This is a genomic window from Mangrovimonas sp. sgz306409 (genome assembly GCF_059735265.1).
On record NZ_JCAPEU010000002.1, the window covers coordinates 230,686 to 288,356 of the forward strand.

44 protein-coding genes and 1 tRNA gene (2 of these 45 only partly in view) are annotated in these 57,671 nt (G+C 39.8%); 34 read left to right on the forward strand and 11 right to left on the reverse strand.

The features are described 5' to 3' along the window. Nucleotides 1-584 carry the start of a M56 family metallopeptidase gene (locus AC6I5C_RS04430; RefSeq protein WP_497904110.1) on the reverse strand. Its footprint begins 826 nt before the window's first position, so 584 of the gene's 1,410 nt are visible here — the first part of the coding sequence; it begins with the start codon at nt 582-584; the stop codon falls past the left edge of the window. 1 nt (nt 585) lies between these two features. After that, entirely contained in the window at nt 586-951 is a 366-nt protein-coding gene (locus AC6I5C_RS04435; protein WP_497904111.1) for a BlaI/MecI/CopY family transcriptional regulator, read from the reverse strand. A gap of 118 nt (nt 952-1,069) precedes the next feature. Between AC6I5C_RS04435 and AC6I5C_RS04440 the strand changes: the two genes are divergently transcribed. Then, nucleotides 1,070-2,428 (forward strand): M28 family peptidase, encoded by a 1,359-nt coding sequence (locus AC6I5C_RS04440; protein ID WP_497904112.1) that lies wholly within the window; start codon nt 1,070-1,072, stop codon nt 2,426-2,428. Between the two features lie 62 nt (nt 2,429-2,490). Here the strand turns inward: AC6I5C_RS04440 and AC6I5C_RS04445 are convergent, their stop codons facing one another. Beyond that, nucleotides 2,491-3,879 (reverse strand): dipeptidase, encoded by a 1,389-nt coding sequence (locus AC6I5C_RS04445; protein ID WP_497904113.1) that lies wholly within the window; start codon nt 3,877-3,879, stop codon nt 2,491-2,493. A gap of 114 nt (nt 3,880-3,993) precedes the next feature. On the opposite strand from AC6I5C_RS04445, the gene AC6I5C_RS04450 reads away from it, so the two are divergent. The 4 genes from AC6I5C_RS04450 (at nt 3,994) to AC6I5C_RS04465 (ending at nt 7,209) form a co-directional block, all read left to right on the forward strand. Continuing rightward, a tRNA-Leu gene (locus tag AC6I5C_RS04450) sits at nt 3,994-4,075 on the forward strand. 119 nt (nt 4,076-4,194) lie between these two features. Next, the gene (locus tag AC6I5C_RS04455) at nt 4,195-5,280 is read left to right on the forward strand and encodes an efflux RND transporter periplasmic adaptor subunit (RefSeq protein ID WP_497904114.1); all 1,086 of its coding nucleotides are present in this window, start codon (nt 4,195-4,197) and stop codon (nt 5,278-5,280) included. Further along, nucleotides 5,270-6,535: an ABC transporter permease gene (locus tag AC6I5C_RS04460; RefSeq protein ID WP_497904115.1), complete on the forward strand. Its 1,266-nt coding sequence runs from the start codon at nt 5,270-5,272 to the stop codon at nt 6,533-6,535. The genes AC6I5C_RS04455 and AC6I5C_RS04460 overlap by 11 nt, the downstream gene beginning before the upstream one ends. Then, the gene (locus AC6I5C_RS04465) at nt 6,535-7,209 is read left to right on the forward strand and encodes an ABC transporter ATP-binding protein (RefSeq protein ID WP_053990920.1); all 675 of its coding nucleotides are present in this window, start codon (nt 6,535-6,537) and stop codon (nt 7,207-7,209) included. The genes AC6I5C_RS04460 and AC6I5C_RS04465 overlap by 1 nt, the downstream gene beginning before the upstream one ends. On the opposite strand, the gene AC6I5C_RS04470 is transcribed toward AC6I5C_RS04465, so the two are convergent. Together AC6I5C_RS04470 and AC6I5C_RS04475 are read right to left on the reverse strand one after the other, a co-directional pair. Continuing rightward, entirely contained in the window at nt 7,206-9,647 is a 2,442-nt protein-coding gene (locus AC6I5C_RS04470; protein ID WP_497904116.1) for a DUF4982 domain-containing protein, read from the reverse strand. The genes AC6I5C_RS04465 and AC6I5C_RS04470 overlap by 4 nt on opposite strands. Before the next feature lie 12 nt (nt 9,648-9,659). Then, nucleotides 9,660-10,802 carry a glycoside hydrolase family 53 protein gene (locus AC6I5C_RS04475; RefSeq protein ID WP_497904117.1) on the reverse strand — a complete coding sequence of 381 codons (1,143 nt, stop codon included), beginning with the start codon at nt 10,800-10,802 and terminating at the stop codon, nt 9,660-9,662. A 124-nt stretch (nt 10,803-10,926) separates the two neighbouring features. Here AC6I5C_RS04475 and AC6I5C_RS04480 point away from each other — a divergent pair, with 124 nt between their 5' ends. Genes AC6I5C_RS04480 through AC6I5C_RS04500 form a run of 5 tightly spaced genes read left to right on the forward strand, consistent with a single transcriptional unit; the run spans nt 10,927 to nt 17,616 of the window. Further along, nucleotides 10,927-11,925 carry a GntR family transcriptional regulator gene (locus AC6I5C_RS04480; RefSeq protein ID WP_497904118.1) on the forward strand — a complete coding sequence of 333 codons (999 nt, stop codon included), beginning with the start codon at nt 10,927-10,929 and terminating at the stop codon, nt 11,923-11,925. A gap of 11 nt (nt 11,926-11,936) precedes the next feature. Then, complete coding sequence (locus tag AC6I5C_RS04485; RefSeq protein ID WP_497904119.1) at nt 11,937-12,818, forward strand: aldose 1-epimerase; 882 nt, start codon at nt 11,937-11,939, stop codon at nt 12,816-12,818. Beyond that, nucleotides 12,819-13,967, forward strand: a complete 1,149-nt coding sequence (gene galK, locus AC6I5C_RS04490; RefSeq protein WP_497904120.1) for a galactokinase — start codon at nt 12,819-12,821, stop codon at nt 13,965-13,967. Between the two features lie 12 nt (nt 13,968-13,979). Next, nucleotides 13,980-15,008: a UDP-glucose--hexose-1-phosphate uridylyltransferase gene (locus AC6I5C_RS04495; RefSeq protein WP_497904121.1), complete on the forward strand. Its 1,029-nt coding sequence runs from the start codon at nt 13,980-13,982 to the stop codon at nt 15,006-15,008. Nucleotides 15,009-15,024: 16 nt separating this feature from the next. Beyond that, entirely contained in the window at nt 15,025-17,616 is a 2,592-nt protein-coding gene (locus AC6I5C_RS04500; RefSeq protein WP_497904122.1) for a glycoside hydrolase 5 family protein, read from the forward strand. Nucleotides 17,617-17,677: 61 nt separating this feature from the next. On the opposite strand, the gene AC6I5C_RS04505 is transcribed toward AC6I5C_RS04500, so the two are convergent. The 5 genes from AC6I5C_RS04505 to AC6I5C_RS04525 are packed head-to-tail and all read right to left on the reverse strand — an operon-like array spanning nt 17,678 to nt 28,054. Beyond that, nucleotides 17,678-20,575 (reverse strand): alpha-amylase family glycosyl hydrolase, encoded by a 2,898-nt coding sequence (locus tag AC6I5C_RS04505; protein ID WP_497904123.1) that lies wholly within the window; start codon nt 20,573-20,575, stop codon nt 17,678-17,680. 55 nt (nt 20,576-20,630) lie between these two features. After that, nucleotides 20,631-22,442 (reverse strand): SusE domain-containing protein, encoded by a 1,812-nt coding sequence (locus tag AC6I5C_RS04510; RefSeq protein ID WP_497904124.1) that lies wholly within the window; start codon nt 22,440-22,442, stop codon nt 20,631-20,633. A 6-nt stretch (nt 22,443-22,448) separates the two neighbouring features. Then, the gene (locus AC6I5C_RS04515) at nt 22,449-23,504 is read right to left on the reverse strand and encodes a SusE domain-containing protein (protein ID WP_497904125.1); all 1,056 of its coding nucleotides are present in this window, start codon (nt 23,502-23,504) and stop codon (nt 22,449-22,451) included. A gap of 12 nt (nt 23,505-23,516) precedes the next feature. Then, a complete protein-coding gene (locus tag AC6I5C_RS04520; RefSeq protein WP_497904126.1) occupies nt 23,517-25,097 on the reverse strand; it encodes a RagB/SusD family nutrient uptake outer membrane protein in 1,581 nt (526 codons plus the stop codon). Between the two features lie 11 nt (nt 25,098-25,108). After that, a complete protein-coding gene (locus tag AC6I5C_RS04525) occupies nt 25,109-28,054 on the reverse strand; it encodes a SusC/RagA family TonB-linked outer membrane protein (RefSeq protein WP_497904127.1) in 2,946 nt (981 codons plus the stop codon). Between the two features lie 229 nt (nt 28,055-28,283). On the opposite strand from AC6I5C_RS04525, the gene AC6I5C_RS04530 reads away from it, so the two are divergent. The 8 genes from AC6I5C_RS04530 (at nt 28,284) to AC6I5C_RS04565 (ending at nt 41,398) form a co-directional block, all read left to right on the forward strand. Beyond that, entirely contained in the window at nt 28,284-29,324 is a 1,041-nt protein-coding gene (locus AC6I5C_RS04530) for a LacI family DNA-binding transcriptional regulator (protein WP_497904128.1), read from the forward strand. Between the two features lie 133 nt (nt 29,325-29,457). Beyond that, nucleotides 29,458-30,807 (forward strand): MFS transporter, encoded by a 1,350-nt coding sequence (locus AC6I5C_RS04535; protein ID WP_497904129.1) that lies wholly within the window; start codon nt 29,458-29,460, stop codon nt 30,805-30,807. Then, nucleotides 30,800-31,456, forward strand: a complete 657-nt coding sequence (gene pgmB / locus AC6I5C_RS04540) for a beta-phosphoglucomutase (RefSeq protein WP_497904130.1) — start codon at nt 30,800-30,802, stop codon at nt 31,454-31,456. The genes AC6I5C_RS04535 and pgmB overlap by 8 nt, the downstream gene beginning before the upstream one ends. After that, nucleotides 31,453-33,762: a glycoside hydrolase family 65 protein gene (locus tag AC6I5C_RS04545; protein ID WP_497904131.1), complete on the forward strand. Its 2,310-nt coding sequence runs from the start codon at nt 31,453-31,455 to the stop codon at nt 33,760-33,762. Before pgmB ends, AC6I5C_RS04545 begins: the two co-directional genes overlap by 4 nt. Nucleotides 33,763-33,810: 48 nt before the next feature. Further along, complete coding sequence (locus AC6I5C_RS04550) at nt 33,811-35,925, forward strand: glycoside hydrolase family 97 protein (RefSeq protein WP_497904132.1); 2,115 nt, start codon at nt 33,811-33,813, stop codon at nt 35,923-35,925. A gap of 5 nt (nt 35,926-35,930) precedes the next feature. After that, a complete protein-coding gene (locus AC6I5C_RS04555) occupies nt 35,931-37,835 on the forward strand; it encodes a glycoside hydrolase family 13 protein (protein ID WP_497904133.1) in 1,905 nt (634 codons plus the stop codon). A gap of 92 nt (nt 37,836-37,927) precedes the next feature. Continuing rightward, nucleotides 37,928-39,736, forward strand: coding sequence for an alpha-amylase family protein (locus tag AC6I5C_RS04560; protein WP_497904134.1), 1,809 nt, complete (start codon nt 37,928-37,930; stop codon nt 39,734-39,736). Nucleotides 39,737-39,739: 3 nt separating this feature from the next. Then, a complete protein-coding gene (locus AC6I5C_RS04565) occupies nt 39,740-41,398 on the forward strand; it encodes an alpha-amylase family glycosyl hydrolase (RefSeq protein WP_497904135.1) in 1,659 nt (552 codons plus the stop codon). Between the two features lie 5 nt (nt 41,399-41,403). Here AC6I5C_RS04565 and AC6I5C_RS04570 read toward each other — a convergent pair whose 3' ends face one another. Beyond that, complete coding sequence (locus AC6I5C_RS04570) at nt 41,404-44,655, reverse strand: T9SS type B sorting domain-containing protein (RefSeq protein WP_497904136.1); 3,252 nt, start codon at nt 44,653-44,655, stop codon at nt 41,404-41,406. Between the two features lie 153 nt (nt 44,656-44,808). Between AC6I5C_RS04570 and msrB the strand changes: the two genes are divergently transcribed. The 16 genes from msrB to AC6I5C_RS04650 all read left to right on the forward strand — a co-directional run. Beyond that, a complete protein-coding gene (msrB, locus tag AC6I5C_RS04575) occupies nt 44,809-45,267 on the forward strand; it encodes a peptide-methionine (R)-S-oxide reductase MsrB (protein ID WP_497904137.1) in 459 nt (152 codons plus the stop codon). Then, on the forward strand, nt 45,260-45,808 hold the full coding sequence (gene msrA, locus AC6I5C_RS04580) for a peptide-methionine (S)-S-oxide reductase MsrA (RefSeq protein WP_497904138.1): 549 nt from the start codon (nt 45,260-45,262) through the stop codon (nt 45,806-45,808). Before msrB ends, msrA begins: the two co-directional genes overlap by 8 nt. Before the next feature lie 57 nt (nt 45,809-45,865). Beyond that, nucleotides 45,866-46,732 (forward strand): acyl-CoA thioesterase, encoded by an 867-nt coding sequence (locus AC6I5C_RS04585; RefSeq protein ID WP_497904139.1) that lies wholly within the window; start codon nt 45,866-45,868, stop codon nt 46,730-46,732. After that, nucleotides 46,729-47,958, forward strand: coding sequence for a BaiN/RdsA family NAD(P)/FAD-dependent oxidoreductase (locus AC6I5C_RS04590; protein ID WP_497904140.1), 1,230 nt, complete (start codon nt 46,729-46,731; stop codon nt 47,956-47,958). Before AC6I5C_RS04585 ends, AC6I5C_RS04590 begins: the two co-directional genes overlap by 4 nt. Continuing rightward, a complete protein-coding gene (locus AC6I5C_RS04595) occupies nt 47,955-48,485 on the forward strand; it encodes a DUF1697 domain-containing protein (protein ID WP_497904141.1) in 531 nt (176 codons plus the stop codon). The genes AC6I5C_RS04590 and AC6I5C_RS04595 overlap by 4 nt, the downstream gene beginning before the upstream one ends. A 9-nt stretch (nt 48,486-48,494) precedes the next feature. Beyond that, complete coding sequence (locus AC6I5C_RS04600) at nt 48,495-49,580, forward strand: diphosphomevalonate decarboxylase (protein ID WP_497904142.1); 1,086 nt, start codon at nt 48,495-48,497, stop codon at nt 49,578-49,580. 59 nt (nt 49,581-49,639) lie between these two features. Then, complete coding sequence (locus AC6I5C_RS04605) at nt 49,640-49,987, forward strand: four helix bundle protein (RefSeq protein ID WP_497904143.1); 348 nt, start codon at nt 49,640-49,642, stop codon at nt 49,985-49,987. A gap of 36 nt (nt 49,988-50,023) precedes the next feature. Beyond that, nucleotides 50,024-50,953: a mevalonate kinase family protein gene (locus AC6I5C_RS04610; protein ID WP_497904144.1), complete on the forward strand. Its 930-nt coding sequence runs from the start codon at nt 50,024-50,026 to the stop codon at nt 50,951-50,953. Between the two features lie 12 nt (nt 50,954-50,965). Then, nucleotides 50,966-51,880 (forward strand): geranylgeranylglycerol-phosphate geranylgeranyltransferase, encoded by a 915-nt coding sequence (locus AC6I5C_RS04615; protein ID WP_497904145.1) that lies wholly within the window; start codon nt 50,966-50,968, stop codon nt 51,878-51,880. Between the two features lie 44 nt (nt 51,881-51,924). After that, nucleotides 51,925-52,764 carry a pseudouridine synthase gene (locus AC6I5C_RS04620; protein ID WP_053976163.1) on the forward strand — a complete coding sequence of 280 codons (840 nt, stop codon included), beginning with the start codon at nt 51,925-51,927 and terminating at the stop codon, nt 52,762-52,764. Between the two features lie 320 nt (nt 52,765-53,084). Then, nucleotides 53,085-54,485, forward strand: coding sequence for an arginine decarboxylase (locus AC6I5C_RS04625; RefSeq protein WP_497904146.1), 1,401 nt, complete (start codon nt 53,085-53,087; stop codon nt 54,483-54,485). After that, complete coding sequence (speB, locus tag AC6I5C_RS04630) at nt 54,475-55,419, forward strand: agmatinase (RefSeq protein WP_497904147.1); 945 nt, start codon at nt 54,475-54,477, stop codon at nt 55,417-55,419. Before AC6I5C_RS04625 ends, speB begins: the two co-directional genes overlap by 11 nt. Continuing rightward, nucleotides 55,403-56,383, forward strand: a complete 981-nt coding sequence (locus AC6I5C_RS04635) for a deoxyhypusine synthase family protein (RefSeq protein ID WP_053976160.1) — start codon at nt 55,403-55,405, stop codon at nt 56,381-56,383. Before speB ends, AC6I5C_RS04635 begins: the two co-directional genes overlap by 17 nt. A gap of 2 nt (nt 56,384-56,385) precedes the next feature. Then, nucleotides 56,386-56,709, forward strand: a complete 324-nt coding sequence (locus AC6I5C_RS04640; protein WP_053976159.1) for a hypothetical protein — start codon at nt 56,386-56,388, stop codon at nt 56,707-56,709. Nucleotides 56,710-56,906: 197 nt separating this feature from the next. Continuing rightward, nucleotides 56,907-57,320, forward strand: coding sequence for a VOC family protein (locus AC6I5C_RS04645; protein WP_497904148.1), 414 nt, complete (start codon nt 56,907-56,909; stop codon nt 57,318-57,320). After that, nucleotides 57,320-57,671, forward strand: partial view of an RMD1 family protein gene (locus AC6I5C_RS04650; protein WP_497904149.1) — the start only. Its footprint extends 428 nt past the window's final position; the window shows 352 of its 780 coding nt (coding positions 1-352); the start codon lies at nt 57,320-57,322; its stop codon lies off the right edge, out of view. The genes AC6I5C_RS04645 and AC6I5C_RS04650 overlap by 1 nt, the downstream gene beginning before the upstream one ends.

The following is a 57,671-nucleotide window of genomic DNA, read 5'->3' on the forward strand; positions in this document are numbered from 1 at the left end:
TTGAACAAGTAAATAATTGGGTTGAACCAAAACACAACCTTGGTAAACTCTACCAATAAATTGTCGATACTGTGGCGTTGCGTAACATGAATTTGTTCGTGGGTAAGAATTTCATTTGGGATTTTATCTGAGCTGTAAGCGTCACCTTCAATAAAAATATATTTTAAAAAGGAATGAGGAATGGTGCCAATTGGCATTAGCACATAAATCCAATCCTTTTGCGTTAATTGTTCATTGGTCTTTATTTGTTTCGCAATTCTGAAAATGTTCCATAGAAATTTGAAAGCAAAGAATAGAACTCCCAAACCGTAAATACACCAAATAATAGAGGAAGACCAATTGGTTGTATTTTCTTGTGGTATATTGTTGTTTATAGGTATAATTTCCAATAGAGGTAAATCTGTAGGAGAGGTGTGTTCGATGTACGTTGTATACGTTATGAAGGGTATGGCAAAAGGCATGGTCAAACTAGCCAATAGATAATATCTTTTGAACGTATGAAAGCTTTCCTTTACTAGAAATACTTTATAGAACACTATAAAAATTATGAGGCAAGCCGACGAATTGATGAGATATTGCACCATATTATTTCTTTTTGATTTCGTTATCTATAAGCGCTTTTAAATCTTCCAATTCTTCCTTGGTCAAGTCGGTTTCCTGAGTGAAAAAGGAAGCGAATTGAGAGGCGCTGTCATTAAAAAAGTTCTTTATAAGTCCTTTTACGTGTGTAGAGAAGTAGTCTTTCTTTTTAATTAAAGGATAATATTGACGTGACTTCCCGTAGGTATGATACGCTATGAAACCTTTGTCGGTCATTCGTTTTAGCAAAGTAGCGACTGTTGTCTTTGCAGGTTTTGGTTCTGGGTAGGCATCTAGCAAATCTTTCATAAATGCTGTTTTGAGTTCCCAGATATAATTCATTAAATCTTCTTCGGCATTGGAGAGCTTCATGTTCTATGGTTTTAGAATTAGTTCTACTAATGTAGAATAAAAATTTGAAATGTCAAATTCTGAAATTGAAAAGTTCATTTAATACCCTATATTTGGTACGAACACTATCTCAAATAAAATGAATAAGTTGCGTTTATGTGTGTTGGGAATCTCCTTATGCACTATGGTGGCCTTTGGGCAATCGGAGGCTGATATTATCAATCAGGTTAATTTGGATTCCTTGGTTTTAACCGTCAATGAATTTTCTGGGGAACAATCTACGGTTGTTTATGGTAATACCGTTACAATTCTCAATAGGCAGCAGGCAAACAACGATACAGCGGCCGATTATCTAAAACAGAAATTTGAACAGTGGGACAATCTTACGGTTACGGACCAAGCCTTTAATGCCAATGGTAGAAATATTATCGCTACCCAACTAGGCAAAACAAATCCAGACAATATTTATATTATTTGTGCACATTACGATAGTGTGGCCGATTATTGTGCCGATGATAATGCCAGTGGTGTAGCAACCGTATTGGAAATTGCAAGGATTCTTTCTTCCCAATGTTTGGACAATACCATCGTATACGCCCTTTGGGATGAAGAAGAAAACGGGTTGCAGGGATCTGGCTATTATGCCAATTTAGCTTCGGAAAATGATGATAACATCTTGGGAGTTCTCAATATCGATATGATGGGCTATGATGGTAACAATGATAACCATTTCGACATTGATGTTCGAGATTTCGGAAACTCTTTAAGTATGTCTGATGATATTGTGGTATTGCTTAGTACTTATGATTTCAATTTAAATGAAAATGTAGTAAATCCAGGAACTTTGGCTAGTGACCACTCCAGGTTTTGGGATGAAGGCTATTCGGCGGTTTTGGTTGGGGAGTCTTGGGAAACCAATGATCAAACGCCTTATTACCATTCGTCTTTGGATAGAATATCGACATTGAATCTTCCCTATTACCATGAATTAGCAAAATTGATCATGGCCTATATGGTCTCCAAAGGAGGTTTGACAGGAGTAGATTCTGGCATCACTCAAACAGAATCCATATTAACGGTAAATGAAACAGGAGCTACTTATCAATGGTATGATTGTGACGCGAATACACCAATCGATGGCGCCGCATTCCAATCGTTTATGCCTAGTGAAGATGGAAATTATTCAGTAGAAGTAACCAATGGTGATTGTGTGGAATTTAGTGAATGCATTTCATTTAATACGTTGGGAATGGATGCCTTTTTAGAGTCTGAGGTTAAGTTACATCCCAACCCTGTTTTTGATCTTCTGAAGGTTGAGGTAGTTGGAGAAGGTACAACCGAACTAAATCTTTATGATATTAGTGGGAAGTTGGTTTTGAATTCAGAGATGAAAACCAATCAGTCCCAAATTAGTTTGAAACATCTCTCTAAAGGAATCTATCTATTAAAAATACATTCTGGAAAGAAATCCGGGATGTATAAAATTGTAAAGAAATAAAACTCACTTGGGATATAAAAAAAGGTCTAAACTGAATTTTAAGTTTAGACCTTTTTTTAGTGTTATTTAGAAAGTTCTGTAAAGTATTTGTAGAACAACGGAATGGTTTCAATGCCTTTTAGGTAATTCCAAACTCCAAAATGTTCGTTAGGAGAGTGGATGGCATCACTGTCTAAACCAAAGCCCATCAAAATGGTCTTGCTTTTCAGCTCCTGTTCAAACAAAGCAACAATAGGAATACTTCCTCCGCTGCGTTGTGGGATTGGCGTTTTTCCAAAGGTATCGCTATAAGCTTTACTGGCCGCTTGATAGCCAATGCTGTCAATTGGTGTAACATAGCCTTGGCCACCGTGATGTGGTGTCACTTTTACTTTTGCGCCAGCAGGAGCAATACTTTCAAAATGGGTTTTGAATAGGTCTGTGATTTCTTTCCAGTCTTGGTTTGGTACTAATCGCATGGAGATTTTAGCGTAAGCTTTACTAGCAATAACCGTTTTAGCACCTTCACCAATATAACCTCCCCAAATACCGTTCACGTCTAGGGTAGGTCTGATGGAATTACGTTCATTGGTGGTGTAGCCTTCTTCTCCATAAACAGCATCGATGTCCAGTGCTTTTTTATAGTTTTCCAAAGAAAACGGTGCTTTGGCCATTTGGGCACGTTCCTCTTTGCTCAGTTCTTCAACCTTGTCATAAAACCCTGGAATGGTAATATGGTTGTTCTCGTCATGAAGCGAGGCAATCATTTTGGTAAGCACGTTGATGGGGTTGGCCACGGCACCACCATACAAACCTGAGTGTAAATCTCTGTTTGGCCCCATAACTTCTACTTCAACATAACTCAAACCACGAAGTCCAGTTGTGATGGACGGCACATCTTTGGCAATCATTCCTGTGTCGGAAATTAAAATCACGTCGTTTTTCAATTTTTCGTGATTGGCCTTTACAAAATCCCCTAGGTTTTCACTTCCAACTTCCTCTTCACCTTCAATCATGAATTTTACGTTACACGGCAACTGATTGGTATTGGTCATAAACTCCATAGCCTTCACATGCATATACATTTGGCCTTTGTCGTCGCAGGCACCTCTTGCAAAAATGGCACCTTCTGGATGCAGCTCGGTAGGTTTGATGACCGGTTCAAAAGGAGGGGAGGTCCATAACTCTAATGGATCCGGTGGTTGCACATCGTAGTGACCGTAAACAAGTACGGTTGGCAAGTTTTTATCAATTATTTTTTCTCCGTAAACAATAGGATAGCCATTGGTCTCACAAATTTCTACTAAATCGCAACCCGCTGCTTCCAATTGTGTTTTTACAGCTTCGGCAGTACTTAGTACGTCCTTTTTGTATGCGGAATCTGCGCTAATTGACGGGATTTTAAGGAGTTCGATGAGCTCGCTTAGAAAACGGTCTTTATGCTGATTCACGTAAGATTGAATGTTTTCCATAATTAAATTTGAATTTGATTCAAAAATACAAAAAGCAGAGCGATTTTTTCTTGAAAGAAAGGTTTGTATATTCAAAGTTATTTATATATTTGCATCCCGAAACTAAGACTTATTGCGGGCGTGGTGGAATTGGTAGACACGCTAGACTTAGGATCTAGTGCCGCGAGGTGTGGGAGTTCGAGTCTCCCCGCCCGCACAATAAGCGAAAAGCTTCTCATTTCTGAGAAGCTTTTTTTATTTGCACGCTTCCCTAATGATTTAAATCATTTTATCCCACTAATAATTAGTATATTTTAGAATTGGAAATTATGAGCTATGAAAGCAATATGTTTCTTTTTAGGTGCCTGTCTTCTGGTGTCTTGCGGGAGCGATGACGAAAAAACGCTTCCCAAAAAGCAAGATCTTACCGAGGCAGTGTACTCTTCTGTAGTCATTCAACCGGACAGTCTGTATGAGGCATATGCTATTGTTTCTGGTATTTTGGAAGACAATTTGGTGGAAGAAGGGCAGAAAGTTTCTAAGGGGGATAAAATCATTCAAATAACCAATAATGCACCTGAGTTAAATTCTCGAAATGCGAAATTGGCCCTCGATTTGGCTAAAGATAACTACAATGGAAGTGCTGCCGTATTGCTGGGGATTAAAGAGGAAATTGCGGCTGCGGAATTGAAATATAAGAATGATTCCATTAATTTTTTTAGGCAAAAAAATCTTTGGGAACAGAACATTGGCTCAAAATTGGAGTATGATACCAAGGAACTCAATTACCAACTTTCAAAAAATAACTTGCAATTGCTGCAAAGTAGGTATGATCGTACCAAAAATGAATTGCAAACAGCGCTAAAACAGGCCGAAAATAATTATAAAACTTCCCTAATCAATACCACGGATTTCACCATTAAAAGTGAAATAAACGGCATGGTGTACGCGCTTTATAAAAACAAGGGGGAGATTGTAACTACTATGGAGCCCATGGCTTCTATTGGGAGTGCCGATGATTTTGTGATTGAAATGTTGGTTGATGAGGTGGATATTGTGAAAATAGAATTGGGGCAAAAGGTCATTGTGAGTCTGGATGCCTATAAAGGAGAGGTTTTTGAGGCAAGTGTGTCTAAAATTTTGCCAAAAAAGGATTTGCGGAACCAAACATTTACAGTTGAAGCGGAATTTGATCGTCTACCTAAGAAGTTGTACTCCGGATTATCTGGAGAAGCCAATATTATCATTAGGGAAAAGGAAGCGGTACTTACCATTCCAAAATCTTATTTGACGGATAAGGGAGAAGTAAAAACGGATAAGGGTCTTGTTGCTGTAAAAACCGGTCTGGAAAATCTTGAATCTGTAGAAATTTTGGAAGGCATAGATGCCGATACGGCGATATACAAACCAGATGGCAATTAACTGGAGGGTCATATTGGCCATTGCGAAAACGCATCTGCTGAGTAAGATCAAACAGACTTCCGTGGCAGCACTTGGGGTGACTTTTGGCATTGGTGCCTATATTACTTTGGTCTGTTTTATGACAGGATTGAATAAAATGTTGGATGGCTTGATTTTGAATCAAACCCCACATATCCATATCTATAGTGAAATTGAACCCTCTAAAGAACAGCCCATCGCAGCCTATGAAACTTTGGAGAATAGTTTTAAGGTGGTCCATTCTATAAAACCGAAGCAAAGCCAAAAGAAGATTCACAATGCCTTACCAATTATGGCCTATATCAACAAGGATAAAAGGGTGAAAGGTGCTATTCCACAAATAAAATCCAATATATTTTATATTTCAGGTTCTATTGAGCTCGGCGGAAATTTGAGAGGGGTAGAGCCTTTGGAAGAAGCACGTTTGTTTGACTTTCAAAATTATGTGGTTAAGGGAAGTCACGAAGATTTGCATAAGGTAGATAATGGTATTTTATTGGGCTCTGGCATTGCCAAAAAGATGTCTCTAAAACTGGGAGACAAAATTCAGGTCAGTACGATCAAAGGAGATGTATTCCCTTTGAAAATTGTTGGGATTTATCAAAGTGGCTTGGCTGAGGTGGACGACATTCAAAGTTTTGCGACCATTAAAACGGTACAGCGTATTTTAGGCGAAGCAGAAAATTATATCACCGATATCAATGTGAAGCTCTACAATATTGAAGATGCTTATGGTATGGCTCAAGAAATGGAACATCAATTTGGTTTAAAAGCGGTGGATATCAAAACAGCCAATGCTCAGTTTGAAACGGGTACCTCAATTCGGAATTTAATTACCTATGCGGTTTCCATTGCGCTCTTGATTGTGGCTGGCTTTGGGATTTATAATATCCTAAACATGTTTATTTATGAAAAGATGAATGACATCGCCATTTTAAAGGCAACTGGATTTTCAGGGAAGGATGTGCAATATATTTTTATGTGTCAGGCCTTGATCATTGGTTTAGTTGGAGGTTTGTTGGGGTTACTTGTTGGATTTGGGCTTACCAGTTTGATTGATACCCTACCGTTTGAAACTGAAGCGCTCCCAACTATCAAGACGTTTCCTGTGAATTTCGATCCTTGGTTTTATGTGATCGGAATCACTTTCGCATTAGTCTCTACCTTTTTTGCGGGTTATTTGCCATCCCGAAAGGCTAAAAAGATAGATCCTGTTAAAATAATTAGAGGTCAATAATGAGTACAGTTCTGGAGACAAAAAATATCAATAAATATTTTAGGAAGCCCGTGTTATTTCATGTGCTGAAGGATATCAATATGTCTATAAAGAAAGGGGAATTCACTTCTATTATCGGGAAATCTGGCTGTGGAAAGTCAACTTTGCTGTATATTTTGTCTACCATGGATACGGAATATGAAGGAGAGCTTTATCTGAACAATGAATTGGTGACTGGACAACATCATAACAAGCTGTCCTACTTAAGAAATAAGCACATTGGTTTTGTATTTCAGTTTCATTATTTATTGTCTGAGTTTTCTGTTTTGGAAAATGTCATGTTGCCAGCAAAAAAATTAGGAGAGAAGACTTTGGAGGAAATTGAGCATGATGCTAGAAACAAGTTGGAAATCCTCAATATAGGGCATTTGGCAGACAAAAGAGCCTCTAGAATTTCTGGGGGAGAAAAGCAACGTGTTGCGATTGCTAGGGCTTTGATTAATAACCCGTCTATTATTTTAGGTGACGAACCCACGGGGAATTTGGATAGTCACAATTCCGAAAATGTATTCAATGTGTTCAAGCAGCTTTGCGATGAACAAGGTCTGTCTCTTTTGATTGTTACCCATGATGAGGATTTTGCAAAAAAGACAGACCGAATTATCACTATGAGTGATGGGGTGATTATCTCTTAAGGGGTTTCGCTATTTAAGTTTAGTTTTCCTGTTTTTAGACCTTTCCCGCTTACGGTTAATTCAATGTCCCCAGCTTGGGTTGTGGATTGTACCAAGACAACCAATTTTCCACTGAATAATTTCATGGTTGGTAAATGAAATAGCTCAAGGGAAGTGGCATCGCCATTACAGGCAGCACGGTATGTGCCTTTGCCTTTTACTTTAAAATCTAATTGATTGGTCGCGGTTGGGCATGGAATGCCATTTTTGTCTACAACAGATACGGTTACAAAAGCGATGTCCTCACCATTGGCTTTGATGGTTTTTACATCGGGCTCTAAAATTAATTGATAAGGCTTGCCTGCGGTTTTGATTTCTTTTTCGGCGGCAGTCCTTCCGTTTTCATCAAAAGCTACAACTTTTAAGGTGCCTGGTTGGTATTTGACATCTTTCCACATTAAACGGTACCGGTTTTGATGTGTTGTGGAATCCTTTTTTTGAATACCAAGACTTTTTCCGTTAAGGAATAATTCGGCACTGTCATAACTGGTATACACAAATACCGGTGTAATTTCTCCTTCGCGCCCTTCCCAATTCCAGTGAGGGAGTATGTGCAACGTTTTGTCTTCGGTGTTCCATCTGCTTCTGTAAAGATAGTAGCGGTCTTTGGGTAAACCGGCCAAATCATTAATACCGAAATAAGAACTACGGGAAGGCCAGGCTTCATCGTAGGGCGTGGGTTCTCCTAAATAGTCAAAACCAGTCCAAACAAATTCTCCAATGACCCAAGGTTTGTCATCCTGAAGTACAAAGTCGTCATCTGGTAAATTGGACCAGCTACAATATTCCAAATCGTAGGAAGAGGATTGGAAATCTGGGTAGGTTTTCATGCTGGCAATTTCCACAGGGAATTTGTAAATACCACGAGAACTCACTGTCGAGGCTGTTTCGGAACCTAAAATAAACCCTTGAGGAAAGGTTTCATGAGCTTCTTCATAAAGGTGCACACGATAGTTCAATCCGGGAATGTCCATGATAGCTCCAAAGCCATTTTCCATCACGGCTTTTACTTGGTCCATCCCAACCGTGACAGGGCGTGTTGGGTCTTCTCTGTGAAAAATATCCTGTAACCACTTAGCGCGTTTTACACCCTCCGAGCCCCATTGGTCTGGCACTTCGTTTCCGGAACTCCACATGACGATTGATGGATGGTTCCTGGTGGCTCTTACTAAATTCACCACGTCTTTTTCGGCATAGTCATCAAAATAGAGATTATAGCCGTTTTCCACCTTTGGTTTTTTCCATTCGTCAAAACTTTCTGCTAAAAACATAAAGCCCATCTCGTCACAAAGTTCCAGTTGTTCCATTGAAGGCATGTTGTGGGAGCTCCTAATCGCGTTGCACCCCATGTCTTTTAAAATGCGCAATTGCCGTCTCAAAGCCGAAGTGTTCACGGCAGCTCCCAATGGCCCTAAATCATGGTGTAAACAGACCCCTTTAAATTTGGTGACTTCGCCATTTAAGCTAAATCCAGTATTGCGATCGTAAGCAATGCTTCTCACTCCAAAGCGGGTGGAGATTTTATCTTTAAGAACATCTCCTGCGTATAATTTGGATACGGCAGTATATAAATAAGGGGTTTCGGGACTCCATAAGTTAGGGTGTTCCAAAGCAATATTTTGGTCAAATTCATTGCCGTATATGGCTTCGGAAGTGTTTGAGGCAACGATGGTTCCGTTGGCGTCTAAAATATCGGTTACCAAGCGCAGTTGTTCTCCAGAAACTTTTGTTTTGATATTCACTTTGGCTAATTGGTCTGATATGATTGGAGTTGTAATGTATGTGCCCCAATGGTCAATGCTTTGTTTGTCTTTTACAATGATTTGGACTTTTCTGTATAAGCCGGCACCAGGATACCATCTAGAAGATAGACCTCTGTTACTCAATTTAACTGTTAGTGTGTTCGTTTTTGAATTGGAAATATGTTCGGTGATGTCAAAATAAAAATATGCATAGCCGTATTTCCATTCGCCTACTTTCGTTCCGTTGATAAAGACTTCCGGTTCACTCATGGCGCCTTCAAAGGCAATCAATACTTTTTTGTTTTGGTCAGCATTTGGAAGGGTAAATTTGGTTCGGTACCAAGCTTCTCCAATATAGGGGAGGGAGCCTGTGCGTCCAGTTTTTTCGGTAGCTACGGTTTCGCCATTTTGTTCAATAGCGACTACTTGTTTGTCTATTTCCTTATCAAAAGGACCGTAAATAGCCCAATCATGGGGCACGGTAACTTCTTCCCATGAATTGTCATTGTACTTCGGGGAAACAGCTTCAGGGTGAGGGCCTTTGTTGAATTTCCATCCATCTCTCAAGGTGATAACCTCTCTCGTTTGTGCGTTTAGAGCGGTTTGAAACATAATTGCTATCAGGATGAGCGATATATATTTAATGCTGAATTTCATTTTGAAAGTGTATTAATGATTGTAAAACTGCATGCCCAATGTGGCTTTGTTGTCATGGTCAAAAAGTGTGGCGTTATCCCAATGGGAGCCTTGTCCCCATAATGTTGAGCAGTTGGTAGATACCCAAGCTGGTTCCCAATAAATGAGTCCTTCGCCTCCAACATTTTCTATAATGTTCTGCAATTGATTGAGGTAATCCAATTGGCCTTGTTGTGTGGCAGGATAGCCTGAAATTATTGCGTCTTCACCTAAAATATTATTGGCACTATCGGCATTGGTTAAAGTGAATGGATAGGCGGTTTCAACAATCATCAAGCGTTTGTTATAAGTGTTGATGAGGGTGTTCAATGGAGTTGATACATTGTTAAGTGTGTACTCAGACCAAATAGGGTAATATGACAATCCAATCCAGTCGTAATCGGTAACGCCATTTTGTGTAGCCTGTTCAAACCACCATAAGGCGTTTTCTGGTTGAGCTATATGAAGCATTACACCAATCTCTTTTTCCTTGGATTCGGATATTGCTCTAACGGCAGCAATCCCTTTGTTTAATAAATAAGAATTCCTATTCCAGTCGATGGGCCAAACCAAATCACCATGTTGTAGAATCATGGGGTTGATTTCGTTGCCTATTTGTACAATTTCCGGGAGTAAATTCAAATTGGATAAGGTTTCAAGTGTATTGTAGGTGTAGTTGTAAACCAATTCTCCCAGGGCAGAGGTGTTGTCTATTTCGTCCAGCCAAGCTGCTGGGATTTCTTGTTTCTGGGGATCTGCCCAAGTGTCTGAATAATGGAAATCCAATAGAACGTCCATGCCCTGTGATTTTGCGCGTTGTATAGTGGTTTTAACATCTTCTAAATTGGAATAATTGGTCCAAGTTGGATTATGCCAAAGTCGAACCCTAACCAAATTGGTTCCTGCATTTTTGAAAATCGTGAAAGGGTCTTGGGTTTGACCGTCGCTGTTTTTATAAACTGCACCGCAATCTTCCATTTCATTTACGTAGGATAAATCAGCACCATAGTAAAAAGTCTCATTTTCTGGAGGTGTAATAATGTCGTCGTCCGTATTGTCGTCGCTGGAATCACTTGAGGAACAGCTTGCCAGAACAATAGATAATGTCAAGAGTATGTGTAAGGCATTTTTTATCATTGTCGTAATTTAATGTGTAAGTGTTTGTGTTATTGTAAATTGAGGGATTGAATTTCTGCTAAATTACAAAATTTGTCTTAAAATACCATACCAGTACCTACCAGTTTTTGTATCTTTGCGCTCTATGAGTTTGATATCGGTTAAAGATCATATAGGAATTCCAAAGTACAAGCAGATTGTGTCTTCGGTAGAAGATGCTTTGGCAGCGGGTCTTTTAAAGAAAGGCGACCGTTTGCCATCTATAAATAGTGTGCGAAACAAGTTTGATCTGTCTCGAGATACGGTGATGATGGCCTTCAATGAATTGAAGCGAAGAGGTATTGTAGAGTCGGTGTCTGGCAAGGGCTATTACATCAAGAGTGAGAATATCAACGTGTCCCAAAAAGTGTTTTTGCTGTTTGACGAGCTAAATGCTTTTAAGGAAGATTTGTACAATGCCTTTGTGAACAATCTTGACGAGGGTATTCAGGTGGAAATTTTCTTTCACCATTTCAGTTATGAAGTCTTTTCAAAATTGATTCATGATAGTTTGGGTAGCTATCATTATTATGTCATCATGCCTGCAAATTTGATAGGGACTGAGGCTGTAATTGATATTTTACCAGAGGACAAAGTTTATATTTTGGATCAATTGCCAAAAGAATTACGAGGCTATCCTTCCATTCATCAGAATTTTGAAAAAGACATTTTTGATAGTTTGAAGGAAATCAAAGGACAGCTTCAAAAGTATCATAAGTTGGTGTTGCTTTATTCTGAAACCAAACAGCCGAAAGGTATGTTGAAAGGCTTTCAGAAGTTTGCCGAAGTTGCTGAAATAGACTGTGAAGTCATTCAAACTTTTGAGAAGAAAACCATAAAACGGAGAGATGTGTATTTGGTGCTGGATGATCAACATTTAATCGTGCTTATTAAAAAGCTTAAGGAACTTCAAATGGAAGTGGGGAAAGATGTTGGGGTGATTTCCTATAATGAAACTTTGCTTAAGGAAATTGTGGAAGGCGGTATTACGACCATTTCTACCGATTTTAAGGAAATGGGTAAACGTTTGGCGGAAATGATCGTTAAAAATGAAAAAGAGAACATAGAAAACACCAGAAGGTTAATCATAAGAAATTCATTATAAAGGGTAGTAAGATGTTTGCAATAAATCATATAAAGGAGAATGGGGCTAGCGTTTTGGAAATCAGAAATACTGATAAAGCCTTGTTGGCATTGATCAATTTGAAGTTGGGCGGGAGTTTGGATGTGCTGGAATTGGAAGGCGCAACGATTATTTCCAAAGAAGGCGCTTTGCCATTTGCATCGTCCGTTTTGTTTCCTTTCGCCAATAGAATTGCCAAGGGGCAATACACTTTTGAAGGAGAAACGTACCAATTGAAAAAAGGACTGGTAGACCCCAATAATGCCATCCACGGCTTGATTTATGATAAAGAATTTGATATAGTAAATCAGGAAGTTACTAGTGAAAAAGCTACGGTAACTATGAGGTATGAACAAGCAGCTCCTCAAGAAGGATTTCCCTTTTTGTATGCCATGGAGCTAACATATGCAGTTAGCAATTCCGAATTGACATTGACTGTTGATGTAGAAAATATAGGCAATCAAGCCTTTCCATTCACCTTGGGTTGGCATCCTTACTTTGAATCCGGTAATCTTGGGGAAAGCCACCTTTTAATGGACTGCAAAGGAAAGTTGAAAGTAGACGAATTTATGATTCCTGTGGAAAAGGAAGCATTGCAATTCCCTTCAGAATTACAAATTGGCGGGCAGCAGTTTGACGATTGCTTTCTTTTAGGAGATACCTCCGTAGGCTTTAAAACACCCGATTATCATATTGCAATTGCAACCACTTCAAAAGAAAATTATTTGCAGGTATATACGCCTCCCGGAAGAAAGTCCATGGCCATAGAACCGCAAACAGGACCTGCCGATAGCTTCAATAGTGGGATGGGTCTACAGACTTTACAACCTCAGGAACGATATAATTTAAGTTGGAACATACAAAAGATTGGATAGATGAATACAGAATTGATTACAGCAATACAGGACACTTTTAAAGAAAAGTTTGGAGACAATTATTTAATGGTAAGTTCTCCGGGAAGGATAAATTTAATTGGAGAACACACCGACTATAATGAAGGCTTTGTGTTTCCGGCAGCCATCGATAAAGGCATTATCACGGCCATTGGAAAAAATGATTCGGAAACTTGCTCGGCGGTGGCTTATGATTTAAAGGAGCAGTTTGAGTTTACTTTGGATGAGGTTGAGGCTATTCCAAAAGGGAACTGGAGAAATTACATTTTGGGAGTGGTTGGGGAGTTGCAAAAGAAAGGCATTGAAGTGCCTACTTTCAATGTGGTTTTTGGGGGCGATGTTCCTAATGGGGCAGGTTTGTCCTCTTCCGCAGCATTAGAAAACAGCATCGCATTTGGATTGAATGAATTGTTTGATCTGGGGCTTACAAAGCACGAAATGATTTTGGTGTCGCAAAAGGCAGAGCATAATTATGTAGGCGTACGCTGTGGAATTATGGACCAGTTTGCCAGTATGTTTGGAGAAGAAAATCAAGCCTTGTTGTTGGATTGTAGAACGCAAACCGCAACATCCTATCCAATAGATTTTAAGGATTATGAATTGATGCTTATCAATTCCAATGTGAGCCATAATTTGGTGGAAAATGAGTATAACGATAGACGCCAAGTGTGCGAACATGTAGCGCAATTGCTTGACGTTCCTTTTTTACGTGATACTAACGAAGAAGATTTGTTGAAAGTCAAAACACAACTTTCCGAAGCCGATTATCAAAAGGCATTGTATGTGGTTCAGGAGAATGACAGGGTGATGAAATTTGCCAAAGCCATCGAAGAAAACGATGTGGAGCAGTTGGGAGCCTTCCTTTTGGAAGCCCACCAAGGCATGCAGCACCAATTCAAAATTAGTTGTGACGAATTGGACTTTTTGGTAGAACAGGCCAAAGCGCATCCAAGTGTGGCCGGTGCTAGAATGATGGGAGGCGGTTTTGGAGGCTGTACCATCAATATTGTGAAAAAAGATGCGTTGGAAGACTACGCCAAAACGGTTACCGAAAACTATAAAAATACCTTTGGGATTGACTGCAGTGTACACTTTGTAAAACTGTCTCAAGGAACACATTTAATAAACTAAAATCAAAATAAGATGAACTCAGATATACATGATTATTCACATAAACGATTAAATATCCTAACAGGGGAATGGGTTTTGGTATCTCCGCATCGCGCTAAAAGACCTTGGCAGGGACAACAGGAAGAAACCACTCCAGATGTGCGTCCAAGCTATGACGAAAGTTGCTATTTGTGTGCTGGAAACGTTAGAGCTAATGGAGAAGTGAACCCGTCTTACAATGACGTTTTTGTCTTTACAAATGATTTTTCTGCTTTGCAAAGTGACTCTAAGGAATTCACTGTGAATGAAGGTCTGTTACAGGCGCAAAGTGAGCAGGGCATTTGTAAGGTGATTTGTTTTAGTCCAGACCACTCCAAAAGTTTGGCGCAAATGAGTGTAGAAGGAATTGAAAAGGTAGTGCATACTTGGCAAGCGGAATATGCTTCTTTGGGAAGTGAACCGAATATCAACTACGTGCAGATTTTTGAGAACAAAGGAGCCATTATGGGCTGTAGCAATCCGCATCCTCATGGGCAGATTTGGAGCCAGTCTTCATTGCCAAACGAAGTTTTGAAAAAGGACGCTCGCCAATTGGAATATTTCAAAGTGCATAACAGAACTTTGCTTTCAGATTACCTGAAGCAGGAATTGGAGCTTAAAGAGCGTATCATTTTTGAAAACAAGGCCTTTGTGGTGTTGATTCCGTTTTGGGCAGTGTGGCCTTATGAAGCGATGATTTTGCCAAAGACGCCGCAAAAGAGTATTGGGGAAATGGCTCAGGAAGAAACTATGTTGTTTGCCGAAGCCATTTCGGTGTTGACCAAGGTTTATGATAAGTTGTTCAACTGTTCTTTCCCATATTCTAGCGGTATCCACCAAGCGCCAACCAATGGCGAAGCAAATGAGCACTGGCATTGGCATATGAGTTTTTATCCGCCATTGTTGCGCAGTGCAACCGTTAAAAAATTCATGGTGGGTTATGAAATGTTTGCAAGTCCGCAGCGTGATATTACAGCCGAAAGTGCTGCTAAAATATTGAGAGGCCTGTCAGAAGGACTCTAATTTTAAAACTGGTAATATGAAAGTAAATGGAATTATTCCATTGGTAATGGCATTGTGTTTGGGTATGTTTCAGTGGTCTTTGGCACAGGAAACCTCCCAAAAAAGCAATGTGGTTATTGATGGCAATGGGGTGATGCGATGGGAATCCACCAAGGAAGAAGTGTTTGGTTTTGGTGTTAATTATACAGTCCCTTTTGCTCATGCTTATCGTTCGGCCAAACGTATGGGAATCGATCCCAAAAAGGCCATCGATAGTGACATTTACCATTTTACCCGCTTAGGTTTCGATTTATACCGAATTCATGTTTGGGACACACAAATAAGCGATGTTGAAGGGAATCTTTTGGAGAATGAATATTTAGAGACTTTCGATTATTTGTTGAGCCAACTAAAGTCTCACAACATTAACTATGTCATTACACCCATAGCGTTTTGGGGAGATGGTTGGCCAGAACCTGATGGTGATACTCCTGGGTTTTCTCACAGATATGGAAAAGCAGATTGCTTGACCAATCCAGAAGCCATAAAAGCACAGCAAAATTACCTCTTTCAGTTTTTAAATCATGTGAATCCTTATACAGGAGTAGCCTATAAGGATGAGCCTAATATCATTGCTTTTGAAGTGAGTAATGAACCACACCATCAAGGTACGGCTTCAGAGGTGACAGCTTTTGTGAAGGGCATGGTAGAAGCGATGCGGAAAACAGGAACGCAAAAACCTATCTTCTATAATATGAGCCATGCCGTACATTTTATGGATGCCTATTTTGAAGGAGGAGCACAGGGAGGTACCTTTCAATGGTATCCTACTGGGCTTGGCTATGGTAAGGAGCTTTCTGGAAATGTACTGCCTAATGTAAATGATTATGACATGCCATTTGATGAGGTGATTAAAAAACATCACGGCGCTAAATTGGTCTATGAATTCGATGCGGCCGATGTTGGGAAATCCTATGTGTATCCTGCTATGGCACGAAGTTTTAGAAGCGCCGGAATGCAAATAGGGACCCATTTTGCGTACGACCCGACGTATTTGGCTTATGCCAATACCGAATATAATACGCATTATATGAATTTGAATTATACCCCTTCCAAGGCTTTGGCTTTAAAAATTTGTGCGGAAGTATTTCATGAAATTCCTTTGTATGCCGAATTTGGAAAGTACCCAGAAAATACCTCGTTTGGCAACTTCAAAATAGATTACAAAACAGATTTGGCCGAGTATAATTCCGAAGAAAAGTTTTTTTACACGAATACAATATCATCAAACCCTAAGAATTTAAAAAAGCTAGAGGAGATTGCCGGTTATGGCAGTTCACCGGTAGTGACATACGATGGGCAAGGGGCTTATTTTTTGGATAAGCTTTCCAAAGGCGTTTGGCGCTTGGAAGTACAACCGGATGCTATTTGGGTGGATAATCCTTTTGGGAAAAACAGCCCGAAGAAGACTGTGGCAGTTATCAATTGGGAAACCCATTCAATGTCTATTGATTTAAAAGATTTAGGGGAGGGATTTTCCATTGAAGCTATTAATGAAGGGAATGGTTTTCAGTCTCAGGTAACTGGTAAAGTATTTTCAATTCAACCGGGAACTTATATCCTCAGTAAAAAAGGTACCAAAAAAACTTGGTCTGTTAATGATGCTTTTAAAACTAATAAACTCAACGATTTTTACGCACCAAAAACCACGGTTGATAAACCATGGTTGACACATGAACCCGCAGCGGAAGTGACTGAAAATACTGCTCTGCAATTGGAAGTGCAGTATGTAGCGCCAAATAAACCAGAGAGTATTCAACTACTAGGATATTCTTCAAAAGGGCGTTTTCAGGTAGATTTTAAAAATATCCAAGGGTATAGATATACAGCAACCTTACCTGCAGAATATCTACAGATTGGTTTTGTGCATTACAATATTGTCGCGAAAAGTGACGATACCTTTAGGTCCTATCCCGCCGATTTGGAAGGCAAATTTTCGGATTGGGATTTTTACGATACCGAAGATTATGTGGTTAAAGTAGTGCCTGAAAGCAATCCTGTTTATTTGTTTGATGCGGAAGAGGATACTGATGATTTGGTTCGCCCTTGGCGCGAGGGTTTTAAGTTGATCCCAACAGAGGTGTCCGGGCAATCGGAATGCCAAATGAACTTGGAGCAATTGTTTGTTGAAGATTCCGAAAACAAAAATGCGCCACCTATTTACGATTACAGTTTTAAACACTTTATCATCGATGAAATTGATGGCAGACAATCCAGTTTGAAGGATAAAACGACTTTGGTTTTTAAAGGGAGATCGTTGACAGATAAACCGTTGCCTTTGCAAATTGCCTTTGTCATGGAAGATGGCTCTAGTTATGGGGGTATGTTGACTTTGGAACCCGAAATGGGAGACTATACTTTGTCGCTTTCGGAGTTAAAACCTGTAAAAACGGTAACGCTTCCAAGGCCGTATCCTAGCTTTTTGCCATACTATTTGGAGCATGACATTACTTCTAAATTCGATCTCAACAACGTAGAGAGTCTTCAGTTTTCTATTGGTCCTGGAATCCCAGAAAACCAATTGCAGGAGCCCCATGGTATTGGAATGGTGAGTGTGCGTTTAGAATAGAAAAAGCTTCCCTCAAGGAGAAGCTTTCACTCAAACTTAAAAACAAAAAACTCAAATAAAATTATAGTTTTATCAACTTAGAAGTAGCTGTTTGCCCTTCTTCATTTTTTAGTTTTACCATATAAATACTAGGCATCAGGTTTGAAATATCAAATCCATGGCCTTCTTGGAAGTCGCCCGAAAATGATTTTACCAATTTCCCTGTGATATCATAAATCGCAACCTGGGTTGTGGCTTTATTAATTTGGAAACTGTTGTTGGTTGGGTTAGGGTATACCTTAATTCCTTGAGATAAAACATGATCTTCAATACTCAAGGTTGCAGCCAAGTTTCCGTAGATTTTAAAGGTTCCAGGTGCCATATTAATCGTGGCTGTTGTACTGCTTACTTCCATGGTTGTGCTACCTGTATTATCCATTAAATCATACCAAGTTCCTGTATATGGGAAGTTAGGCACCATGTTCTGTGCCACCACATCGAAATTGGCTAAGATGACCACGTTCTTCAGTTCAGTTGATGGAAGTGTATCATCCCAAATGTAAATTTTAGGAGTCAAGTTTCCGGACTCAATGGTGTAGTTGCCTTCAAAAACATCTTCTTGGATTTTCAAAGCATTGATACGTGCCCAGTCTTCATAAATTTGGCTTCGGTTAGCATCATCTGGCCAGTTGTTGGCCCATTGTGGTTGCGGTTTGGTATCCAATTTACAATCACCTGCACCATCACTGTCATTATCCGGTAAGTTCACTGAGCCATCGTTGCAAGTGAAGATTGAATTTTCCATACCCAATTCACCAAAGTGCCAGATCATTTTAGGTCCTGGGATGGTTAAACTTACAGCTCCAAGAGCCGACATACGCTCTAGGGCTGTGTTGAGCTCGGTAACATCATAGCTGCCATTGGAGTTTCCGTATTGCAGGTTTTTAAACATCAATCGTTCTTCATCGTGGCTTTCGGCATAACCTACCAATCTTGGTTGATCAAAGCCTCTGGAAGTATGTCCCATAGAGGTAATGTTTGCTGTGTATCCCATGGTCAATTCGTTGTATTGGTAATTCAAGTTCCCCCACAACATGATCCCTTTTCCTTCATCGATGCGGTAGTTGGCCCATTCTATTTCTTCATCCAATGAGGTCTGTCCATCGTTGTTGGCATCCCAGTCGATTCCTAGGTGTTCAAAGATGACATAATGATTGGCGTCCAAGTCCCAACTGAAGTCGGCATATTCTTTAAGTATGGCCACGCGATCGGCATTGTAATCGTTGGTACAGCCTTCGTTGTTGGCGCAATTTTGAGTGAATCCTTTGGTAAGGTCCCATCTAATACCGTCAATTTTAAATTCTTCAATCCAATGTTCTACAACACGTTCTGAGTAGTATTGCGTGCGTGCCTGTTGATGGTTAAAATCTGATCCCACATTATAAGAATGTGCAGGTGTTTGGTTGAAATAAGGGCTGTCGGCGTTGATGTTCCCTGAATTGTCTGACCACATACGCACCATTGGGTTTCTTCCAAAGGCATGGTTTAATGCGATGTCCAAAATTACAGCAATGCCATTTTGGTGGCAGGTATCGATAAGTTCTTTCAATTTAGCTTCGGTTCCATAAAACTTATCCAAGGCCATATGGAAAGATGTATTATAGCCCCAGCTTTCATTGCCCTCAAATTCCATCACAGGCATCAGCTGGATGGCATTTACATTTAAATCTTTGAAATAGTCAATCTTGTCAATAATGTCTTGAAAGTTCCTGTCGCTGTCAAAATCACGGATCAAGACTTCATAAATTACCAAATCTTCTTTTTTAGGTTTTGTGAAGTTGGTAACCTGCCAATCATATGCTGGTTGGGCCGTTTGCAATACCGTTACTTCATAACTTTGCCCAGCAGGGTAGTCAGGAAGGTTAGGGTAGGTTGCTTCGGGAATATAAGGGTCATCCCAAGGTGATAATACCAAGGTTGAAAATGGATCGGCTGTTTTTACTTCACTTGGTGAATTGGTTGCCGGCGAATTGGTGTAGGTCCAGTATTGATAGGTATAAATTTCACCAGAAGTTAGACCGTTCAGTTCTATCCAAAATTTGGAAGAGGATGCGTCCTTCTTCATTAAATAGGTGCTTGAATAGGGATTCCAATCGTTAAAGCTTCCTGCAACATATACAAAATCTTTGTTTGGAGCATCTAAAACTAAAGTTGCTTTAGTGGCATCTTCGGAATCGTAATTGATGCCGTTTTCCATGCCTTCTGGAAGCGCTTCCACTACCGAGCTGGCGATAATGATTTCAAAAGAAGATTGCCCAGATTCTGTGGAGCCTGAAGGTGTTCCAATAACTGTTACAGTTCCAGATTCTGTCACATTGGTCAAAGTCGTGCTATAGGTTGGAAATCCTTGTCCTGTAGCTACAGAGACATTGTTATAAAGGACTTCAAATGCGCCTACTTGGGTAGTTCCAGCTGATTGCATATAGGCACTAATGGATAGGTTGCCTCCAGATTCCACAATCACAGGGTTGTAATTTGGACTGTTAAAAACGACCGTTACAGCGCCTACATAGTATAATTCATCTTGAGATTGTTGGCTACCATCGTCGCTTTTAACCAACATTCCTATTTGACCAATGCCTGTATCTTGATACAGCTCGGTTGGTGTCATAGTGAAGGAGTAGGTGCCATCCCCATTGTTGGTAAATTTTTGAGCTTCGTTGGAGTTGCCCCAATCGCCATTGGTAGGGGAATCTCCTGCTTGATTGCCATTGGTGTCGAAATACCAGGTCCAAAGGTATAGGTCTGCTCCATTGGTACTGCCCCATATGTCGGCATCCAAATTGGAGACTGTTATCGTAATTTCATCGGTTTCTTCAAATGGCGAAGGACTAATGTCAAAGCTTACGTCGCTTTGTGTTTGCGCAAATGAGAAGACATACAATGAAAAAAACAGTAATGAGAGTAATGTGTGTTTCATAGCTATTTTATATTAAAATGGGCTATGATTTCTCATAGCCCATTTGTAAAACTTCTTATTGAAGGGTTATGGTTTTGTTGACGGTGTCCATGGTGAGCGTATACGTCCCAGGGGTTCCTACAAAACTGAAATTACTATCGCCATCATTGGCATTTGCAAAGTTGGCATCGATGGTGTAACCTTCTCCTTCATAATACGGATAATTCAATCCAGACCCCCAATCGGCATTTACCGTGAAGAATCTGAAGGCATCGTTTGTAAACGTTACTTCGGCAGAATATATTCCGGCTCCCGTACAAGGGAAGGCTACCGGTGTATCCCATCCCCAACCTGCGTCAGGCACTCCTGCACCAACAATCCAAAGGGTTTCATATTCGCACTCAATTTGCGCTTCACCCAAAGTAATGGTTTTATTGATGGTATCTACACTTAAGTAATACTCTCCAGGAGTTCCTGTAAAACTAAAGTTGCTGTCACCATCATTAGCATTTGTAAAGTTACTGTCGATGGTATAACCTGCACCTTCATAATATGGATAGTTCAATCCAGATCCCCAATCTCCTTCTACAGTAAAGAATCTAAAGGCATCATTGCTGAAGTTTACATTTCCAGAATACACGCCATTTCCAGTACATGGTAATGCAACTGGTGTATCCCATCCCCAACCTGCGTCAGGAACACCAGCACCTACCAACCACAATTGGTCGAACTCACAGTTAGGACCAACTACTGGAGGGCCTAAAGTAATGGTCTTGTTTTCCATGTCAATCTCAAGGAAATACTCTCCTTCAGTTCCTACAAATTGGAAATTGCTGTCACCGTCATTGGCATTTACCAAGTTTTCGTCAATGCTAAACCCTCTTGACTCATACCAAGGATAGTTAAAGCTAATTGGGCCCCAATCTTGTTGTCCAAAGAATCTAAAATTACCGCCATTATCAGGAGATAACATGACGTTTCCGGAGTATACACTTCCTTGAAGAAGGAATTCTGCAGGAGAATCCCATCCCCAACCAGCGGTTGGAATCCCAGCACCAACACCATAAATTACTGGTAGAAGCGCAGTTTCATAAGTTGTAACGGTAATGGTAATAACATTTGAATTACGTTCTAAATCTCCAGCGGCAGTCTCAATTACCGAACGGATTCTAATATCGATTGATCCTGTTGTTTCAGGTTCAATTCCCAAGTTAAGGGCAACGTCGTTTAATTCACCATGGGTCATTTCCAACATAGTGTCCTCTGTAGTCCCTAAGGTTTCAACAGTTGCAAAATCAGTTCCTGCAATGGCACCTTCAACATAGTAGTTGATGGTTGCTGTAGGATTCTCTGAAAAATCAGGATCATTCCATTCAATGGTTGTTGCAAGCTCATCTTCTGAAATATCTGTAAGTACGATTTCAAAAGAACTATCAGGGCTCGTAATTACAGGATTGTTTTCAGGGTAAGAACTCACCTTCATTTTTAGCACTTCTGAAATGTCACTTCCTCCTAAGATTCTGAAAAATACATCAGACTCTTCAAAGGCTTGAATGTTATTGTTCAATAACACAGCGTTAAGTTCTCCTACGGTCATTGAAAATGAAAGAGAGGTAGAGGATCCTAAAACAATAGGCGCTGTAAATTCTTCATCGGCAGCCATTTCAACCGTGTAATTGTCGGCTCCTGAAATGTTGTCCTGCCATACCAGGGTAAGTGCCACATTCTGGGTGTTGGCACCATCCAATAGCAAGGCTGCATTTTCATTTGGAGAAACAATCTTGAAACTTTCGGCTGGATCGATGAATGTAAAATCATCGGAATTGTTGCAATTTACAGCTACAAGCAGTAGTGCAAAGGCAGAAAATATTTTTAATAAATGTTTCATCTTAAATTAGTTTTGAGTTAGAGAATAAGTGTATTCCCTTGGGTTGGACAGGTCTAAAACTACGTGGTAGTTTCCAGCAGTACCATCGAAGGTTAAGTCTCCTCCAGCTTGAAGGAAGCCATCATCGTTAAAGGAGCCTAATTCAATAGACCATGCATTGTTTGCTCTAAACTTAAATGGACCAGGTTCAAGGTCAATATCTATTTCCAAAGTTCTGGTAGAACTATTATAAACCATGTCAGTATCTGAATCCCATCCGGTAGGTGTGGCTGCACCAATGATACCCCAACTTACGGCAGTAGTTGCATAAGTAAGCTCTCCAGTATCGGCCTGCACAAAGTAATACCCGGCTGTAGCTGTACAGTCGGTTTCGTCATCGGCAACTAGAATTCCTGTAAAGCTACCGTCGTCTCCCCAATCGGTGTTTCCCCATTGGAACGCACCTGCGGCATCAGGAGCCAAGAATTTGTAACCACCATCTAACCAAACATACCCTTCGTAATCGGTTTCTCCAAACGCAGACGACGCCAAAAGCGGTGCTGTTGGAGGATCCCATCCTTGGTGATTTCCAGGAACAGCCAATTTAGGTAATGCCGTAGTGAAAGGTGTCACGGATACTGAAATGGCATTGGAATAAAGCGGCATGTCACTTTGGTTTCCAATGGTTGATTTCACTCTAATATCCAAACTTCCTTCGGTAAAAGGAAGCAGTCCTGCTCCCACCGCATATCCGTTGAAGGTTGCAATGTCCAAAGACAATACATTGGAACTGGTAGTTCCTATAACAACGGGTTCTTCAAAATCGGTACCACTTTGAGCCGCTTCTACGATATAGCTTATTTGGGTTGGTACACCGTAATCGGCACTTTCCCAAGTAATCGTAATGGCAGTGTTTGTTTGATTTTCAAAAGGATTTAAGGTATAGGATTGCCCGTCGTTGGGCGTTAAAATATCTCCAAACGTTCCTTCGGTAATTTGGAAATCACCGTGGCCGTCATCACTGCTACAGGCAACGAAAAACATGGTGGCCACGATTAAACAATAATTTATAAGCTGTTTCATTTTCATCTGTTTTTAGTATCCTGGGTTTTGAGTAAGGTTAGGATTGGTCGCTAAGTTATTGTTAGGAATAGGGAATAGGTTTCTGTAAGAATCCACAGAAATTCCGTTAGGTTGATCTCCTTTCCAAGGCCATAAATAACTACCTGTAGTAAACTGGTTGTAACGAATCAAATCGGTACGTCTTAACAACTCCCAGTACAATTCTCTAGATCTTTCATTCAAAACAAAGTCCAAAGTAAGGTTGCTGGAAGTTATGTTTCCTGTATTTCCACCAAAGGCTCTGCTTCTTATTTCGTTGATTTTTTGAACCGCAGTACTCATATCACCATTACCACCTCTTAAGGTAGCTTCAGCGTAGGTAAGGTAGATTTCTGCCAAACGAATCAACGGTAAATCATTGTCTGTTCTTAAATCTTGACCAGAACCAACTCCAGGGTTACCGTTGGTGTCGATGTTCTTGAATTTGGTCACGGCATAGCCATTACTGAACTGAGCAATTTCTTCAATTTCCAAAGATTGCCCATCGGTATAGAACATAGCTCTCATATCGCCATCTTCAAACTGGTTTACCAAGCTACTGGTAGTTCTTAAACCGGCCCAACCACTGTCTACGCCATAATCGGCAGGAACCATAGATCCTCCAATTTGTGCATGCACCAAGAAAGTAGTTCCTCCATAAGTTTGGGTTTGTACGCCATCAAAATTCAAAGCGAAGATGAATTCGTTTTGGGCTCCGTTGCTATCGTTATCTGCCAAGAACAATTCATCATAAGCAGTTCCGTTGCCGTTACCGTCACTCATGTTAAGAGAGTAAGAAGAATTCATTACTTCATTACAATAGGTGATACAGTCGTTATAGCGGTTTTGGCCTACATATACTTCTGCATTAAGGTATAATCTACTTAATAGTGCCCAAGCAGCTACGCGGTCTACTCGACCGTATTCATTGGCACCACTGGCAGGTAACAAGTCTTTCACTTCCAAAAGTTCAGCTTCTACAAAATTGAAGACTTCTTCACGAGTGTTTTGTGAAGGTAAGGTGGTTGCTACAGTAACTTGGATTGGTACATTCCCGTATAAATCCATTAAGTTGTAGTAGGCATAAGCTCTAAGGAAACGCGCTTCAGCAATGAAGGTTTGTACTTCCTCATCGGTTAGTTGTCCTGCATTTTCAATAAATGAGTTACAGAAAGATACTTCCTGTCCCAAACGGTTGTACATAGCGTTTGTAAAGTCATTACTACCTGTCCAGTACATTCCGTGCATGTCTGCAACACCAGCATCACCCCAACCTAATACGGCGTGGTCTGTAGTCAATTCGTTTAGGTAGAACAATGTTCTGGTGAATTGTGAAAACCCTTCGTCGATGTCGTTAGGATCTAAATCTGGATTTCCAGCAGGTCCTTGCTGTCCTGTAACTGCAAAACCAGCATACAGTTTGGCAAGGGCACTTTTGGCTTCATCTGCATTGGCATATACGTCTTCTTCGGTAAAACTATCTGGATCGATTGGAGATTGGTCCAAATCGCTATGACAGCTTACCATTGCCAAGGCTAAAAAAGCGTATGATATTTTATTAAAGATATTTTTCATAGTTACAATTTTTAAAAGTCAATATTAACACCAAACACAAAGGATCTTGGTCTAGGGTAAAAACTGTTGTCGATACCACCATTGATTTCGGGATCCAAACCATCGTAATTTGTAAACACCGCTACGTTTTGAACAGAACCGTAAAGTCTGATAGTCGTGTCTTTAATAGCATGGTTTAAAGTGTGTCCTAAAGTGATATTGTCTATTCTAAAGAATGACGCATCCTGAATAAAGTAGTTGCTCAACAAGGTGTTGTCTGTAATTTGGCTGAATCCTGAACTCAGATATTCTGAGTGAATATTGCTCAAATAATTGTTACTTGAAGGAACCACATTGTTTAAGTAAGCGTTTCCTGAAGCTACGTTGTTGTAAGCATAGTTACCAAGGCTAGCTCTTGTTTGTACAGAAAGATCCCAGTTTTTGTAGTATACATTGGTGTTCAATCCCATCAAAACATCTGCATAAGGATCTTTGTAGATGAACTTATCGGCGTCATTGATTACATTATCTCCGTTACGGTCTACAAAGGCACCTTCAATTGGCTTACCGTCTTCGTCGTAAATTTGTTGGAAAACCAAGAAGCTGTAAGGTGCTTCACCTTCCACGTGTGTTTGGATATTGTTTCCTACACCTCCCGAAATACCACCTACATACTGTTGGTCTGGCATACGGGTTACTTCATTGTCGTTGAAAGAAACGTTGTAGTTTACGGACCATTCAAAATCTTCAGTTCTCACTGGGATAACGGTTACGTCAAATTCTACCCCTTTATTCTCCATATCACCAATATTGGCGGCAATTCTGTTAGAGAAGTTGGTAAAAGGGTCTACTGTAGAAGTTGCAATCAAATCATTACTTTTTCTCATATAAGCATTTACAGACCCTTTAATTCTGTTTTCAGCAAAACCATAGTCTAAACCTACGTTGAAGGTTTCACTAACCTCCCATTTAAGGTCTTTGTTAATAGCATCTGGTCTGTAGGTTGGATAGTAAGTGCTTCCAAATAGATAGGTTGCAAAAGAGTTACTTCCTGTATATCGGGTAAGGAACAAGTAATCTCCCAATCCGTTTACGTTACCTACGGTACCGTAACCAACTCTAAGTTTTAATTCTGTAACCCCACTGTCTTCCATAAACTCCTCTTTTTTGATGTTCCAAGCTAAGGCTGCAGATGGGAAATATCCCCAACGGTCATTGGAGTTAAGTTTTGAAGAGGCATCCGCTCTAAAGGTTGCGGTTAATAAATAACGTCCTTTATAGTCATAGTTCACTCTTCCGAAGTAAGATAATAAGACACTTTTACTTCTGTCTATATATTCAAATTGGATATCAGCATCTGGATTTTCGATAGCATTTTGCTCGTCAATACTGCTGTAGCTATAACCATCATACTCAAACGACTGGTAAGAGTAACCAGCAACCACATTTAAGTTGTGGGTGTCTTCGTTAAAAGATGTGTTGTAGGTAAGATAAGCATCCAATAATTTGTCTGTTCTTTCTTGGGAATATTCATTTCTAGATCCAATCCAATCTGGGTCTGTAGACGGGTAGTCTTCAGAGGTAACTGTTCTTCCGTTACTGTTGGATTTGTCCAAACCTACGTTAACCGTAGCAGTAAGGTCTTCTAAAAAATGGAAATTGTAGTCTACTTTGGCATTTCCTAAGAAACGTCTAACTTCAGAAGTATCGTCTACCAAGTTTAACTGTGCCACAGGGTTGATTGGAGAAAGACTGATGTGCGTGCCGTTGGCATCTGTCCAATCAAAGTAGCCTCCGTATTGAGAGTTCGCATCATATACTGGTTGAGTTGGATCATAAACGTTTGCCGATCCAATGGCACCTCTATTTCCGAAGAAGTTCTCAGTGTATTGCCCTTTGGCGTTCAATTCAATTTTTAAATGATCATCCAATAACTTTGGAGTCAAACTTAAGGCTCCAGTAGTTCTTTTGAAGTTATCTCTTCTAAGGATACCATCGTGATCTGAATAACCTACAGAAGCTCTCATTGGCACTCCCCAAGCACTTCCCAAGGCACTAAAGTTGTGGTCTTGACCAAATGCGTTGTTGTAAATTTCATCCTGCCAATCGGTGTTGGCATTTCCAAGTAATGCTATCGTAGCTTCATTGGCACGAGGATGGTTTGTTACAACCTCTCTAAATTGATCTGCAGAAAGAACGTCTACAGTGGCACTGGATGTGTGGTGTGTAGTAGAAGAATTTAAGTTGAATTTAAAATCGTTGTCCTTTCCTTTTTTAGTCGTAATCAAGATAACCCCGTTACCCCCTCGAGAACCATAGATGGCTGTTGCCGAAGCATCTTTTAAAACCACCATGCTTTCAATGTCGTTAGGGTTGACAAGGTTCAATGGGTTTCTTGCCCCTCCAACAGCATCGTTGTTGATAGGAATACCGTCTATTACTATTAATGGATTACTGCTTAAGGATAGTGATCCCGTACCTCTAATACGGATATCTTGCCCTTCTCCAGGAGCCCCACTACCAGAAGTAATGGATACCCCAGCTACCTTACCGGTAATTAATTGTTGGGCAGATACAATAGGACCTTTGTTGAAATCCTCAGAAGTTACCATATCTGCTGTCCCTGTAAGGTCGTCCTTTTTCACAGCACCATAACCAATAATAACAACTTCATCCAATTTGGCGGCATCCTCAACCATACTAACGTTTAGGGTGCTCTGTCCAGTGTAAGTGATTTCTTGGGTGATGTACCCTACATAGGAAAATACAATGACGTCTCCATTGTTGACATTCAATTGATAATTTCCATCAAAATCGGTTGCCGTTCCCGATGTAGTGCCCTTAATAAGGACATTAACTCCAGGTAGTGGCAAGGATGAAGATTCTTCCGTTACTACTCCCGATAGCTGGGTCTGCGCAAATAGGAATGAAGGCAGCATGCAACACAGGAATAATAAGTAATTTAGCGTTGTTTTCATACAATTCTTTTGAATTAGTTTGTTAACTTTATTTAGTTATATTTTCACTTCTCAATGATAAAACTAGGTAAATTTTATGTCAATTTTTATGATATCCATTTTATAGGGGTTGCGCAAACGTTTTCGTGTTGAAAACTTTAGCTCAAAATATGAAATAAATGAATATCGGACTAAGAATTTAACAGATTATCAATTTAGAAGTATATTTATTGCCGGAAAAGAAAAATTTATGAAGAGAAAGGTTACGCTAAAACAGATTGCGAAAGAGTTGGATGTTTCGATTGGAACCGTGTCTAAAGCCCTTAGAAACAGTAAGGAAATTAGTGAAGATACGCGTGAAAAAATTCAGGCGTTTGCGAAACTCTATAACTATAAACCAAACAATATTGCCCTAAGTTTAAAAAACAGGAAAACCAAGACCATTGGGATTATCATTCCGGAGATTGTGCACCACTTTTTTTCCAAGGTCATTATGGGGATTGAAAAGGTGGCCAATAAGCGAGGTTACAATGTTATTGTAGGGTTGTCTAACGAGTCCTTTGACAAAGAAGTTATCAATATGGAAATGTTGGCCAATGGGAGTATTGATGGATTTATTCTTTCCATTTCCAAAGAAACTTTGCTGCAGCAGGATTACCACCATTTTAAGGAAACCATTGCACAAGGAATGCCTATTGTCATGTTTGATAGGGTTGTAAATGAAGTGAACTGTGATAAGGTGATTGTGGATGATTTTCAAGGGTCTAAAAATGCGGTGAAAAAATTGATAGCTAATGGTTGCAGGCATATAGCCATTATTACCACTAAAGATTATGTTAGTGTTGGGCGCTTGAGAACCCAAGGATATTTGGAGGCTTTGGAAGAGCATAAGTTTGAGCCGGAATCTGGTTTGATATTGAAAATTGTAGAAGAATTGGATGCCGAAGATCATTTGGAGGAATTGGAAAGGGAGATAGAATATCTCTTCAAGGACAGCCCAGAATTGGATGGCATTTTTGCAGTGAATGAGCTTTATGCGCTTACGGCAATGAAGGTGGCAAGACGCTTGAATAAGAATATTCCAGAAGACCTACAAGTGATAGGGTTTACCGATGGAGTTCTGTCAAAACATGCTACGCCAGGTTTGACTACAGTAAGCCAACATGCCTTGCAGATAGGGGAGAAAGCCGCAGAACTTTTGATAGATAAATTGGAAGGTGAAACCGAGGAGGAGAGCTATCAAACCGTGGTTTTGGAAACTGAATTAATAGAGCGCGAATCCACCAAATAAAAAAGTTAACACCTAGGTAAAGATCTTTTTATTATCTTTACACCCGATCAAAACTTATATTTTCACTTCTCACCTATAAGTTTTGATAAGTTAACGCTTATCAAAATAGTATCAATTAAAATGTACTATTTAAATGAAAAAGCGTGTATTAGGCTTTTGGGAAATCTGGAACATGAGTTTTGGGTTTCTCGGAATTCAAATGGGGTTTGCCCTTCAAAATGCCAATGCCAGTAGGATTTTACAAATTTTCGGAGCAGACGTTCACGAATTGTCATGGTTTTGGATTGTAGCACCTCTTACCGGATTAATTGTTCAACCCATAATTGGGCACTATAGTGACAAAACCTGGACTAGATTAGGTCGAAGGCGACCTTATTTTTTAGTGGGGGCTTTGTTGGCTGCACTGGGATTGGTTTTAATGCCTAATGCAGATATGTTCACCGCATTTATGCCTGCCATTTGGGTGGGTGCTGGAATGTTGATGATCATGGACGCTTCTTTTAATGTAGCCATGGAGCCGTTTCGCGCCCTGGTTGCAGACAATCTTCGAACAGATCAAAGAACCTTAGGGTTCAGTATTCAAACAGTTTTAATAGGTATAGGTGCTGTGGTTGGTTCATGGTTGCCTTATGCGCTTACTAACTTTTTTGGGGTTTCCAATTCCAGAGATGATGGTGGTGTGCCACTTCACTTATTACTGTCCTTTGGAATAGGGGCGGCAATTTTGGTTGGAAGTGTCCTTATTACGGTGTTTAGAACCAAAGAATATTCTCCAGAGGAATTAGCTCTAATGTCTGATGAAGCAGAAATCCCTGAAGATGAAAAATCCAGTTTGATGGATATTTTTACAGATTTTGCTAAAATGCCTCAAACCATGAGGCAATTGGCTTGGGTGCAATTCTTTTCTTGGTTTGGTCTTTTTGGAATGTGGGTATTTTCTACCCCAGCTTTAGCACATCATATTTACGGATTACCGGTTAGCGATACGCATAGTGCAGCGTATCAAGATGCAGGTGACTGGGTAGGGGTGCTATTTGGAGTGTACAATTTGGTTTCTGCAATTTTTGCCTTCTTTTTACCCGTTATAGCAGCAAGGATTGGTAGGAAGCGAACTCACGTAATCTCTTTAATTATTGGAGGAATTGGTTTAATATCAATGTATTTCTCTCCAAATGAATATTGGTTGATATTATCTATGGTGGCCGTAGGAGTTGCTTGGGCCAGTATCTTGGCAATGCCTTACGCCATTTTGGCGGGGTCTATTCCTGCTAGAAAAATGGGAGTTTATATGGGGATTTTCAACTTCTTTATCGTAATCCCTCAAATTATTAATGCCTTTATAGGCGGACCTATCGTAAAATATTTTTACAACGAAAATGCCATGTTGGCTTTGGTAACTAGTGGAGTGAGCTTTTTAATTGCGGCACTTTTAGTGAGAAGAGTAAAGGATGTGGATGAAATAATAGAAACAGCAAATGAATAAGAAAGGATTTATTTTCGACCTAGATGGTGTAATTGTAGACACTGCAAAATACCATTTTTTGGCGTGGAAAAAGTTGGCCAATAGTATTGGCGTGGATTTTACCGAAACACAAAACGAACAATTGAAAGGTGTGAGTCGTGTAAAATCGTTGGAAAAGATATTGGCTTGGGGCAACAAAACGGTTTCCGAAGCAGAATTCAAGGAACTTATGGATTCCAAAAATACCGATTACCTGAACTACATCGAGCAGATGAATGCTTCAGAAATTCTAACGGACGTTCCTAAAGTTCTCAATTACCTTATAGAGAACAAACAGGGAGTTGCCTTGGGCTCGGCTAGTAAAAATGCCACGGTTATTTTGGAAAAGGTCGATTTGCTTTCAAAGTTCGATCAAATTGTGGATGGTAACCATGTGGTAAAAGGAAAACCAAATCCAGAAGTGTTTTTGAAAGGGGCGGAAGCTCTTGGAATAGAACCTAAACACTGCATCGTGTTTGAAGATGCGTCGGCAGGAATCGAGGCGGCCAAGGCAGCCCAAATGATTGCCATAGGCATAGGAGATAAAACGGTATTGGGAGATGCCGATTATGTATTTAATGATTTTACAGAAATCTCAACAGATTTTATTAAAGAACTAATTGAAAAATGAATCAAGATTATATAAAACCAGACAATTGGTCCATTATTGAGGAAGGATTTGAACCAGATCGCGTTAAATCCTCAGAGAGTTTATTTAGTATTGGAAATGGAGCCATGGGCCAACGTGCCAACTTTGAAGAGCAGTACTCGGGTCCAACATTCCAGGGAAGCTATATCGCTGGGGTTTATTATCCTGATAAAACCCGTGTGGGCTGGTGGAAAAATGGCTATCCAGAGTATTTTGCCAAAGTATTGAATGCTCCCAATTGGATAGGGATTAATGTGTATGTGGATGGTGAGGCTTTGGATTTGCACCTTTGTACAGAAGTGAAGGATTTTGTTAGGGAACTGAACATGAAAGAAGGTTGGTTGTCTAGATCCTTTACGGCAACACTTCCAAATGGAGTGGAGGTAAAGGTGGCCTCCAAAAGGTTTTTAAGTCTTGATTTAGATGAAGTGGGCGCCATCAATTATTCGGTGACACCACTCAATAAAGATGTGGCAATTGTTTTTGAACCTTATTTGGATGCAGGAATCACCAATGAAGATTCCAACTGGGATGACAAATTTTGGAACATTACCAACATTACCCACAATGGCGTACAAGCCTTCATAGAGGCTCACACCATGAAAACGCAATTCCATACCTGTACGTTTATGGAATCGCAATGTTTGGTAAATGGTAAAGCACTTGCTTTAACCCCAAACATTTCTCAAAACGATACCAGAATCAGTTTTGAATATGCTTCAGATGTAAAGGCAAACGACACCTTTACTATCAATAAAATGGGAGGTTATGTGGTAGATAGAAATCACGATAAAACCCATTTAGTGGCCGCAGCCAAAAGTGCTTTGCAAGAGGCGTATAATTTAGGTTTTGAAGGTTTGTTGGCAAAACAAAAAGAGGCTTGGGACAATATTTGGGCTATGGCCGATATCACCATAGAAGGTGATGTAAAAGCACAGCAGGGAATCCGTTTCAATATTCTGCAATTGAACCACACTTATTTAGGGAAGGATGCACGCTTGAATATTGGACCAAAAGGATTTACCGGTGAAAAATATGGCGGTAGTACCTATTGGGATACCGAAGCTTATTGTATCCCGTTCTATATGGCTACCAAAGATCAAAATGTAGCGAGAAGCTTGTTGGAATACCGTTACCATCATTTGGATAAAGCCATTGAAAATGCTGAGAAATTAGGCTTTTCAAATGGAGCGGCTTTGTATCCTATGGTAACCATGAATGGAGAGGAATGCCATAATGAGTGGGAAATTACTTTTGAGGAAATTCACCGTAACGGGGCCATTGCCTTTGCCATTTTTAACTACTATAGATATACTGGCGATTACAGTTACATACCAGAAAAAGGATTGGAAGTCTTGATTGGGATTGCCCGTTTTTGGCACCAGCGAGCAACCTATTCAACAGCAAAAAATAAATATGTCATCTTGGGCGTAACAGGTCCGAATGAATACGAAAACAATGTCAACAATAATTTCTACACCAATTACATTGCACAATGGTGTATCAATTATGCCTTGGAAAACATTGAAAAGGTAAAAAGCGAGTATGCCGAAGATTATTCCAGAATCATGGACAAAGTCCAATTGGGAGCTGAGGAACTAAAAGCTTGGAAAGATGTGTCTGGCAATATGTATTTCCCATATTCCGAAGAGCACCAAGTGTATTTGCAACAGGATGGCTTCTTGGATAAGGAATTGATAACGGTTGCCGATTTGGATAAATCCGAACGTCCAATCAACCAAAAATGGTCTTGGGACCGCATCTTGCGTTCACCTTATATCAAACAGGCAGATACCTTGCAAGGGTTCTACTTTTTTGAAGACCATTTTTCTACAGAAGAATTAGAACGTCATTTCAATTTCTACGAGCCTTTTACGGTTCACGAAAGTTCCTTGTCGCCATGTGTGCATAGCATTCAAGCTGCAAAATTGGATCAAATGGAAATGGCTTATACCTTTTATTTGAGAACCTCGCGTTTGGATTTGGATGATTATAATAAAGAAGTGCACGAAGGACTTCACATTACGTCCATGGCAGGGACTTGGATGAGTATTGTGGAAGGTTTCGGAGGAATGCGCGTGAAGGAAGACAAGTTGTTCTTCGAACCGAAAATTCCAAAGGAATGGACCAGTTATTCTTTCAAAGTCAACTTCAGACATCACATTTTGAAAGTGAATGTATCCCAAAAGCAAACAAGCTTTGAATTGGAAACGGGTGAAACTTTGGACATTTTGGTGAATGATCAAGCAATTACAGTAACAAAAGGAACTACAGCGACTTTGGGATAGCCCAGAGTTTGGAATAAAAAGTAAAGAATCGGTATTAAAGGAAAAAAGATGAAGAGAGTTAGTATATTATTTTTAGTGTTGTTTTTGGCCTTTCAGGGCATTTGGGCCCAGGTGCTCCAATCGCCAAATGGGGCCTTGGAAATGGAATTTTCGTTAAAACAAAACGGCACGCCAACCTATCAATTGTCCTATAAAAACAAGGCTGTTGTAAAACCAAGTAGTTTGGGCTTGGAGCTCAAGGATGATAAAACCTCCTTGTTGAATGGCTTTGAAATTGTAAATACCGAAACGGCAACTTTTGATGAAAATTGGACACCTGTTTGGGGTGAAGAACAAACTATCAGAAACCATTATAATGAATTGGCTGTAACTCTAAAGCAAACCGAAACGGATCGCACCATGCGCATCCGTTTTCGTTTGTTTGATGAGGGCTTGGGCTTTCGATATGAATTTCCGTCGCAGCCAAATTTGGTGTATTTCGTCATCAAGGAAGAACGTACCCAATTCGCTATGGCGGGAGATCATACCGCGCTTTGGATTCCAGGAGATTATGATACCCAGGAATACGATTATACCAAATCAAGACTATCTGAAATTAGAGGAAAGTTTGATGCAGCTGTAACAGGAAATGCTTCGCAGGAACAGTTTTCTAAAACAGGTGTTCAAACAGCTTTGATGATGAAAACCGATGACGGTTTGTATATCAACATCCATGAAGCGGCTTTGATCAATTACTCCTGTATGCACTTGAATTTGGATGATAAAAACTTGGTGTTTGAATCTTGGTTAACACCAGATGCCAATGGAGACAAAGGCTATTTGCAGGCCCCTTGTAATACACCTTGGCGTACGGTGATGGTAAGCGATGATGCAAGAGATATTTTGGCTTCTAGAATTACCTTGAATTTGAACGACCCTTGCGAAATTGAGGATACCTCATGGATCAAACCCGTGAAATATATCGGTGTTTGGTGGGAAATGATCACGGGTAAAAGTTCTTGGTCCTACACTAATGATTACCCTGCAGTGCAGTTGGGCGTAACCGATTTTTCCAAAGCAACGCCTAATGGTACCCATGCTGCCAACACTAAGCATGTTAAAGATTATATTGATTTTGCTGCCGAACATGGTTTTGATGCTGTTTTGGTGGAAGGTTGGAACGAAGGTTGGGAAGATTGGTTTGGAAAGTCCAAGGATTATGTCTTCGATTTTGTAACCCCATATCCAGATTTTGATGTGGAAGGCATTCATCAATATGCCAAATCCAAAGGTGTTGAAATGATCATGCACCATGAAACCTCAGGATCGGTTCGTAACTACGAGCGTCATATGGAACAGGCATATCAATTTATGAATGACCATGGCTATACTGCAGTTAAGAGTGGCTATGTGGGAGATATATTGCCAAGAGGCGAAAACCACTATAACCAGTGGATCGTCAACCACTATCAATATGCTTTGGAGCAGGCAGCAGAACATAAAATCATGATCAATGCGCATGAGGCTGTGAGACCAACTGGTGTCTGTAGAACATGGCCTAATTTAATTGGAAACGAATCGGCAAGAGGAACCGAATACCAAGCTTTTGGAGGTTCAAAACCTAACCATGTGACCATTTTACCATTCACGCGTTTAATTGGAGGACCGATGGATTATACTCCAGGTATTTTTGAAATGGATATCAGCAAATTGAATCCCGCCAATCAATCGCATGTCAACAGTACTATTGCTAACCAATTGGCATTGTATGTAACTATGTACAGTCCGCTACAAATGGCCGCCGATTTACCAGAACATTACAAGCAGTTTATGGATGCTTTTCAATTTATAAAAGACGTGGCTATAGATTGGGAGAAAAGTGTGTATCTGGAGGCTGAGCCAGGAGAGTACATCACCATTGCAAGAAAAGAAAAAGGGGGTAGCAGTTGGTTTGTTGGAAATGTAAACGGCGTGGACGGCCGAACAGCCGACATAAAACTGGATTTTCTGGAAGATGGAAAAAAATATTTGGCCACTATTTATGCCGATGCTAAGGATGCTCATTATAAAACCAACCCACAGGCTTATACCATTAAGACAAAAAAAGTGACCAGTAAATCTAAATTGTCGCAGTATTCTGCTCCAGGAGGAGGTTTTGCCATTAGTATAACAGAGATTAAATAAGAATCATGAAACAAGTGTTGGGGATATTTTTTGGAAGGCTAAAGCATACAGTTATTTGTGGTGCTTTTCTTGGGCTGAGTCTTTTTACAAATGCTCAAATTGAAAGGGTGGAACCACCCAACTGGTGGGTAGGTTTTAAAAATCCATCCGTGCAATTATTGGTGAAGGGACCAGATGTTGGTGAGCTTACACCGAGTGTGGAAGCTTCGGGAATTTCCATTGTTAAAGTCCATAAAGCAGATAGCCCCAATTATTTGTTTATCGATTTGAACATAGCGCCTTCTGTGAAAGCAGGGAGTTTTGATATCGTCTTTAAAAATGGCAGAAAGGAAAAGGAACGCATCACTTATGAACTGAAACAACGTGACAAGTCTTCGGAGCAATTTGAAGGTTTCAACAGCAGTGATGCCATTTACTTGATTACGCCTGATCGCTTTGCCAATGGCGACACATCTAATGATGTGCGTGCCAATATGAATGAAAAAATCATCGATCGTAAAAATGATTATGGTCGACATGGAGGGGATATAGAAGGGTTTATTCAGCATTTGGATTATATTGAAAGCATGGGATTTACGGCCATTTGGCCAACACCCTTGTTGACCAACGATATGCCAGAATCTTCATATCATGGCTATGCCATTACCAATTTTTATGAGGTAGATCCAAGGTTTGGGACTTTGGAGGATTACAAAACACTTTCACAAAAAGTATCTCAAAAGGGGATGAAGCTCATCATGGACATGGTAGCGAACCATTGCGGAAGTTACCATTGGTGGATGAAGGACTTACCTTTTAAGGATTGGGTGAACCAACAAGAAGCTTATGAGACTACTGGAAAGGTGAAAAACTCCAATCACAGACGTACGACCAATCAGGATTTGTACGCCTCCAAAATTGATAAGAAAGAAATGAGCGAAGGTTGGTTTGTACCTGCAATGCCAGATTTGAACCAGCGCAACCCTTTTATGGCTAATTATATCATCCAAAACAACATTTGGTGGGTAGAAACCCTTCAGTTGGGAGGCCTCAGACAGGATACGTACCCTTATCCTGATAAGGAATTTATGGGGAAATGGGCCGGTGCCATCATGACCGAATACCCTAATTTAAATATTGTTGGGGAAGAATGGAGCGTCAATCCTCTCTTGGTAAGATATTGGCAAACCGGAACCCCCAATAAGCAAGGCTACGAATCGCATTTAAAGTCTACGATGGATTTTCCTATGCAGGAAGCCATTGTAAAAGCTTTGAATGAAGAAGAAACTTGGGGAACAGGTTTGGTGAAAATGTATGAAGGATTGGCTAACGATTTCGTCTACACAAATCCAAAATCCATAATGGTGTTTCCTGATAATCATGATATGGATCGTGTGTTCACCCAGTTAAAGGAAAACATTCCGCACACCAAAATGGCTTTAGCTTACATGGCTTTGATGCCTCGTACGTTTCAAATGTACTATGGTACAGAAATTTTAATGCAGAACACTGCCAAACCTCACGACCATGGACTGATTAGAACAGATTTTCCTGGAGGTTGGGATACTGATGCAGTGAATGCCTTTACAGGAAATAGTTTGCCTGCTGAGAAGAAAGACATGCAGCAGTTTGTAAAATCCCTAATGAATTATCGCAAGCAAAGTAAGGCCATTCACGAGGGAAGTACCATGCATTTTGCTCCTGAAAATGGGGTGTACTTGCTGTCCAGAAACTTGGGAGATGAAACAGTGGTTTTAATCATCAATAAAAACAATACGGCGCAAACTATTGGCTTGGATCGTTTTGCAGAACTAGGACTTGAAGGCAAATCTATGACAAACATTCTTTCCAAAGAAACAATAGTTTGGGAAAGAAATGTAACATTACCTGCAAAGGGAATGCTGCTTTTATCAACATTAAATACATTTTAAAATACTTTGTGGTTATGATTTTCAGTCGTTTATGTTATTTTGCAGTAGCGCTTCTTCTCGTTTTGGGATGCAAGGAAAAAACAGAGACTCCTATGACAAATGAAACACAAACAATTTCAGTTGATGCCCCTAAAAAAGAAGTCGTTTATCAAGTGTTTACGCGACTCTTTGGGAATACCAACGCTACCAACAAGCCTTGGGGGACGATTGAAGAAAATGGGGTTGGAAAATTTAATGACTTTTCAGATAAAGCCCTTCAGGAAATTAAGGGTTTAGGGGTGACCTATATTTGGTATACCGGCGTGCCTCACCATGATGTCATCACCGATTATACCGCTTATGGAATATCCAACGACGATCCCGATGTGGTGAAAGGACGGGCAGGCTCTCCTTATGCCGTGAAAGATTACTATAATGTGAATCCTGATTTGGCAGAAGATGTTTCCAAGCGTTTGCAAGAGTTTGAAGCCTTGATTGAGCGCACTCATAAAAATGGATTAAAACTCATCATCGATATCGTGCCAAATCATGTGGCAAGAAACTACCAAAGCATCACAAATCCTAAGGGTGTGGAAAGCTTTGGAGCTAAGGATGATACTTCAAAAGCTTACAGCGTTAACAATAATTTTTATTACATCCCGGGTGAAGCTTTTAAAGTGCCGGTTCCAGAGAACAATTACCAACCGCTAGGAGGACAACCAAATCCTTTGGCAGATGGTAAGTTTGATGAAAACCCGGCCAAGTGGACCGGAAATGGATCGCGCTTGGCGCAGCCCAATTTTCACGATTGGTACGAAACTGTAAAAATAAATTATGGGGTAAGTCCAGATGGACATAAGGATTTTCCTGAGTTGCCAGAAGGTTTTGAAAATAAGGATTACCAAGCACACTATCAATTTTGGAAAGATAAAACAGTGCCCGATTCTTGGGTGAAATTTAAGGATATTGCCTTGTATTGGTTGGAAAAGGGAGTGGATGGTTTTAGATATGATATGGCGGAAATGGTTCCAGTGGAATTCTGGAGCTATATGAATTCAACCATAAAAATGAAAAATCCTGAGGCCTTTTTATTGGCTGAAGTGTACAATCCAGATTTATATAGAGCCTATATTCATAAGGGGAAAATGGATTATCTGTACGATAAGGTTCAGTTGTATGATACCCTGAAGCATATCATGCAGGGCCATGGCAAGACCGATAATATTCCGCCAATTCAAGACTACTTGTCCGACATAGAGCACCATATGTTGCACTTTTTGGAAAACCACGACGAGCAGCGTATTGCAAGTCCGGAATTTGCAGGAGATGCCCAAAAAGCAAAACCTGCCATGGTGCTATCCGCAACCATCAGTACGTCGCCAACCTTGATTTATTTTGGTCAGGAATTTGGAGAGCCTGGAGCTGAAGATTTAGGTTTTGGGGATCCTTCCCGAACTTCCATTTTTGATTATGGAAGTGTTCCTACCCTGAGACGCTGGGTAAACGAGAAGCAATTTGATGGAGGTAAATCGACACCTGAAGAGCTGGAATTGCGTGATTTTTACAAGCGTTTGCTGAATTTTACAATTTCAAGTGGCGCTTTAATGGGGGAGTATGAAGAATTACATACCTACAATACCCATCATACCGAGCACTATGGCTTGAAACAATTTTCTTTTGCGCGTTGGAATGCTAATGAAAAATTGATAATTGTCTCTAATTTCGATCCTTATTTCGGTACGGAATTCGATTTGAAATTACCAGAGTCTGTTAGGCAAAAATGGCAATTGCAAGCGGGTGATTACAATTTGAAAGATCAACTTTATAATGATTTTGAAACGACATTGCATGTCTCGGATTCCAGTGCCACGGCAAGAATTCCATTGAAACCATTGCAGTCTTTTATTCTTAAATTACAGTAGTTTATGAAACACTTTCTATGTATCTTAGGTCTATCAATTTTAATGATGAATTGTCAAGAGAAAAAAGTTGAGACTTTAACTGTAAAGCCCGAAGCTCCATTTGTATGGGAAGCGGCCAATGTCTATTTCCTATTGACCGATCGTTTCAATAATGGCGACCCTTCAAACGATGTCAATTTTGGTCGTAACAATGTTACCGGTTTTCTTCGTGGTTTCGAAGGAGGTGATTTGAGAGGTGTCATCCAAAAAATAGAAGAAGGCTATTTTACAGATTTGGGCATTAACGCTATTTGGATGACTCCGATAGTGGAGCAGATACATGGAAGTAATAATGAAGGCACAGGAACTACCTATGCTTTTCATGGTTATTGGACCAAAGATTGGTCGGCTTTGGATCCTAATTTTGGAACCAAGGAAGATTTGCATGAATTGGTAAAGGTGGCTCACGAACATGGTATTCGTATTTTGTTGGATGCTGTCATTAACCATACGGGGCCAGTGACAAATATGGATCCTGTTTGGCCAGATAATTGGGTGCGGACCAATCCGCAATGTTCCTATAAAGATTATGGAACTACTGTTGAATGCACTTTGGTGGCTAATCTTCCGGATATTAGAACTGAAAGTAATGACGATGTTGAGTTGCCTCCGCAGCTTGTAGAGAAGTGGAAGGCTGAAGGGCGTTATGAAGAAGAAGTTGCCGAGTTGGACACTTTTTTTGAAAGAACAGGTCACCCAAGAGCACCTCGTTTTTATATCATGAAATGGCTCACCGATTACATTACCGAATTCGGGATAGATGGCTATAGAGTGGATACGGTAAAGCACACCGAGCCTTATGTTTGGCAAGAATTTAAAAAAGAATGCGATTATGCCTTTGCTCAATGGAGAATGAACCATCCAGAAAAAATATTGGATGATAATGAGTTTTATTTAATTGGAGAGGTTTATAATTACGGGATTAGTGGTGGAAAATACTTTGATTTTGGAGATCAAAAAGTGAATTATTTTGATCAAGCTTTTAATAGTCTAATCAATTTTGAAGCGAAATGGAATGCCAAGCAAATGGATTATGAGAGCATGTTCAAAAAGTACTCAGATAGCTTGAATTCTGTTTTGAAAGGGTACAGTGTACTTAATTATATGAGTTCCCATGACGACGCTCAGCCGTTCGATCCAAAGAGAGAAAAACCTTTTGAGGCAGCCAATAGGTTGCTATTGTGCCCAGGAGCTTCCCAAATGTATTATGGGGATGAATTGGCGAGACCTTTAGTGATTGATGGGACCCAGGGTGACGCTACTTTAAGATCTTTTATGAATTGGGAAGACTTACAAAGTAACCCAAAGACGGCAGCTATTTTAGCCCATTGGCAAAAATTGGGACAATTCCGAAGAAATCATCCTGCAGTAGGAGCCGGAACACACCAGATGTTATCCAAAGAACCTTATGTGTTTGCCAGGACCTATTCTAAAGATGGGTTTAATGATGAGGTGGTTGTTGGCATTTATTTGAATAAAGGACCAAAGGAATTGAATGTGTCAAATATCTTTGCAGAGGGTGAAGCCTTATATGATTTTTATTCAAATCAAGAGGTTAAGGTTGTATCTGGAAAAGTAACTGTAGATTCCAATTTTGATACGGTGTTATTGGAAAAACACTAATTAATTTACCTCTTTAATGTAAAATGGCCTCGGTGAGTAGTACCATCGGCTCTGTTGACCAGAAACCAATAATCACTAGAAGGCATGTTATAGCCATTGTAGGTGCCATCCCAACCATAATCTTGGGAGCCAAAGGAGGTGATTAGTTTTCCAAAACGATCAAAAATGATGATTTCTATTTTAGGTTCGTTGGCAGCGAAATTAATGCGCCAAAGGTCATTGTGTCCGTCACCATTTGGAGTAAAGAATTTAGGGTAATTCAAAAGAAAGACTTCTTCACTCACCACACCGCAGCCATTAAGATCCATCACATAAACTGTATAAGCCCCAGGTTCTAAATTTGTAAAGCTATTACTGTCTTGATAGTTGATCCCATCTATGGAATATTGATAATCTCCAATCCCTGAAACATAAACCGTAATGGAATTATCGGTGCTGGACCAATCGGTGGTTTCAATGTTTTCTATGGTAGCAATACTGGAAGATACCACTGTAAAGGTTTTTATGGCTTCGCAATAAAAGTTGTCATATTCATTTTTAACACTAACCGTATAGGTGCCACTGTCGGTTATAGCTATGGCATTGGTAGTGGCTCCCGTAGACCATTCGTACGCAGAATATCCTGGGTCTGCTGTAAGTAGCACCGAGCCGCCTTCACAAATGGATATAAACTCATCCGGGCTTAATTGAGGAACAGTACCGACCGTAATTTCAAAAGAAGTGGTTGCAGGGCAGAAATCTAATGTATTATGGGCTACCCTGGCATATACCGTTTGAGGGCTACTGGTGTTGGTGTATAAGTAGGGTAGAGGATTATCTCCTGTCTCGGCATCAGATTGGCTTAAATGATAAGTTACCGTATAGTCATCTGAATTTTGTCCGCCCAATATCTGGCCGTTTTGGGTGCTAAGGTCGAAGGTTGCATTGCTAGAGCCGTCATCCACACATTCCACGATGTTGTCTGGGGTGTTGGCTCTGGCTAAAGGCGCAAGGTTTTCTAAATTGATCGTAGTGTTTTTAATACTTCCACAGGCATCTTCAATTTTAAATTCATAGATGCCGGGATCCAAATCATAAAAAATGTTACTCGTACCGTTGTCATAAACGTAGGGAGCGGTAATGCTAAAATTGAAAGGTTCTACTCCCGTGACATCAAAATACACATCATTGGTGCTTCCCATATTACCACAATTAAGGTCGAATACATCATTAATAATAAGTTCAGAAGTAATCAAGAAGGGTCCCAAAATGTCCATGCAATAATAGCTGGGGTCAATGTTGTTGTAGGGTTGAAATGCTTTAATGATTCTGAATTCACCCACAAGGAAAATATTGTAAATCATCGATTCGTTTTCTATTTCAATGGCATTACTTTCATTGGGGACGTCTCCTTCGGTGTAGGTGACACCGGAATAGGGGTGCCCCCAGGCGTTGCTTTCCGGGAAGTATTTTTGAAACCACCAGCTTCTGTTGGTGACACTTTCATCAGTGTCGTTGATGCCCACGTCAAAAGAACCACAGTTCTTGTCCAAAATATAGGCATTGGGGTTCGGGAAGTAGGATTCTACAGAGGCACCCGCTGTATATTCATAGCCACATTCATCAATCGCTTCAAACGTGTAAAATCCAGAAGGAAGTGAGCCAACATAAAATACACCTCCAGAGGTAATCGCTGCACTATAATCATAGGGGAGGGGCTCCGTAAAATCAGCTGGAGCTGAGGTAATAATCACGGAAGTTAGAAAGCCATAGGGTGATGAAATTCTTAGGGTTCCTGATCCTGTATCGCAGCTTGGCGTACTAAAACTGAAAATATCCATTTGGACAAATTCAGGGATGGTAACTTCAACATAATGTTCGTAACCACAATTGTCGGTAACCAAAATAATATAATCGCCTATTGGAATATCATAATTGAGATATATGCCCCCTTCTATAAATTCAGAGGCGTCATAAGGCAGTTCAAAATTAAAAGTGTCCGGAGCAGAGATAAATACTACACTCACCACATCCTTATCCGCAATGGAAATACTCAATTCTCCAGTTGAGGGGTCACAGGTGTTGTTTCCAGCATTAACAATAGGAGGGTCTGGATCTTCATTCAAATCTTCTACGTTAATGCTTGCAGTGCTAGATCTTCCGCAGGCATCTGTAAGGGTTAGCGTATAGTCGCCAACAGGTACGGACATGTCCGTGTCTCCAAAAGTAATTGAGGTTTCGGAATATGGTCCGGGATAACTGCTGTTAGAGGCGGCAGGGTCAAAATCATCAGGGTATTCGTCAAAAGAAACTGTATACGGAGGCATGAACCCGTTTACAAAAAGCTTTATATAGGAGCCACAAACTTCGTTTACGATATCGCTTAATAAAATTGTTGGAGCTGGATCCAACAGTTCCTCTGCTGTAAATTGGTTGCCACAGGTATCTTCCACTACAATACTTACTTCAAAGGGTAAATCATCATAAAGCGTGACAATCGTGCTAATTTCAATTTCGTTAATGTCTCCTTCGGTAACTGTCTGGGTGTAGGTTTCTACAGGTGTCCCTGAAGAAGGTGTGACTGTATAGGTAATTGTGAGCGGGTATATAAGAGGGAAGTTTTCTTCAGCAGTCAATGTCGAGATTACAGTGACTTCCTCGCAGGAAGTGTACACCGCGGGTAGCGTTGTTGAAGAGATATCTAAGTTATTGTTTGGGGGGAATAGACTGTAGGTTTTTGCCAATGCATTGCCGCAGAAGTCATAAACACGAACCAAATAGGAGCCTGTGGGCAAGCCTGTGAAGGTATTGCTGGTTTGCTGAGGGACTGTTACTGGACCCGAAAAGATTTCGTAGAATTCGGCATTTCCTGAGGTGACATTTACCGTAATGGACCCCATGGTTTCGCAATCTGTGGAACCGGAAAGTTCAAAATCCAATTCAGAAAAGAGATTTTCTATGGTTACATTTTGCTGCTGCGTGTTCTCCTCCGAGCCCAAAACTTGGATGGCTTCAACCAAATAATCCCCTGCTTCTAGGCCATTAAAAGCGTTCTCCGAGGTTTGTGCTATTGGAGCTGTGGTGTCAGGTAAAAGATACAAGTTATATATTATCGTGGCACCGCTTGTAGTGTTGGATACTGTCATTTCTATGGCGCCATTCCCAGAACAAGTTTCATCGGTAGCGGTAACGGATAGGTTGAAATCTGATAACTGAGAAAAGCACATGCTAGTTATCAGGCAAAAGAAGAAGGTGAAACCACTTTTCATTTTTAGCATAAAAATGCGTTGTTTTAGTTCAAATTATGTGGGGAATAAGCGATAAATATAGGTATTTGTCAATAAAAAATAGAAAATGTCTGTTTATTTTCAGTTTTATGGATGTGAAATGAAAAAGAACTAATTTTAGTTCTTTGAAAAACAAATGATTGTATGTTGTATTGGAAAGATATCATGCACTTTGTAGTGCATGGAAATCTAGAACCAAATTGTAGAGTTAAAAAAACAGAGGACGAATGGCGAAAACTGTTGACTTGGGACCAGTTTAGAATTACCCGCAAACATGCAACGGAAACACCAGGTACAGGGGAATTGTGTCATATGTATGAAGAAGGGAAATACCAATGTGTTTGCTGTGGCGTTCTATTGTTTGATGCGTCTGGTAAGTTTAAATCCAATTCGGGTTGGCCAAGTTTTACTCAGCCAGCTCAGCCAAATGCAATTAAATATGTAAAAGATAATTCGTTAGGAATGCTTCGGGTAGAGATTTTGTGCAATGCCTGTGATGCTCATTTGGGACATGTGTTTCCGGATGGGCCTGAGCCTTCGGGGTTGCGTTATTGTGTCAATTCAGCAGCGTTACAAATGATAAAAGAGTCAGAACATGAATAATAATCAATATGAAATAGCCACTTTGGGTGGCGGATGTTTTTGGTGTACCGAAGCTGTGTTTCAGGAGCTTGATGGCGTTGAGGCCGTTGTTTCAGGTTATATGGGTGGAACCGTTCCAGGAACTCCAACCTATCGGGAGGTCTGTTCTGGTTTGACGGGGCATGCCGAAGTGGTGCAAGTAACATTAAATCCTTCTAAAATTTCATTTAAGGAACTTTTGGAAGTCTTCATGACCACTCACAACCCAACAACTTTGAACCAACAAGGCGCTGATGTTGGGACGCAGTATCGTTCGGTGATTTTTTATCATGACGATGTTCAAAAACAAATAGCCGAAGATGTGTTGCGAGATATGGCGCAGTATTTTGAATCTCCTATCGTTACTGAAATTACTGAGTTGCAAGCATTCCATAAAGCCGAGGACTACCATCAGAATTATTATCGTAATAATCCCGATCAGGGGTATTGCAGTTTTGTGATTGCTCCGAAATTGTCCAAATTAAGACAAATGCATCAGTCCCGGCTGAAGTCTAAGACTTAATTGTAGGGTTTTGCGTATTTTTTAAGACCTTTGCCAAGTGTCTTTAAAGCCAATCGTATGACTTCAGTAAACGACTTATTACAATTACTTCATTTAGATTCTAATTCTGAAAACCAATTTCAAGGTCTTAGTAAAACTGTTGGGAGTCCCAATGTGTTTGGAGGACAGGTGTTGGCCCAGGCCATCAATGCCGCGTACCGCACTATTACCAATCAGCGAGTATTGCATTCCATGCATGCCTATTTTTTGGAAGCTGGTAATTTGGAATTGCCCATAACTTATGATGTTGGGAGTATGAGGGACGGTGGAAGTTTCTCGGTTAGACGTGTCACAGCTAGCCAGAATGGGACGGTTATTTTTATTTTATCGGCTTCTTTTCATAAAAGGGAGGAAGGTTACGATCATCAGATAGAAATTCCGAAGAATATTAAACAGCCAGAGGAATTGTTAAGTTGGAGTGATATGTTGGAGCAGTTTGGGGAAGCCATTCCGCCAAGGACCAAAGGCTTTTTGCAAATTGAGCGCCCTATAGAATTTAAACCAGTTGAGGTTGTAGACCCATTCAATAAAAAGGATTTGCCACCTTCCACCAATGTTTGGTTCAAGTTAAAGGGAGACAGTTCCAACTTGGACTTGTCCCAAAAACAGGAAATCCTGACTTATATTTCAGATTATAATATTTTGGCTGCTGCAATGAACAGGCATGCCAGTAAGGCCCATTGGGGGAATACCCAAACGGCTAGTTTGGATCATTCCATGTGGTATTTTAGGGATTTCGATTTTGACGATTGGTTGCTTTATGCCATTGAGTCTCCGAATGCGTCCAACGCCCGTGGGTTTGCCAAAGGGAATATTTTTACCAGGGATGGTAAACTTGTTGCCTCTGTAGCACAAGAAGGTTTAATGCGTCCTTTAAAAAAATGAGGCATTTTGACGTCATTATAGTAGGTGGAGGGGCTGCTGGCTTTTTTGCAGCCATCAATATCGCTGAGCAAAACCCGGCATTGCAAATCTGTATTCTGGAAAAGAATAAGGAAGGTCTTCAAAAGGTAAAAGTGTCTGGAGGTGGTAGGTGTAATGTTACCCATGCAGAGTTCATGCCGCAGGAATTGGTGTTGAATTATCCTAGGGGTGAAAGGGAGCTTTTGGGTCCGTTTCATCAATTCATGACAGGCGATACCATTGAATGGTTTGAAAAACGAGGTGTGGAACTTAAAATTGAAGAGGACGGAAGGATGTTTCCGGTTTCCGATTCTTCTCAAACCATTATCAATTGTTTTTTAGCTGAGGCTGAAAAATACGGGATTGAAGTGCTTTACAGTCAAAACGTAACCAGTTTGGAGGTTGAAAAGAGTATTGATGGTGAAACGGAAGGTTTTAAAGTACAAACTAAGGACATGGACTTCGTTTGCGATAAACTTTTAATCGCGACAGGAAGCAGCGTGAAGTTTTGGAAACTTTTGGAGCGCTTGGGGCATACTGTGGTTGCTCCTGTACCATCATTATTCACCTTCAATATAAAAGATAAGCGCATTGCAGACATCCCTGGAGTGGTGGCTTTGGATGTGGAAGTAGCCGTTTTGGATTCCGACTTAAGGAGTGAGGGGCCTTTATTAATTACCCATTGGGGTATGAGTGCGCCTTCAATTTTAAAACTTTCGGCTTTTGGGGCTCTTGAGTTGGCAGAAAAGAACTATCAATTTCAAATAGAAGTCAATTTTATAAAGCAATCTTTTGAAGACTGCTTGGCAATGTTGAAGGATTTGAAGCGGTCCTTAGCAAAGAAAACGGTGTATAAATTAACGCAATATGAATTGCCCAAACGTTTGTGGCAACAGTTGGTGTTGGCAGCCAATATCAATCCTGATACCCGTTGGGCAGATTTGAATAAGGAACAATTGGACGCATTGGCTTCACAACTTACCAAGGCCGTTTTTGAAGTAGATGGCAAAAGCACGTTTAAAGATGAGTTTGTAACGGCTGGAGGTGTAGATTTGAAAGAAGTCAATTTTAAGACCTTTGAAAGCAAGTTGTTTCCGGGACTCTTTTTTGCAGGGGAAGTGTTGAATATTGATGCGGTTACCGGAGGTTTCAATTTCCAGAATGCTTGGACTGGGGCTTACCTTGCATCTAAAGCTATAGCATTTTGAATACCTATATCGCATTATTAAGAGGGGTTAACGTGAGCGGACAGAAAAAAGTTCCCATGGCCCAATTAAGGGGGTTTCTAACCGCTTCCGGTTTGGAAGAGGTACAAACGTATATCCAGAGTGGGAATGTGGTTTTTAAGTCTTCTGATACCGATCTTTTGAATTTGCAGGAGAAAATTCAATCCGCCATTCAATCGGAGTTTGATTTTGAGGTCCCTGTTTTGGTGGTGTCACCGGAGAAGTTGCAAAGCGTTTTTGATGCTTGCCCTTTTTCCGAAGAGAAAAAACAAAACAGCTATTTCACCTTGCTATTTGAAACCCCGGAAGAAACATTGGTAGCGGAAGCTTCAGAAGTATCTTATCCCAATGAAGAATTTGTCATAATAGGAGATTGCATCTATTTTTATTGTGCTACAGGTTATGGACGAGCCAAATACAGTAATAATTTCTTTGAACGGAAATTAAAGGTTACTGCCACCGCAAGAAACTATAAAACTATGCTAAAGTTGTTATCTTTGTCGGCATAAAATGAGCAAATGACAGCAAACGATTTTATCCCAAAGCCATACAGTAATCAAGTTGCAAATGGCAAGGTGACTTGGGAGTCGCCAAGTAATATTGCACTTGTGAAATATTGGGGGAAAAAGAAAGATCAAATTCCAGAGAATCCATCCATCAGTTTTACTTTGAACAATTGTAAAACCATTACCACCCTTACATATACAGCCAAAGATAATCATGATGATTTTGAGTTTGAAGTGTTTTTGGATGGCAAACAAAAGGAGGATTTTAAACCGAAAATTGCTACATTTTTTCAGAGAGTAGAAAGCTATTTGCCATTTTTAAAGCATTTTCAATTCAAGATAGAGACGTCCAATACATTTCCTCATAGTTCAGGGATTGCTTCTTCTGCAAGCGGTATGAGTGCCTTGGCATTGTGCCTTATGAGTATCGAGAGGGAATTGAATCCTGAAATTTCAGAGGTTGACTTTAAAGCTAAAGCCTCTTTTTTGGCACGTTTGGGATCTGGAAGTGCCTGTAGGAGTATAGAAGGCGATTTGATTGTTTGGGGAGAAAACGAAACGGTTGAAGGTAGTACTGATTTGTTTGGAATAAAGTATCCATATGCAGTTCACGATAATTTTAAGGACTATCAAGATACAATCTTGTTGGTGGATCGAGGTGAAAAACAGGTAAGCAGTACAGTTGGGCACAATTTGATGTACGGCCATCCTTTTGCGTCACAGCGTTTTGAACAGGCTCATGACAATCTAGCAAAATTAAAGCCTATTCTGGAAGCTGGGGATTTAAAGCAATTCATTGCCCTCATAGAAAGTGAGGCACTTACACTGCACGCCATGATGATGACGAGCATGCCGTATTTCATTTTAATGAAACCAAATACGCTTGAAATCATCCAAAAGATTTGGGCTTTCAGGGAAAAGACAGGCCTTCACATAGGATTTACTTTGGACGCTGGTGCGAATGTACATGTATTGTATCCGAAGGCAGAAGCAACCCGAATTTTGGAATTTATTAAGGACGAGTTGGTTGGCTATTGTCAAAATGAGCAATATATTTGCGACCAAATTGGTTTTGGAGCCAAATTAATTGAGAATTAAAGGTGAAAAATGAATAATTTAAGGGACAAAACTTAGTTTAAGACTTAATATTATTCCATATGAAACCCAACCCTATCAAAGAGAAAAGCTTCGACTTTGCTGTTGAAATAGTGAATCTGTATCAAGAATTGACAACTGAGAAAAAGGAATTTGTTATGTCAAGGCAACTTTTAAAGTCGGCAACATCTATAGGGGCGAATGTGCGGGAGGCCGAATTTGCTCAAAGTAAGCCAGATTTCACCAATAAAATGTCGATTAGCTTGAAAGAAGCCAATGAAACCGATTATTGGTTGGATTTATTACACGCCACAAATTATTTAGATTCAAAAGAATTTGATAAATTTAAGCTTAAATCTCAGGAACTGTTAAGGTTGTTGGTGAGTATAGTAAAATCATCTAAACTTTAATTATTAACTTTGCATTAATAATTTTTCATTAAACGAATGAAAGGACCTCTATTTTACTCTAAAATATTACTCTTCGGGGAATATGGAATCATCAAGGATTCCAAGGGATTATCAATACCTTATAACTTTTACAACGGAGCTCTTAAAGTGGCCGATGTTCCTACCGAAGCTTCTAAAAAATCCAATCAAAATCTACGTAATTTCTCAGCTTTCTTGGAGCAGATGGCTTCCAGTTTGGTGACCTTTGATTTGGAAACTTTGAAAAAGGATATTGATGCCGGGATGTATTTTGACTCTTCCATTCCTCAGGGCTATGGAGTAGGGAGTAGTGGCGCTTTGGTAGCGGCCATCTACGATAAGTATGCCCAAGATAAAATTACGGTTCTTGAAAATTTAACCAGAGAAAAACTCTTAAAGCTGAAACTTATTTTTTCTGAAATGGAATCCTTTTTCCATGGAAAATCTTCTGGGCTTGATCCTTTAAACAGTTATTTGAGTTTGCCAATTCTTATCAATTCCAAAGACAATATTGAAGCTACCGGAATTCCGTCACAGAAAACCGATGGAAAAGGCGCTGTGTTTTTATTGGATAGCGGTATTATTGGTGAAACTGCTCCTATGGTTCATATTTTCATGGAAAGCATGAAGCAGGAAGGGTTCAGGAACATGATTAAAGATCAGTTTATTAAACATACCGATGCTTGTGTTGAGGATTTCTTGAAAGGTGATTTTAAATCTTTGTTCAAAAACACCAAGCAATTGTCTAAAGTGGTTTTGCATCATTTTAAACCTATGATCCCAAAACAATTCCACGACCTTTGGAAGCAAGGGATTGAAACCAACGATTACTACTTGAAATTATGTGGTTCTGGTGGCGGAGGCTACATTCTTGGATTTACGGAAGACTTAGAGAAGGCTAAACAGGCACTTAAGGGACATAAGCTGGAGGTTGTTTATAACTTTTAAACAGAGCCCTGAATGCTATCCAGAAAACAAAAACATATCCTGCTAAAGTTTTTTAGCATGTTTTCTGTGGTTAGAGGTTACAATATCTTGATGATGGTTGTAGCCCAGTACTTGGCTTCTATATACATTCTGGCCCACGACAAATCTGTCAAGGAGGTGATTTTCGATGTGAATTTGTTGATGTTGGTATTGGCTTCGGCGGCGGTGATTGCTGGAGGTTATATTATCAATAACTTCTATGATTCTGAGAAGGATTTGATCAACCGTCCGCAAAAATCTATGTTGGATAAGTTGGTGAGTCAAAACACGAAACTTTCATTTTACTTTGTGCTAAATTTTATAGCGGTGATTTTGGCGAGCTATGTATCGTTTAAGGCAGTACTGTTCTTTTCAGTGTATATTTTTGGTATTTGGCTGTATTCACATAAGCTGAAACGGTTGCCTTTTATTGGGAATTTAACGTCGGCTGTACTTACCATTACACCTTTTTTCGTGATTTTCATTTATTATAAAAACTTTGAGCATGTTATCTTTGTCCACGCCATGTTTTTATTTTTGATCATATCCATGAGGGAACTTACAAAGGACTTGGAGAACATTAAAGGCGATTTGGCACAAAACTATCATACTATCCCTATCGTGTATGGTGAAAAGGCTTCCAAACTCATGTTAACGGTCTTGGGAATCTTGACTTTGGTGCCTGCATTATTGCTTATCTATAAGTTTCAAATAGGTAAAATGAGCTACTTTTTTTATTTCAGTTTGGCACTGCTTATGATCTTTCAATTATTGTTATGGCGCTCGCATTCCAAATTGCAATATTTGATTTTGCATAACATTTTGAAGGTTATCATATTAGCGGGAGTTGTAAGCATTCCTCTTATTGATATTTCCTTGGTTTTGGATAAAATCACTTTAATTGTTTAAGCAAACAATTATCGTCTATCTTTGCAAAGTAAAATTTAGTAACCATGAGCAGAAAACAGGGGAGTGATAAAAAGGGTGGACCTTCAGGAAGAGGTGGAAGAACTAGCCACAAAAAGAGCTATGCAAGAGGTAATGCACCAATAAAGCAGCAATCCAAACCAAACACTGTTTCCAATCCAGATGAGATTAGGCTCAATAAATATATTGCCAATTCAGGGATATGTTCTAGACGCGATGCCGATATGAACATTGCCATGGGATTGGTGACTGTTAATGGCAAAGTGGTTACAGAAATGGGCTATAAAGTGAAATTGGAGGATGAGGTACGCTTTGATGGCGCTCGCATAAATCCAGAGAAAAAAGCCTACGTACTTTTGAACAAGCCTAAGGGGTTTGCTACTACTACAAGTAACTCCAAAGGAATGACCGTAATGGATTTGGTGGCCAACGCTACTTCTTCACGTGTGAAACCTATTGGACGTTTGGGACGCAACTCTACAGGGCTGTTGTTGTTTACCAACGATGAGTCTGTTGTAAAGAAATTTACCAATTCCAAAAATGGGGTGTCAAGGTTGTTTCAAATCGATTTGGACAAGAATTTGAAGTTCGAAGATTTGAAAAAAATTCAAGAAGGCCTTAAGATTGATGATAAGCTTGTAGCCGTTGAGGAAGTAAGCTATATCGAAGGGCAAAGCAAGAACCAAATAGGCCTAAAAATCAAGAACACAGGTAATACCATCATCCGAACAATTTTTGATCATTTGGGCTACGATATTATTAAAATTGACTGTGTGGCCATTGCGCATCTTACCAAAAAGGATCTTCCTAGAGGACATTGGAAACATCTTTCGGAACAGGAGGTTAATCTTCTGAAAATGATGTAGTTAAAAATTTAGAATTTTTTCTAAAAAAAGGGTTTTAATTCAAAATTTTATATTTCATTTGTACTTCTTATAGCTGAACAAATGAGTACTGTTTTTATGTTCGGGCTTTTGAAAATTAGGAAGTCATATTCAAAAGTAACTCATAAGATGAGTATCCGAATTTTAAAGCTAACTTCCGCCCGAAACCCTCTGGTGAGCCAACATTGTTATGGCTTTATTCCTACAACCGAAGCTCAATTACAGCTTTGATATTCTTTTTTTATTCTTAATTTAATATTGAATTAGACCATAATTCACACCTTTAAACTTTAAAATAAAAAATGAATACAAAATATATTGATTTAATCAATCAGTCCTTTTATTTTCCGCAAGAAGAATTTAAACTGGAAGGAAGCAACCTGCAGTTTCACGATATAGATTTAATGAAGTTGGTGGAGGCCTATGGTGCTCCATTGAAATTCACCTATTTACCGCAAATTTCAAATAATATCAACAAGGCCAAACAGTGGTTTGCTGCTGCTATTAAAAAGCATGATTACAAAGGCAAGTACAACTATTGTTACTGTACCAAGAGTTCGCACTTTAAACATGTGTTGAACGAGGCTTTGAAGAATGATATTCATATTGAAACCTCTTCGGCATTTGATATTGATATTGTGGAGTCCCTAAAAAAGGAAGGGAAAATTACCAATAAGACCTATGTGATCAGTAATGGATTTAAACGAGCGCAATACATTACCAATATTGCAAGATTGATCAATGAAGGTCACAAAAACTGTATTCCAATTATCGATAATTATGAGGAATTGGATTTGCTTTCCCAAGAAATCAAAGGGAAGTATAAAGTTGGAATACGCATTGCTTCTGAGGAGGAGCCAAAATTTGAGTTTTATACTTCTAGATTAGGGATTGGCTACAAAAATATAGTGCCTTTTTACAACAAGCAGATTAAGGACAACAAGAAGGTAGAACTAAAAATGTTGCATTTCTTCATCAACACAGGAATCCGCGACAATGCCTACTATTGGAACGAGCTTGCCAAATGTTTGAAAGTATATGTAAGCTTGAAAAGAATTTGTCCAACCTTAGACAGTTTGAACATTGGTGGCGGTTTCCCAATTAAAAATTCATTGGGATTTGAGTTTGATTACGAATACATGGTTGATGAAATCGTTAACCAAATCAACTTATTCTGTCAAGAAGAAGAAGTAGACGTTCCTAATATATTTACTGAATTTGGAAGCTTTACCGTTGGTGAAAGTGGAGGTGCCATTTACGAAGTGTTGTATCAAAAACAACAAAACGATCGTGAAAAATGGAACATGATCAACTCTTCGTTCATCACGACCTTACCAGATACCTGGGCCATCAATAAGCGTTTTGTGATGCTGCCAGTAAATAGATGGAACGATACGTATGAGCGCGTATTGCTTGGGGGTTTGACCTGCGATAGCGACGATTATTACAATAGCGAACAGCACATGAATGCGATTTATCTGCCTAAGTACAATAAAGATAAACCGTTGTATATAGGGTTCTTTAACACAGGGGCCTATCAAGAAACTATTGGCGGATTTGGAGGTTTGCAACACTGTTTGATCCCTTCGCCAAAACATATATTAATAGACAAAGACGAAGATGGCAACATCACAACAAAATTATTTAGTGAACAACAAAAAAGTGAAGACTTACTTAAAATTTTAGGTTACCATGAGCAATAAATCTTATGCTGGGATTTCTGAGGAATATTCCAAGTTAGACAGTTCAAAAATTGTGTTGATCCCTGTGCCTTATGAGGGTGCAAGTACTGGGAAAATAGGTGCAGACAAAGGCCCTGAAGCCTTTTTGAATGCTTCGGAACATATGGAGCTTTATGACATAGAAACCGATACCGAAGTATACAAACAAGGAATTTATCTTTCAAATCCAGTAACAGAAAACGCTTCTCCGGAAGCCGTGGTAGAGGCTGTTCATGAAACCACAAAAAAGTATATTAAGCGCAATAAATTTGTAACTTTGTTCGGAGGGGAGCATTCCGTTTCCATTGGAAGTGTTAGAGCTTTCAACGAGCTTTTCGATAACCTTACGGTTTTGCATATCGATGCCCATGCCTCTTTGCGTAAGTCATACAATGGTTCCAAATTCAATCAGGCTTGTGCCATGTACGAAGCGAGTCAAACTACAAATTTGATTCAGGTTGGTATTCGTTCTATGGATATCAAGGAAACTTCCGTAATGGATGAAGAAAAAATCTACTTTGCGCACGAAATGGCTGTAGACGATGCCTGGATGGACAACGTTGTCGATCAGTTAACTGATAATGTATTCATTTCTTTCGATTTGGATGCTTTAGACGTTTCCATCATGCCAAGAGTAGGCAAACCACAACCAGGAGGCTTGTTTTGGTATGAAACCTTGGAATTCTTGAAACAGGTGTTTGAAGAGCGCAACGTGGTTGGTTTTAATATAGTAGGGCTTTGTCCAAATGAAAATAGCAAAGCTTCGGACTTTTTAAGTGCAACCTTGTATTATAAAATGCTGTCTTATAAATTCTTAGGAAGTGAGGCTGATGAAGATTTTGATAATAATTTTAACGAGAATAGTTTAGGTATAAATAAATTTTCTAAATTTAGTGATAATGACGACGACAACTAAAGGACATATTTCACAGTTCATTGAAAAGTACTATTTACATTTCAATGCGGCTGCTCTTGTAGATGCTGCAAAGGGTTATGAAGAACAATTAAACAAGGGAGCCAAAATGTTGGTGTCCTTGGCTGGAGCCATGAGTACGGCAGAATTAGGTAAGATATTTGCCGAAATGATTCGCCAAGATAAAGTACAGATTATTTCTTGTACAGGAGCCAATTTGGAAGAGGATATCATGAATTTAGTGGCACATTCCCACTATAAAAGAGTACCAAATTACAGAGATTTGACGCCTCAGGAAGAATGGGATTTATTGGAGCAAGGATTGAATAGGGTAACCGATACTTGTATCCCAGAAGAAGAAGCGTTCAGACGTCTTCAAAAGCATATTCATAAAATTTGGAAAGATGCGGAAGACAATGGCGAACGTTATTTTCCTCACGAATTTATGTATAAAATGCTGTTGTCTGGAGTCTTGGAAGAATACTACGAAATCGACCTAAAAGATTCTTGGATGTATGCGGCCGCCGAAAAGAATTTACCTATTATTGTACCAGGTTGGGAAGACAGTACCATGGGTAATATCTTTGCAAGCTATGTTCTTAAAGGTGAGTTGAAAGCCAGTACAATGAAGTCTGGAATTGAATACATGACCTTCTTGGCCGATTGGTATACAGAGAATTCTGAAAACGGAATTGGGTTCTTCCAAATTGGAGGAGGTATCGCTGGAGATTTCCCTATTTGTGTGGTACCGATGCTGTACCAGGATATGGAAAGAACAGACACCCCGTTCTGGAGTTATTTCTGCCAAATTAGTGATTCAACCACCAGTTATGGATCTTATTCAGGCGCCGTTCCTAATGAGAAAATAACTTGGGGTAAATTAGATATTGATACACCAAAATATATAATAGAAAGTGATGCAACCATCGTTGCACCTCTAATTTTTGCCTATTTATTAGACATGTAATTATGAATAAGAAAGACAATAGAAAACGTGTAATAGTTGACTTTAAAAAGCTAACCCCTGAAATTTTGTCCCTTTTGGTACAAAAGTATCCTGATGGATATGATGACGACCAAATTATATCTTTCAAGAATGCCAAAAATGAATGGGTAGAATGTGTGGAGGTGTCAACAGAGGATACCAAGTACTTGGTGAAAGTAAGCACCAAACTTGCCGTGACGATGGAAAACTATGATGAAGATGATTATGAAGATTACGACAGCAACGATCCAGAAGCTGTTCAAGATCCTGAGCTACCAGTAGAAGACGAGAGTAGCGACGAGGATTAAAACGTCGTAATTCATCTGTGAAATAAGGTCTTTCAAAAAGGTGGAATATTTCAAAATACAGAAGAAGCTGCTCAATTTGGGCAGCTTTTTTTATCTCTAGTTTTAGAGAAGTTTTTTGTGTTTTCAAAGGTCTATTTTTTGTTGGCAACTGTACTGTGTGTCAAAAAATACTCTAAATTTATATAAATCAATGGCCTATGGAAACTCAATTTCACCTCTCATTGCCCTGTTTGAGTATTAGTAAAACCAAGGCGTTTTATACAGACGTATTGGGCGCCAAAGCTGGGCGTTCTTCCCAGAATTGGGTAGATATCGATTTGTTTGGGCACCAAATTACCTTTACCAAAAGTGGCCCCTTCAATTTTGATTTCAAAAACTACAGTTTCGGAGGGCAGGTATTGCCTTCGTTTCATTTTGGAGTGATTTTGGATCGCCGATCATGGAAAGTGTTGTTTCAAAAATTAAGTCAAAAGGAGGTGCTTCTACAATCCGAACTAGATTTTCTCTATGGGAAATTAGGTGAGCACCAATCATTTTTCATAAAGGATCCCAATGATTACACAGTCGAGTTTAAATGTTTTACAAATCCAGACGAAATTTTTAAATACTAATGTATACTGTAATTGCCTACCAAATAGCCGCGGCTATTCAGATTAGGGAGTGTAGGAATAGGTTGGGTTGGCGACTGTTGTTTTCAGACAGTGATGAACTGTTCTATCGTGTGGCGGAAGCGAAATTCTTTTATATTTTCCAATATGGCATGGTGAGTTTTTTCAATATGTCTTCACAGGAAATTGAAGATGCTTTGGAGAAGATCAAACCTTTCTGTAGGGATTTTATGGACGATAGAATCTCAGAAGAAGTTGAGGTGGTTATTCAAGCTGGAATTTTGAAGGTGGAATTTGAGCAGGTAATACTTCCGGAGATCAATAGTGAAATGGTTCGGTTGGTCATGCTCAATG

Excerpts from the sequence above, each read along its gene's own strand:
- AC6I5C_RS04435 (WP_497904111.1), bottom strand. The coding sequence starts at position 951 with ATGAAGCTCTCCAATGCCGAAGAAGATTTAATGAATTATATCTGGGAA.
- AC6I5C_RS04440 (WP_497904112.1), top strand. The coding sequence starts at position 1,070 with ATGAATAAGTTGCGTTTATGTGTGTTGGGAATCTCCTTATGCACTATG.
- AC6I5C_RS04445 (WP_497904113.1), bottom strand. The coding sequence starts at position 3,879 with ATGGAAAACATTCAATCTTACGTGAATCAGCATAAAGACCGTTTTCTA.
- AC6I5C_RS04455 (WP_497904114.1), top strand. The coding sequence starts at position 4,195 with ATGAAAGCAATATGTTTCTTTTTAGGTGCCTGTCTTCTGGTGTCTTGC.
- AC6I5C_RS04460 (WP_497904115.1), top strand. The coding sequence starts at position 5,270 with ATGGCAATTAACTGGAGGGTCATATTGGCCATTGCGAAAACGCATCTG.
- AC6I5C_RS04465 (WP_053990920.1), top strand. The coding sequence starts at position 6,535 with ATGAGTACAGTTCTGGAGACAAAAAATATCAATAAATATTTTAGGAAG.
- AC6I5C_RS04470 (WP_497904116.1), bottom strand. The coding sequence starts at position 9,647 with ATGAAATTCAGCATTAAATATATATCGCTCATCCTGATAGCAATTATG.
- AC6I5C_RS04475 (WP_497904117.1), bottom strand. The coding sequence starts at position 10,802 with ATGATAAAAAATGCCTTACACATACTCTTGACATTATCTATTGTTCTG.
- AC6I5C_RS04480 (WP_497904118.1), top strand. The coding sequence starts at position 10,927 with ATGAGTTTGATATCGGTTAAAGATCATATAGGAATTCCAAAGTACAAG.
- AC6I5C_RS04485 (WP_497904119.1), top strand. The coding sequence starts at position 11,937 with ATGTTTGCAATAAATCATATAAAGGAGAATGGGGCTAGCGTTTTGGAA.
- galK (WP_497904120.1), top strand. The coding sequence starts at position 12,819 with ATGAATACAGAATTGATTACAGCAATACAGGACACTTTTAAAGAAAAG.
- AC6I5C_RS04495 (WP_497904121.1), top strand. The coding sequence starts at position 13,980 with ATGAACTCAGATATACATGATTATTCACATAAACGATTAAATATCCTA.
- AC6I5C_RS04500 (WP_497904122.1), top strand. The coding sequence starts at position 15,025 with ATGAAAGTAAATGGAATTATTCCATTGGTAATGGCATTGTGTTTGGGT.
- AC6I5C_RS04505 (WP_497904123.1), bottom strand. The coding sequence starts at position 20,575 with ATGAAACACACATTACTCTCATTACTGTTTTTTTCATTGTATGTCTTC.
- AC6I5C_RS04510 (WP_497904124.1), bottom strand. The coding sequence starts at position 22,442 with ATGAAACATTTATTAAAAATATTTTCTGCCTTTGCACTACTGCTTGTA.
- AC6I5C_RS04515 (WP_497904125.1), bottom strand. The coding sequence starts at position 23,504 with ATGAAACAGCTTATAAATTATTGTTTAATCGTGGCCACCATGTTTTTC.
- AC6I5C_RS04520 (WP_497904126.1), bottom strand. The coding sequence starts at position 25,097 with ATGAAAAATATCTTTAATAAAATATCATACGCTTTTTTAGCCTTGGCA.
- AC6I5C_RS04525 (WP_497904127.1), bottom strand. The coding sequence starts at position 28,054 with ATGAAAACAACGCTAAATTACTTATTATTCCTGTGTTGCATGCTGCCT.
- AC6I5C_RS04530 (WP_497904128.1), top strand. The coding sequence starts at position 28,284 with ATGAAGAGAAAGGTTACGCTAAAACAGATTGCGAAAGAGTTGGATGTT.
- AC6I5C_RS04535 (WP_497904129.1), top strand. The coding sequence starts at position 29,458 with ATGAAAAAGCGTGTATTAGGCTTTTGGGAAATCTGGAACATGAGTTTT.
- pgmB (WP_497904130.1), top strand. The coding sequence starts at position 30,800 with ATGAATAAGAAAGGATTTATTTTCGACCTAGATGGTGTAATTGTAGAC.
- AC6I5C_RS04545 (WP_497904131.1), top strand. The coding sequence starts at position 31,453 with ATGAATCAAGATTATATAAAACCAGACAATTGGTCCATTATTGAGGAA.
- AC6I5C_RS04550 (WP_497904132.1), top strand. The coding sequence starts at position 33,811 with ATGAAGAGAGTTAGTATATTATTTTTAGTGTTGTTTTTGGCCTTTCAG.
- AC6I5C_RS04555 (WP_497904133.1), top strand. The coding sequence starts at position 35,931 with ATGAAACAAGTGTTGGGGATATTTTTTGGAAGGCTAAAGCATACAGTT.
- AC6I5C_RS04560 (WP_497904134.1), top strand. The coding sequence starts at position 37,928 with ATGACAAATGAAACACAAACAATTTCAGTTGATGCCCCTAAAAAAGAA.
- AC6I5C_RS04565 (WP_497904135.1), top strand. The coding sequence starts at position 39,740 with ATGAAACACTTTCTATGTATCTTAGGTCTATCAATTTTAATGATGAAT.
- AC6I5C_RS04570 (WP_497904136.1), bottom strand. The coding sequence starts at position 44,655 with ATGCTAAAAATGAAAAGTGGTTTCACCTTCTTCTTTTGCCTGATAACT.
- msrB (WP_497904137.1), top strand. The coding sequence starts at position 44,809 with ATGTTGTATTGGAAAGATATCATGCACTTTGTAGTGCATGGAAATCTA.
- msrA (WP_497904138.1), top strand. The coding sequence starts at position 45,260 with ATGAATAATAATCAATATGAAATAGCCACTTTGGGTGGCGGATGTTTT.
- AC6I5C_RS04585 (WP_497904139.1), top strand. The coding sequence starts at position 45,866 with ATGACTTCAGTAAACGACTTATTACAATTACTTCATTTAGATTCTAAT.
- AC6I5C_RS04590 (WP_497904140.1), top strand. The coding sequence starts at position 46,729 with ATGAGGCATTTTGACGTCATTATAGTAGGTGGAGGGGCTGCTGGCTTT.
- AC6I5C_RS04600 (WP_497904142.1), top strand. The coding sequence starts at position 48,495 with ATGACAGCAAACGATTTTATCCCAAAGCCATACAGTAATCAAGTTGCA.
- AC6I5C_RS04605 (WP_497904143.1), top strand. The coding sequence starts at position 49,640 with ATGAAACCCAACCCTATCAAAGAGAAAAGCTTCGACTTTGCTGTTGAA.
- AC6I5C_RS04610 (WP_497904144.1), top strand. The coding sequence starts at position 50,024 with ATGAAAGGACCTCTATTTTACTCTAAAATATTACTCTTCGGGGAATAT.
- AC6I5C_RS04615 (WP_497904145.1), top strand. The coding sequence starts at position 50,966 with ATGCTATCCAGAAAACAAAAACATATCCTGCTAAAGTTTTTTAGCATG.
- AC6I5C_RS04620 (WP_053976163.1), top strand. The coding sequence starts at position 51,925 with ATGAGCAGAAAACAGGGGAGTGATAAAAAGGGTGGACCTTCAGGAAGA.
- AC6I5C_RS04625 (WP_497904146.1), top strand. The coding sequence starts at position 53,085 with ATGAATACAAAATATATTGATTTAATCAATCAGTCCTTTTATTTTCCG.
- speB (WP_497904147.1), top strand. The coding sequence starts at position 54,475 with ATGAGCAATAAATCTTATGCTGGGATTTCTGAGGAATATTCCAAGTTA.
- AC6I5C_RS04635 (WP_053976160.1), top strand. The coding sequence starts at position 55,403 with ATGACGACGACAACTAAAGGACATATTTCACAGTTCATTGAAAAGTAC.
- AC6I5C_RS04640 (WP_053976159.1), top strand. The coding sequence starts at position 56,386 with ATGAATAAGAAAGACAATAGAAAACGTGTAATAGTTGACTTTAAAAAG.
- AC6I5C_RS04645 (WP_497904148.1), top strand. The coding sequence starts at position 56,907 with ATGGAAACTCAATTTCACCTCTCATTGCCCTGTTTGAGTATTAGTAAA.